The sequence below is a fragment of the Streptomyces sp. TRM68416 genome (assembly GCF_014596915.1).
Classification (GTDB): Bacteria; Actinomycetota; Actinomycetes; order Streptomycetales; family Streptomycetaceae; genus Streptomyces.
In genome coordinates this window covers 1-55,198 of the sequence record NZ_JACVWU010000028.1, presented here as the reverse complement: position 1 = coordinate 55,198, position 55,198 = coordinate 1, and the positions used below count along the sequence as shown (strand labels likewise).

Annotated in this window: 57 protein-coding genes (1 of these 57 cut by a window edge); 30 read left to right on the top strand and 27 right to left on the bottom strand. The window is 71.8% G+C overall.

What is annotated here, in order from left to right:
* From ICC28_RS33775 to ICC28_RS33745, 7 genes are all read left to right on the top strand, one after another.
* Positions 1–593 carry the 3' portion of a TetR/AcrR family transcriptional regulator gene (locus ICC28_RS33775; RefSeq protein WP_188292614.1) on the top strand. The gene continues 82 nt to the left of window position 1, outside the view, so 593 of the gene's 675 nt are visible here — the last part of the coding sequence; its start codon lies beyond the left edge, outside the window; the stop codon is at positions 591–593.
* An 85-nt stretch (positions 594–678) separates the two neighbouring features.
* Entirely contained in the window at positions 679–981 is a 303-nt protein-coding gene (locus ICC28_RS33770; RefSeq protein ID WP_010355509.1) for an urease subunit gamma, read from the top strand.
* 9 nt (positions 982–990) lie between these two features.
* Complete coding sequence (locus ICC28_RS33765; protein WP_188292613.1) at positions 991–1,302, top strand: urease subunit beta; 312 nt, start codon at positions 991–993, stop codon at positions 1,300–1,302.
* On the top strand, positions 1,295–3,016 hold the full coding sequence (locus ICC28_RS33760; protein ID WP_188292612.1) for an urease subunit alpha: 1,722 nt from the start codon (positions 1,295–1,297) through the stop codon (positions 3,014–3,016). The genes ICC28_RS33765 and ICC28_RS33760 overlap by 8 nt, the downstream gene beginning before the upstream one ends.
* Positions 3,016–3,690: an urease accessory protein UreF gene (locus ICC28_RS33755; RefSeq protein ID WP_188292611.1), complete on the top strand. Its 675-nt coding sequence runs from the start codon at positions 3,016–3,018 to the stop codon at positions 3,688–3,690. Before ICC28_RS33760 ends, ICC28_RS33755 begins: the two co-directional genes overlap by 1 nt.
* Before the next feature lie 169 nt (positions 3,691–3,859).
* Positions 3,860–4,537: an urease accessory protein UreG gene (gene ureG, locus ICC28_RS33750; RefSeq protein ID WP_188292610.1), complete on the top strand. Its 678-nt coding sequence runs from the start codon at positions 3,860–3,862 to the stop codon at positions 4,535–4,537.
* Positions 4,501–5,286, top strand: a complete 786-nt coding sequence (locus ICC28_RS33745; protein ID WP_188292609.1) for an urease accessory protein UreD — start codon at positions 4,501–4,503, stop codon at positions 5,284–5,286. Before ureG ends, ICC28_RS33745 begins: the two co-directional genes overlap by 37 nt.
* A gap of 403 nt (positions 5,287–5,689) precedes the next feature.
* Here the strand turns inward: ICC28_RS33745 and ICC28_RS33740 are convergent, their stop codons facing one another.
* The 6 genes from ICC28_RS33740 to ICC28_RS33715 form a co-directional block, all read right to left on the bottom strand.
* The gene (locus ICC28_RS33740) at positions 5,690–6,415 is read right to left on the bottom strand and encodes a lysophospholipid acyltransferase family protein (RefSeq protein WP_188292608.1); all 726 of its coding nucleotides are present in this window, start codon (positions 6,413–6,415) and stop codon (positions 5,690–5,692) included.
* A gap of 152 nt (positions 6,416–6,567) precedes the next feature.
* Positions 6,568–7,797 (bottom strand): PP2C family protein-serine/threonine phosphatase, encoded by a 1,230-nt coding sequence (locus ICC28_RS33735; protein WP_188292607.1) that lies wholly within the window; start codon positions 7,795–7,797, stop codon positions 6,568–6,570.
* A gap of 69 nt (positions 7,798–7,866) precedes the next feature.
* Positions 7,867–10,329 carry a SpoIIE family protein phosphatase gene (locus ICC28_RS33730; protein ID WP_188292606.1) on the bottom strand — a complete coding sequence of 821 codons (2,463 nt, stop codon included), beginning with the start codon at positions 10,327–10,329 and terminating at the stop codon, positions 7,867–7,869.
* An 88-nt stretch (positions 10,330–10,417) separates the two neighbouring features.
* Positions 10,418–11,644 carry an ornithine--oxo-acid transaminase gene (gene rocD / locus ICC28_RS33725; RefSeq protein ID WP_188292605.1) on the bottom strand — a complete coding sequence of 409 codons (1,227 nt, stop codon included), beginning with the start codon at positions 11,642–11,644 and terminating at the stop codon, positions 10,418–10,420.
* A complete protein-coding gene (gene ddaH / locus ICC28_RS33720) occupies positions 11,644–12,453 on the bottom strand; it encodes a dimethylargininase (RefSeq protein ID WP_188292604.1) in 810 nt (269 codons plus the stop codon). The genes rocD and ddaH overlap by 1 nt, the downstream gene beginning before the upstream one ends.
* Positions 12,454–12,574: 121 nt before the next feature.
* Positions 12,575–13,078 (bottom strand): Lrp/AsnC family transcriptional regulator, encoded by a 504-nt coding sequence (locus ICC28_RS33715; protein WP_188292603.1) that lies wholly within the window; start codon positions 13,076–13,078, stop codon positions 12,575–12,577.
* Between the two features lie 77 nt (positions 13,079–13,155).
* On the opposite strand from ICC28_RS33715, the gene ICC28_RS33710 reads away from it, so the two are divergent.
* From ICC28_RS33710 to ICC28_RS33695, 4 genes are all read left to right on the top strand, one after another.
* Complete coding sequence (locus ICC28_RS33710) at positions 13,156–13,905, top strand: LytR/AlgR family response regulator transcription factor (protein ID WP_188292602.1); 750 nt, start codon at positions 13,156–13,158, stop codon at positions 13,903–13,905.
* A 1-nt stretch (position 13,906) separates the two neighbouring features.
* Positions 13,907–14,281 (top strand): hypothetical protein, encoded by a 375-nt coding sequence (locus ICC28_RS33705; protein WP_188292601.1) that lies wholly within the window; start codon positions 13,907–13,909, stop codon positions 14,279–14,281.
* 21 nt (positions 14,282–14,302) lie between these two features.
* Entirely contained in the window at positions 14,303–16,012 is a 1,710-nt protein-coding gene (locus tag ICC28_RS33700) for a cation acetate symporter (protein WP_188292600.1), read from the top strand.
* 252 nt (positions 16,013–16,264) lie between these two features.
* Complete coding sequence (locus ICC28_RS33695) at positions 16,265–17,479, top strand: sensor histidine kinase (RefSeq protein ID WP_188292599.1); 1,215 nt, start codon at positions 16,265–16,267, stop codon at positions 17,477–17,479.
* Positions 17,480–17,482: 3 nt separating this feature from the next.
* Here ICC28_RS33695 and ICC28_RS33690 read toward each other — a convergent pair whose 3' ends face one another.
* The 5 genes from ICC28_RS33690 to ICC28_RS33670 all read right to left on the bottom strand — a co-directional run bounded on the left by ICC28_RS33690 (position 17,483) and on the right by ICC28_RS33670 (position 22,202).
* Entirely contained in the window at positions 17,483–17,653 is a 171-nt protein-coding gene (locus ICC28_RS33690) for a hypothetical protein (protein ID WP_188292598.1), read from the bottom strand.
* A 184-nt stretch (positions 17,654–17,837) separates the two neighbouring features.
* Positions 17,838–18,788, bottom strand: coding sequence for a cytochrome c oxidase assembly protein (locus ICC28_RS33685; RefSeq protein WP_188292597.1), 951 nt, complete (start codon positions 18,786–18,788; stop codon positions 17,838–17,840).
* 113 nt (positions 18,789–18,901) lie between these two features.
* Positions 18,902–19,927, bottom strand: a complete 1,026-nt coding sequence (locus tag ICC28_RS33680) for a 6-phosphofructokinase (RefSeq protein ID WP_188292596.1) — start codon at positions 19,925–19,927, stop codon at positions 18,902–18,904.
* A 290-nt stretch (positions 19,928–20,217) separates the two neighbouring features.
* Entirely contained in the window at positions 20,218–20,946 is a 729-nt protein-coding gene (locus ICC28_RS33675; RefSeq protein WP_188292595.1) for a type 1 glutamine amidotransferase, read from the bottom strand.
* A 17-nt stretch (positions 20,947–20,963) separates the two neighbouring features.
* Positions 20,964–22,202 carry a MurT ligase domain-containing protein gene (locus ICC28_RS33670; protein WP_188292594.1) on the bottom strand — a complete coding sequence of 413 codons (1,239 nt, stop codon included), beginning with the start codon at positions 22,200–22,202 and terminating at the stop codon, positions 20,964–20,966.
* Between the two features lie 113 nt (positions 22,203–22,315).
* Between ICC28_RS33670 and def the strand changes: the two genes are divergently transcribed.
* Positions 22,316–22,855 carry a peptide deformylase gene (def, locus tag ICC28_RS33665; RefSeq protein ID WP_188292593.1) on the top strand — a complete coding sequence of 180 codons (540 nt, stop codon included), beginning with the start codon at positions 22,316–22,318 and terminating at the stop codon, positions 22,853–22,855.
* A gap of 94 nt (positions 22,856–22,949) precedes the next feature.
* Here def and ICC28_RS33660 read toward each other — a convergent pair whose 3' ends face one another.
* Complete coding sequence (locus ICC28_RS33660) at positions 22,950–23,594, bottom strand: TetR family transcriptional regulator (protein WP_188292592.1); 645 nt, start codon at positions 23,592–23,594, stop codon at positions 22,950–22,952.
* 174 nt (positions 23,595–23,768) lie between these two features.
* On the opposite strand from ICC28_RS33660, the gene ICC28_RS33655 reads away from it, so the two are divergent.
* Positions 23,769–24,998, top strand: coding sequence for an acyl-CoA dehydrogenase family protein (locus tag ICC28_RS33655; RefSeq protein ID WP_188292591.1), 1,230 nt, complete (start codon positions 23,769–23,771; stop codon positions 24,996–24,998).
* Between the two features lie 98 nt (positions 24,999–25,096).
* Here the strand turns inward: ICC28_RS33655 and ICC28_RS33650 are convergent, their stop codons facing one another.
* The 3 genes from ICC28_RS33650 to ICC28_RS33640 are packed head-to-tail and all read right to left on the bottom strand — an operon-like array spanning position 25,097 to position 28,135.
* Positions 25,097–25,618, bottom strand: coding sequence for a cupin domain-containing protein (locus ICC28_RS33650; RefSeq protein ID WP_188292590.1), 522 nt, complete (start codon positions 25,616–25,618; stop codon positions 25,097–25,099).
* Positions 25,619–25,625: 7 nt separating this feature from the next.
* On the bottom strand, positions 25,626–26,840 hold the full coding sequence (locus ICC28_RS33645; RefSeq protein ID WP_188292589.1) for a cytochrome P450: 1,215 nt from the start codon (positions 26,838–26,840) through the stop codon (positions 25,626–25,628).
* Positions 26,837–28,135 (bottom strand): type III polyketide synthase, encoded by a 1,299-nt coding sequence (locus tag ICC28_RS33640; protein WP_262928519.1) that lies wholly within the window; start codon positions 28,133–28,135, stop codon positions 26,837–26,839. The genes ICC28_RS33645 and ICC28_RS33640 overlap by 4 nt, the downstream gene beginning before the upstream one ends.
* On the opposite strand from ICC28_RS33640, the gene ICC28_RS33635 reads away from it, so the two are divergent.
* Complete coding sequence (locus tag ICC28_RS33635) at positions 28,047–28,631, top strand: transcriptional regulator (RefSeq protein ID WP_188292587.1); 585 nt, start codon at positions 28,047–28,049, stop codon at positions 28,629–28,631. The genes ICC28_RS33640 and ICC28_RS33635 overlap by 89 nt on opposite strands.
* On the opposite strand, the gene ICC28_RS33630 is transcribed toward ICC28_RS33635, so the two are convergent.
* From ICC28_RS33630 to ICC28_RS33610, 5 genes are all read right to left on the bottom strand, one after another.
* Positions 28,628–28,864, bottom strand: a complete 237-nt coding sequence (locus tag ICC28_RS33630) for a DUF6213 family protein (protein ID WP_188292586.1) — start codon at positions 28,862–28,864, stop codon at positions 28,628–28,630. The genes ICC28_RS33635 and ICC28_RS33630 overlap by 4 nt on opposite strands.
* A 26-nt stretch (positions 28,865–28,890) precedes the next feature.
* On the bottom strand, positions 28,891–30,285 hold the full coding sequence (locus ICC28_RS33625) for an NADP-dependent succinic semialdehyde dehydrogenase (RefSeq protein WP_188292585.1): 1,395 nt from the start codon (positions 30,283–30,285) through the stop codon (positions 28,891–28,893).
* A 40-nt stretch (positions 30,286–30,325) separates the two neighbouring features.
* Complete coding sequence (locus ICC28_RS33620) at positions 30,326–30,787, bottom strand: NUDIX domain-containing protein (RefSeq protein ID WP_188292584.1); 462 nt, start codon at positions 30,785–30,787, stop codon at positions 30,326–30,328.
* On the bottom strand, positions 30,784–32,322 hold the full coding sequence (locus ICC28_RS33615; RefSeq protein WP_188292583.1) for an ATP-dependent DNA ligase: 1,539 nt from the start codon (positions 32,320–32,322) through the stop codon (positions 30,784–30,786). Before ICC28_RS33615 ends, ICC28_RS33620 begins: the two co-directional genes overlap by 4 nt.
* A gap of 131 nt (positions 32,323–32,453) precedes the next feature.
* Positions 32,454–33,383 (bottom strand): NAD(P)/FAD-dependent oxidoreductase, encoded by a 930-nt coding sequence (locus tag ICC28_RS33610; protein WP_188292582.1) that lies wholly within the window; start codon positions 33,381–33,383, stop codon positions 32,454–32,456.
* Between the two features lie 64 nt (positions 33,384–33,447).
* Between ICC28_RS33610 and ICC28_RS33605 the strand changes: the two genes are divergently transcribed.
* The 6 genes from ICC28_RS33605 to ICC28_RS33580 all read left to right on the top strand — a co-directional run bounded on the left by ICC28_RS33605 (position 33,448) and on the right by ICC28_RS33580 (position 38,740).
* Entirely contained in the window at positions 33,448–34,029 is a 582-nt protein-coding gene (locus tag ICC28_RS33605) for a helix-turn-helix domain-containing protein (protein WP_188292581.1), read from the top strand.
* Between the two features lie 110 nt (positions 34,030–34,139).
* Positions 34,140–35,105, top strand: a complete 966-nt coding sequence (locus ICC28_RS33600; protein WP_188292580.1) for an NADPH:quinone oxidoreductase family protein — start codon at positions 34,140–34,142, stop codon at positions 35,103–35,105.
* Positions 35,102–36,319, top strand: a complete 1,218-nt coding sequence (locus ICC28_RS33595; protein ID WP_188292579.1) for an acyl-CoA dehydrogenase family protein — start codon at positions 35,102–35,104, stop codon at positions 36,317–36,319. The genes ICC28_RS33600 and ICC28_RS33595 overlap by 4 nt, the downstream gene beginning before the upstream one ends.
* Complete coding sequence (locus ICC28_RS33590; RefSeq protein ID WP_188292578.1) at positions 36,298–37,398, top strand: acyl-CoA dehydrogenase family protein; 1,101 nt, start codon at positions 36,298–36,300, stop codon at positions 37,396–37,398. The genes ICC28_RS33595 and ICC28_RS33590 overlap by 22 nt, the downstream gene beginning before the upstream one ends.
* A gap of 172 nt (positions 37,399–37,570) precedes the next feature.
* The gene (locus ICC28_RS33585) at positions 37,571–38,434 is read left to right on the top strand and encodes a phosphatidylinositol-specific phospholipase C/glycerophosphodiester phosphodiesterase family protein (RefSeq protein ID WP_188292577.1); all 864 of its coding nucleotides are present in this window, start codon (positions 37,571–37,573) and stop codon (positions 38,432–38,434) included.
* Positions 38,435–38,545: 111 nt separating this feature from the next.
* Complete coding sequence (locus ICC28_RS33580; protein WP_188292576.1) at positions 38,546–38,740, top strand: hypothetical protein; 195 nt, start codon at positions 38,546–38,548, stop codon at positions 38,738–38,740.
* A gap of 40 nt (positions 38,741–38,780) precedes the next feature.
* On the opposite strand, the gene ICC28_RS33575 is transcribed toward ICC28_RS33580, so the two are convergent.
* Positions 38,781–40,019, bottom strand: a complete 1,239-nt coding sequence (locus ICC28_RS33575; RefSeq protein ID WP_188292575.1) for a phosphodiester glycosidase family protein — start codon at positions 40,017–40,019, stop codon at positions 38,781–38,783.
* Between the two features lie 75 nt (positions 40,020–40,094).
* The gene (locus ICC28_RS33570) at positions 40,095–40,454 is read right to left on the bottom strand and encodes a DUF779 domain-containing protein (protein WP_188292574.1); all 360 of its coding nucleotides are present in this window, start codon (positions 40,452–40,454) and stop codon (positions 40,095–40,097) included.
* A gap of 135 nt (positions 40,455–40,589) precedes the next feature.
* On the opposite strand from ICC28_RS33570, the gene ICC28_RS33565 reads away from it, so the two are divergent.
* From ICC28_RS33565 to ICC28_RS33550, 4 genes are all read left to right on the top strand, one after another.
* Positions 40,590–41,501, top strand: coding sequence for an ion transporter (locus tag ICC28_RS33565; protein WP_188292573.1), 912 nt, complete (start codon positions 40,590–40,592; stop codon positions 41,499–41,501).
* Between the two features lie 83 nt (positions 41,502–41,584).
* Positions 41,585–42,040: a VOC family protein gene (locus ICC28_RS33560; protein WP_188292669.1), complete on the top strand. Its 456-nt coding sequence runs from the start codon at positions 41,585–41,587 to the stop codon at positions 42,038–42,040.
* Between the two features lie 330 nt (positions 42,041–42,370).
* On the top strand, positions 42,371–43,627 hold the full coding sequence (locus ICC28_RS33555; RefSeq protein WP_223190227.1) for a phytase: 1,257 nt from the start codon (positions 42,371–42,373) through the stop codon (positions 43,625–43,627).
* Positions 43,628–43,811: 184 nt separating this feature from the next.
* A complete protein-coding gene (locus tag ICC28_RS33550) occupies positions 43,812–44,135 on the top strand; it encodes a hypothetical protein (protein WP_188292571.1) in 324 nt (107 codons plus the stop codon).
* Positions 44,136–44,254: 119 nt separating this feature from the next.
* Here the strand turns inward: ICC28_RS33550 and ICC28_RS33545 are convergent, their stop codons facing one another.
* Positions 44,255–45,715 (bottom strand): SulP family inorganic anion transporter, encoded by a 1,461-nt coding sequence (locus ICC28_RS33545; protein WP_188292570.1) that lies wholly within the window; start codon positions 45,713–45,715, stop codon positions 44,255–44,257.
* 445 nt (positions 45,716–46,160) lie between these two features.
* On the opposite strand from ICC28_RS33545, the gene ICC28_RS33540 reads away from it, so the two are divergent.
* A complete protein-coding gene (locus tag ICC28_RS33540; RefSeq protein WP_188292569.1) occupies positions 46,161–46,598 on the top strand; it encodes an NfeD family protein in 438 nt (145 codons plus the stop codon).
* 29 nt (positions 46,599–46,627) lie between these two features.
* A complete protein-coding gene (locus ICC28_RS33535; protein WP_188292568.1) occupies positions 46,628–47,707 on the top strand; it encodes an SPFH domain-containing protein in 1,080 nt (359 codons plus the stop codon).
* A gap of 120 nt (positions 47,708–47,827) precedes the next feature.
* On the opposite strand, the gene ICC28_RS33530 is transcribed toward ICC28_RS33535, so the two are convergent.
* The 3 genes from ICC28_RS33530 to ICC28_RS33520 are packed head-to-tail and all read right to left on the bottom strand — an operon-like array spanning position 47,828 to position 50,270.
* Positions 47,828–48,880 carry an ArsO family NAD(P)H-dependent flavin-containing monooxygenase gene (locus ICC28_RS33530; RefSeq protein WP_188292567.1) on the bottom strand — a complete coding sequence of 351 codons (1,053 nt, stop codon included), beginning with the start codon at positions 48,878–48,880 and terminating at the stop codon, positions 47,828–47,830.
* Positions 48,877–49,965, bottom strand: a complete 1,089-nt coding sequence (gene arsB / locus ICC28_RS33525) for an ACR3 family arsenite efflux transporter (protein WP_188292566.1) — start codon at positions 49,963–49,965, stop codon at positions 48,877–48,879. Before arsB ends, ICC28_RS33530 begins: the two co-directional genes overlap by 4 nt.
* A complete protein-coding gene (locus tag ICC28_RS33520) occupies positions 49,962–50,270 on the bottom strand; it encodes an ArsR/SmtB family transcription factor (protein WP_188292565.1) in 309 nt (102 codons plus the stop codon). The genes arsB and ICC28_RS33520 overlap by 4 nt, the downstream gene beginning before the upstream one ends.
* A gap of 133 nt (positions 50,271–50,403) precedes the next feature.
* Here ICC28_RS33520 and ICC28_RS33515 point away from each other — a divergent pair, with 133 nt between their 5' ends.
* Positions 50,404–50,817 (top strand): arsenate reductase ArsC, encoded by a 414-nt coding sequence (locus ICC28_RS33515; protein WP_188292564.1) that lies wholly within the window; start codon positions 50,404–50,406, stop codon positions 50,815–50,817.
* Positions 50,814–51,794: a thioredoxin-disulfide reductase gene (gene trxB / locus ICC28_RS33510; RefSeq protein WP_188292563.1), complete on the top strand. Its 981-nt coding sequence runs from the start codon at positions 50,814–50,816 to the stop codon at positions 51,792–51,794. The genes ICC28_RS33515 and trxB overlap by 4 nt, the downstream gene beginning before the upstream one ends.
* A gap of 132 nt (positions 51,795–51,926) precedes the next feature.
* Here trxB and ICC28_RS33505 read toward each other — a convergent pair whose 3' ends face one another.
* Complete coding sequence (locus tag ICC28_RS33505) at positions 51,927–52,697, bottom strand: aminoglycoside adenylyltransferase family protein (RefSeq protein WP_188292562.1); 771 nt, start codon at positions 52,695–52,697, stop codon at positions 51,927–51,929.
* Positions 52,698–52,767: 70 nt separating this feature from the next.
* Between ICC28_RS33505 and ICC28_RS33500 the strand changes: the two genes are divergently transcribed.
* The gene (locus ICC28_RS33500; RefSeq protein ID WP_223190220.1) at positions 52,768–53,271 is read left to right on the top strand and encodes a hypothetical protein; all 504 of its coding nucleotides are present in this window, start codon (positions 52,768–52,770) and stop codon (positions 53,269–53,271) included.
* Between the two features lie 338 nt (positions 53,272–53,609).
* Positions 53,610–54,857, top strand: coding sequence for a hypothetical protein (locus ICC28_RS33495; RefSeq protein ID WP_188292561.1), 1,248 nt, complete (start codon positions 53,610–53,612; stop codon positions 54,855–54,857).
* The last annotated feature ends 341 nt before the right edge of the window (positions 54,858–55,198 follow it).

Genomic DNA, 55,198 nt, shown 5'->3' with positions numbered 1-55,198 from the left:
GCTTCCACGCCACCTCCATGCAGGACGTGCTGAAGGAGGTCGACCTCTCCGCCGGCGCGGTCTACCGCTACTTCAAGGGCAAGGACGAGCTGATCGCCGCGATCGCCAACGAGGTGCTGAGCGAGGTCCGCGAGGCCTTCGAGGAGGCCACCCGGCACAGCCCGCCCCCGCCCCCTGACCTGCTGGTCGGCCGGGTGCTCGGCCGTGTCCTCGGCATCTGGGCGTCCCTGTCCGACGACGACGGGCCCGTCCTCCCGCAGCTGATCATGCAGGTCTGGGCGGAGACCGTGCGCAACCGGGAGCTGGCCGCCGTCCTGAACGAGGGGTACGCCGCGGTCCGCCAGGGCTGGGTGTCGGCCGTACGGGCCTACCAGGAGGCCGGGATGATGCGGTCGGACGTCCCCGCCGACGATGTCGCCCGGACCATGATCGCCGCCGTGCAGGGGTTCATCGCCCAGCAGTCCCTGTTCGGGCCGGTCCCCGTCGAGGCGCTCCAGAACGGTCTGCGCGCGTTGATGAGCATGGGGGAGCCGCAGCCGGGGCCCGCGGCGGATCACAGCTCGGTTAACTTGCTCGAAACCCGGTCCAACTAGCCTCCCTCCACGCCACCAGGGACTTTGCCCGTGGCTGAGGCAACCGGGCCCCGCACGGTCCGGAGCGAGGACTGTGAGGTGGGACGTGCAACTGACCCCGCACGAGCAAGAGAGGCTGCTGATCCACGTGGCGGCCGACGTGGCCGAGAAGCGCCGGGCCCGCGGACTGAAGCTCAACCACCCCGAAGCGGTCGCCCTCATCACGTCGCACATCCTCGAAGGCGCGCGGGACGGCCGGACCGTCGCCGAGCTGATGGCCTCCGGACGCAAGCTGCTCACCCGTGACGACGTCATGGAGGGCATCCCCGAGATGATCCACGACGTCCAGGTCGAGGCGACCTTCCCGGACGGCACCAAGCTCGTCACCGTCCACGACCCGATCGTCTGAGGGGCCGCGATGATTCCCGGAGAGATCCTGTTCGCCGACGGCCCCGTCGCCTACAACGAGGGCCGTGAGGTCACCCGGCTGACCGTCCTCAACTCCGCCGACCGCCCCGTGCAGGTCGGCTCCCACTACCACTTCGCCGAGGCCAACCCCGGCCTGGACTTCGACCGCGCCGCCGCCCGCGGCAAGCGGCTGAACGTCGCCGCCGGCACCGCCGTGCGCTTCGAGCCCGGGATCCCCGTCGACGTCGAACTCGTCCCGCTGGCCGGCGCCCGTGTCGTACCCGGTCTGCGCGGGGAGACCGGAGGTGCCCTCGATGCCTGAGATCTCGCGTGCCGCCTACGCCGACCTGTTCGGCCCGACCACCGGTGACCGCATCCGGCTCGCCGACACCGACCTGCTCGTGGAGATCGAGGAGGACCGTTCCGGCGGCCCCGGACTCGCCGGCGACGAGGCCGTGTTCGGCGGCGGCAAGGTCATCCGCGAGTCCATGGGCCAGTCGCGTGCTACGCGCGCAGACGGCACCCCCGACACGGTGATCACCGGTGCCGTGATCGTCGACCACTGGGGCATCGTCAAGGCCGACGTCGGCATCCGCGACGGCCGGATCACCGGCATCGGCAAGGCCGGCAACCCCGACACCATGGACGGCGTCCACCCGGACCTGGTCATCGGCCCCGAGACCGAGGTCATCGCGGGCAACGGGCGCATCCTGACCGCCGGAGCCGTCGACGCCCACGTCCACTTCATCTGCCCGCAGATCGCCGACGAAGCGCTCGCGGCGGGCATCACGACGCTGATCGGCGGCGGTACCGGACCGGCCGAGGGCTCGAAGGCGACGACCGTGACGCCCGGCCCCTGGCACCTGGCCCGGATGCTGGAGGCGATGGAGGAACACCCCGTCAACTTCGGCCTGTTGGGCAAGGGCAACACCGTCTCGCACGAGGCGATGCTGTCGCAGATCCGCGGCGGTGCGCTGGGACTCAAGCTGCACGAGGACTGGGGCTCGACGCCGGCCGTCATCGACGCCTCGCTGACCGTGGCCGACCGGACGGGCATTCAGATCGCCATCCACACGGACACGTTGAACGAGGCCGGGTTCGTCGGCGACACCCTCGCCGCGATCGCCGGACGCGGCATCCACGCGTACCACACCGAGGGCGCGGGCGGCGGACACGCGCCCGACATCATGACCGTGGTCTCCGAGCCGCACGTGCTGCCGAGCTCCACGAACCCGACGCGGCCGTTCACCGTCAACACCGCCGAGGAACACCTCGACATGCTGATGGTCTGCCACCACCTCAACCCCGCGGTGCCCGAGGACCTCGCCTTCGCCGAGTCCCGGATCCGGCCCTCCACGATCGGGGCCGAGGACATCCTGCACGACCTCGGCGCGATCTCGATCATCTCGTCCGACTCGCAGGCCATGGGCCGGGTCGGCGAGGTCGTCATGCGGACCTGGCAGACGGCCCACGTCATGAAGCGACGCCGGGGCGCGCTGCCGGGGGACGGGCGCGCGGACAACCTGCGGGTGCGGCGGTACGTGGCCAAGTACACGATCAATCCGGCGATCGCGCAGGGGCTGGCCGGGGAGATCGGATCGGTGGAGAGCGGCAAGCTCGCCGACCTGGTGCTGTGGGAGCCGGCGTTCTTCGGCGTCAAGCCGCACCTCGTCGTCAAGGGCGGGCAGATCGCGTACGCGCAGATGGGCGACGCCAACGCCTCCATCCCGACCCCGCAGCCGATCCTGCCGCGGCCGATGTTCGGCGCGATCGGACGGGCGCCGGGCTCCAACTCCGTGAACTTCGTGGCGCCCCTCGCCATCGAGGACGGGCTGCCGGAGCGGCTCGGGCTCACGAAGAGGTTCGTCGCCATCGAGTCCACGCGCGGGGTGACCAAGGCCGACATGCGGGAGAACGACGCCCGGCCGCAGGTGCGGGTGGATCCCGACAGCTTCGCCGTGCACATCGACGGGGAGCTCGTCGAGGCGACTCCGGCCGCCGAACTGCCCATGGCCCAGCGGTACTTCCTCTTCTGATGTCCAGGGCAGCGCTACTCGTCCTGGCCGACGGCCGCTTTCCCGCCGGAGGGCATGCGCACTCCGGCGGGGCGGAGGCGGCCGTCGGGGCCGGGCGGATCACCGGGGCCGCGAGCCTGGAGGACTTCTGCCGGGGGCGGCTGCACACGGCGGGACGGGTGGCCGCCGCGCTGTCCGCGGCCGCCGTACTCGGGGCGGATACCGTGGAGTTGGACACGGCGGCCGACGCGCGGACGCCGTCGCCGGCCTTGCGGGTCGCCGCGCGGAAGCTGGGGCGGCAGTTGATGCGGGCCGCGCGGGCGACGTGGCCTTCGGCCGAACTCGACGCGCTGGCGCGGGAGTTTCCCAAGGGGGCGCATCAGCCCGTGGTACTGGGGCTCGCGGCCCGGGCGGCGGGGCTGGGGGCTTCGGATGCCGCGTACTGTGCGGCCTACGAGAGTGTGAGCGGGCCCGCGTCGGCGACCGTGCGGCTGTTGAGTCTCGACCCGTTCGACGCCACGGGGGTGTTGGCGCGGTTGGCGGGGGAGGTGGACCTCGTCGTGGATGCGGCGGTGGAGGCGGCGCGGCGGGTCGCCGACGACGGAGTGGACGCGCTGCCGGCGGCGTCCGCTCCGCTGCTGGAGATCTCGGCGGAGGTGCATGCGGGGTGGCCTGTGCGGTTGTTCGCCTCGTGAGTCTTCTCGCCCCCGCCGCCCCTACCCGTCCCGTCCTGAAGGGGCGCTGCCCCTTCGACCCCGCCAGGGGGCTCCGCCCCCTGGACCCCCATCGGCCTGAACGGCCTCGTCCTCAAACGCCGGACGGGCTGGATGGTGCAGCCCCCTCTCTGATCCAGGAGCCGTAGTCATGCATCTCGACCACTCTCACGACGGTCCCGCCGCTGTCAGTGCCGACGCGCGTCGTCCGGACGGGTCCCGTCGGGCCCTGCGGATCGGGCTCGGGGGGCCCGTCGGGTCCGGGAAGACCGCTACTGTGGCGGCGTTGTGCCGGGCGCTGCGGGACGAGTTGTCGCTCGCCGTCGTCACCAATGACATCTACACGCGCGAGGACGCCGAGTTCCTGCTGCGGGAGGCCGTGCTGCCGCCCGAGCGGATCACCGCGGTGGAGACGGGGGCCTGCCCGCACACCGCGATCCGGGACGACATCTCCGCCAACCTCGAAGCGGTCGAGGACCTGGAGGACGAGGTCGGCCCGCTGGACCTGATCCTGGTGGAGTCCGGCGGGGACAACCTCACCGCGACCTTCTCCAAGGGGCTCGTGGACGCGCAGATCTTCGTGATCGACGTCGCGGGCGGGGACGACATCCCGCGCAAGGGCGGCCCCGGCGTCACCACCGCCGACCTGCTCGTGGTCAACAAGACCGACCTCGCCCCGCACGTCGGCTCCGACCTCGGACGGATGGCCGCCGACGCCAAGGCGCAGCGCGCCGAACTGCCGGTCGTCTTCCAGTCGTTGCGGGCCGAGGGCGGGGTCCGGGAGGTCGCCGCATGGGTGCGCGCACAGCTCGCCGCGTGGTCGGCGTGACCGGGGTCGCCGCCACCGCGAGGATCGGCGCCCGCGCCGACGGGCGGGGCGGTACCTCGCTGCCGGTGCTGGAGGGCGACGGACCGCTGGCGCTGCGGCGCACGCGGGGCAGCGGTGCCGAGGCGCGGGTCATGCTCGTCGGCGCGATGAGCGGACCGCTCGGCGGCGACCGCTTCGCGGTGGAGGCCGACGTGGCCGACGGGGCCCGGCTGCGCGTCGGCTCGGCCGCCGCGACCATCGCGCTGCCGGGACAGGCCAAGGGCGAGTCCCGCTACGACGTCCGGCTCAGCGTGTCCGACGGGGGCGAACTGCACTGGCTGCCCGAACAGTTGATCTCCGCGCGGGGCAGCGACCTGTACGTCACCACCCGCGCCGACCTCGGTGCCGGGGCCCGGCTGGTGCTGCGGGAGGAGCAGGTGCTCGGACGCGCGGGCGAGGACCCCGGGCGGCTCACCAGCCGGCTGACGGTACGGATCGCCGGACGCCCCGTCCTCGACCAGGAGCTGTCCTGCGGCCCGGGCGCCCCCGGCGGCTGGGACGGCCCCGCCGGTCTGTCCGGTCACCGAGCCGTCGGCCAACTCGTCGTGGTCCGGCCGGAATTCGCCACCCACCCCGTAGCGCCCCGCGTCCTCGCGGAGAACGCCGCCCTCGTCCCTCTCCCCGGCCCCGCCGCCCTGGTGACGGCCGTGGCCCCGGACGCCCTGATCCTGCGCCGCCTACTGGACGAGGCACTCGCTTCCCTCACCTGAACCCCACCACCTGCGGCACGACTTGCCGCCCGCCTCGCCTCGCCACGCTGACCAGCCGAAGCCCGCGTCCGCGGCGATACCGGACTGCGCGCGGCTTGGACCCTATCCGTGCGGCCCGGTTGCGTTGGCCGTGGTGGCGCCCTGCTCTCCGTGCGCGGCGATACCGGACCGCGTGCGCGGCCCGGGCGTCATCCGTGCCGCCCCCGTCGCGTCGACCGCGCGATGTCCTGCCGCCCATGCGCGGCGGCGTCGGACATCGCGCGCGACCTGGGCCTCATCCGTGTCCGCCTCGCGTCGACCATGCCGACGCCCGGCCTCGTACACAACGACACCGAAAACCCCGCATGACCCGCACGACCCGCACGTCGTCGTCCGTGCCACCCCCGCTGCCCGGCCGACCCCCTCAGCCGAGCCGCATCTTCGGGAACCGGCGCTCCTTGAGCTCGCCCGCTGCGGCCTGCTCCGCCTTGGCGACGGCCGCGTACTGGTCGACGTACTCCTGTTCGGAGAGGGACAGGATGGCGTACATGATCTCGTCGGTGACGGCGCGGAGGATGGCCTTCTCGTTCTCCATGCCGGCGTAGCGGGAGAAATCGAGGGGGGCGCCGAAGCGGATGCCGACGGGGCGGATGTGGGGGATGACCTTGCCCGGCGGCTGGGCCTCGAAGGTGCCGATCATCGCGCACGGGATCACCGGGACCTGCGCCTTGAGGGCCATGACCGCGACGCCGACCTTGCCCTTGTACAGGCGGCCGTCGTGCGAGCGGGTGCCCTCCGGGTAGATGCCCAGGAGTTCGTTCTTGCGCAGGACGCCGAGGCCCTCGCGGATCGCGGCCTGACCCGCCTCCTTGCCCGAGCGGTCGACCGGGATCTGGCCGGCGCTGCGGAAGAAGAACGCGGTGAGACGGCCCTTGAGGCCGGGGCCGGTGAAGTACTCGGCCTTCGCGAGGAAGGTGATGCGCCGCTTGAGGATGGCGGGCATCAGGAAGTGGTCCGAGAACGACAGGTGATTCCCGGCGACGATCGCGGCACCGGTGGGCGGTACGTGTTCGAGGCCTTCGATCCGGGGTCTGAAGACCAGTCTCAACAGAGGGCCCAACAACACGTACTTGAGCAGGTAGTAGAACAAGGGATCGCTCCTCTACTCCGGCGGAACGGCTCAACTGCCCTGTTGCGGCAGGTCAACCGGCGTGTTGTGGGGCCTGTCAGTGTAGGCGCACGGACAGGAGCCCGGAACCGGGCCCGGACTGTCTGGCCCGGACGACCTTCTTGACAGTCTGCTCACAGCCGTACAACCACCAGCGCGGTGTCGTCCGTGGCGCCGCCCGGTGGGAGCAGCTCCAGCAGGACCGCGTCCGCGAGGACCTCGGGCGCGTCGTGGCAGTGGCGGACGAGGGAGTCGGCGAGCCGGTCGAGACCCGCGTAGATGTCCTCCCCCCGGCGCTCCACCAGACCGTCCGTGTACAGCACGAGCGTGGCCCCGTCGGCGAACTCCGTCTCCGCCTGCGGCCGGGGGACCGGGTCGGGGCGGGCGTCGAGCGGCGGGTCGGTGGCGCGGTCGAGGAACTCCACGCGGCCGTCGGGATGGAGCAGCACGGGCGGCGGGTGGCCGGCGCTGCTGTAGGTGATGCGATGGTGGTCGAAGTCGACGAACGTGGTGACCGCGGTGGCCGATTCCGCGCCGTCCACGACATGGGCGTACCGGCCGAGCACGTCGAGCGCCTGGGCGGGACCGTCGGCGACGCGGGAGGTCGCGGTGAGCGCGCTGCGCAGCTGGCCCATGACTCCGGCGGCGGCCAGACCGTGTCCGACCACGTCGCCCACGGAGACGCCGATGCGGTTGCCGCCCACCAGGTCGACCAGGTCGTACCAGTCGCCGCACACGTTCAGCGAGCCGACCGCGGGCCGGTAGCGCACCGCGGCCCGGTGGTGGGCCGCGTGCCGGCCGGCGGGCAGCATGGCCTCCTGGAGGGCGAGCGCCACCTCGCGTTCGCGGGCGTGGGCCTGGCGCAGCCGGTCGTTGAGCTCCTGGAGTTCCCGGGCGCGGGTGTACAGCTCGGCCTCCAGCACCCGGGCGCGGCTGCCGCTCGGGCCGCCGCGGGCCCGGATCAGCGCGGTGACCTCCTCGACCCGGTGCACCAGCAGCACGACCTCGCCGTCCGGGCCGAGCACCGGGGCGTTGACCGGGCTCCAGTAGCGCTCCTCCCAGTGTCCGGGCCGGTCGGCCCGCTCCACGTCGTAGCGCTGGAGGGCCATGGCGTCCCGCTCGCCGGTGGCCACCACGCGGCGCAGCGAGGCCGACAGGTTGCGCATGCCGGTCGCGGCGGGGTCGCCCGGGTTGTCGGGGAAGACGTCGAACAGGTAGGCGCCCAGGAGGTCCTGGCGGCTCCGGCCGGAGTGCTGGAGGAAGTCGTCGTTGACATCCGCGAATTCGAACTCGGGCGTCAGCAGGGCCACCATGCCGGGCAGGGCCCGGAAGACCGCCGCGTAGTCGATCGCCTTGTCGTTCATGACCTCCGCCTTACCACCGGAACCTCACCAGTTTTGCATGGTGTGCACCATATGTGCCGGAATCGTGGGTCACTCCGCCGGATCGGTGAGGGACTGCTCGGCCCAGATGATCTTCCCCTCGGGGGTGAAACGGGTGCCCCACTGCTGGGCGAGCTGGGAGACCAGCAACAGCCCGCGGCCGCCCTCGTCGGTGGTCCGCGGATGGCGCAGATGGGGCGCGGTCGCGCCGCCGTCGAAGACCTCGCAGACCAGCGTGCGCTCCCTGATCAGCCGGAGCCGGATGGGATCGGTGGCGTACCGGATGGCGTTGGTGACCAGCTCGCTGACGACCAGCTCGGTGGCGAAGATCAGATGCTCAAGACCCCATTCGGTGAGCCGGCGGGCGGCCTCCTTGCGGGCGTCGGCGACCACGGCGGGGTCCTGCGGCAGCTCCCAGACCGCCACCTGGTCCGCGCCCAGGAGCCGGGTGCGGGCCATGAGCAGCGCCACGTCGTCGTGCGGCCGGTCCGGGACCAGCGCGTCCACCACTGCCCGGCAGCGCAGCGCCGGCGGGCCCGCGCTGTTCTCCAGGGCGGGCCGCAGCCGGTCCCGGCCCGCGTCGACGGCCCAGTGGTCCCCGTCGCGCGCCAGCAGACCGTCCGTGTGCAGGGCGAGGATGCTGCCCTCGGCCAGCACCAGCTCGACCGACTCGAACGGCGGGCCGCCCACGCCGAGCGGCGGCCCCTGCGGCACGTCGACGAAGGTGACGGCGCCGTCGGGCCGGACGACGGACGGCGTGGGATGACCGGCGGCGGCCATCGTGCACCGGCCGTCGACGGGGTCGTACACCACGTACACACAGCCGGAGCCCACCGCCTGCGTGCTGTCGCCTCCCTCGCCGTCCGGCACGACCCCCTCGTCCCGCGCCGACCGCGCCACCAGGTCGTCGAGGTGCGCGAGCACCTCCTCCGGCGGCAGGTCCAGGGCCGCGAGGGTCCGTACGGCGGTACGCAGGCGGCCCATGGCCGCGGCGGCGCCGATGCCGTGGCCGGGCACCTCGCCCACCACCAGCGCGACGCGCGCCCCGGACAGCGGCACGACGTCGTACCAGTCGCCGCCGATGCCGGTCAGCTCGTCGGCGGGCCGGTAGCAGGCGGCGACCTCCACCGCGTCCTGCTCGGGCAGCCGGTGGGGGAGCAGGCTGCGCTGGAGCACCAGGGCGGCCTCGCGCTCGCGGGTGTAGCGCCGGGCGTTGTCCATGCAGACCGCCGCCCGGGACACCAGGTCCTCCGCCAGCCGCAGGTCGTCCTCGTCGAACGGCTCCTGACGGCGCCGCCGGAAGAAGGCCGTGACACCCAGGGTGACGCCCCGCGCGCGGACCGGCACGATGATCACGCTGTGCAGCCCCAGCTCCCGGAACGTGGCCTGCCGGCCGCCGGGGGCGTCCGTCGCCCAGGTCCGGGCGAGCGGGTCCAGCCGCGCTTGCCGCCAGGAGCGGCCTGTGATCAGACACCGGATGGGCGGCGAGCCGGCCAGATAGGTGGCACCCCGGCCGACGCCGACGACGGCCTCCGGCACCCCCGCCTCCACCGACTGGTGGCCCGCCCGCCGCAGCCGTACCGCGTCGGTGTCGCTCAGCGGCCCCGGCGTGGGCTCCCCGCCCGACAGCACCGACTCCAGCAGGTCCACGGCGACGAAGTCCGCGAACTCCGGCACGGCCGCGTCGGCCAGCTCCTGGGCCGTCCGTACGACGTCCAGCGTGCGGCCGATGCAGCGCCCCGCCCGGTCCAGCAGGTCCAGGCGCTGCCGGGCCCGGTGCCGCTCGGTGATGTCGAGGACCGTGTAGTACACGCCCATCGGGCGGCCCCGGTCGTCGTCCAGGCGGGTGAACGACATCATGTGCGCCGTCTCCCGGTGCGGCGCGGAGCGGACGTGGCCCACATGCTCGTAGCCGACCACCGCCTCGCCGGTCTCCAGCACCCGCCGCATCTGCGCCTCCACCGCCGCGGCGTCCAGGCCCGGCTGGATGTCGGCCAGCCGGCGCCCCAGCCGCTGGTGCGCGGGACCGCCGCCGAACCGCGCCAGCGCCGCGTTGGACCACACGAACCTCAGATCCGTGTCCACGATCGCTATGCCGACGGGCGACCGGGCGACCATCTGCTCCAGCACCGCGCGGCTCATGTCCCAGCCGGGCGCCTCGGCCATCTCCGACAGCAGCACCAGCCAGCGCGCCGTACCGCCCGGCTCCGGCGCCGCGACGATCCGCGCCATCACCCGGACCGCCCGGCCGTCCTTGGCCCGGGCGGTGAGCAGCCCCGACCAGCAGCCGTCCGGGCGACACTGCTCGGTCAGCTCCCTCAGCCGCGCCGCGTCCTGGGCGGCCAGCACACCGGCCACCGGCGTGCCCACCATGTCCGCGGCCGTGTACCCCAGCAGCCGCTGGGCGCCGCCGGTCCAGCCGGTCACCACGCCCCGGGCGTCGAGCAGCACGGGAGCGGCATCGGCCACGTCGAACCGATGCCGGGCAACACCCTGCTCCTCATGTGCGGCCACGGCCGACCTCTCTGTCGCTGAGAGTGGTCTACCACCTCTGACCCCAGTGTTCACCCTCGCGGGGCCGCCGGTGGTGCGGCACGGCTCATCAGGCCCCCTGCGCCAGCACCTTCTCCAGGGTGCCGAGGGCCGAGCGCAGCTCCTCACCGGTGATCGTCAGCGGCGGCGCCAGCCGGATCGTGGACCCGTGGGTGTCCTTGACCAGGATCCCCTCCCGCATCAGCCGGTCGCTGACCTCGCGTCCCGTGCCCAGGGCCGGGTCGATGTCGACGCCCGCCCACAGCCCGCGCGCACGGAAACCGACGACGCCCCTGCCGACCAGCCGCGCCAGACCGTCCCGCAGGACCACGCCCAGGTCGGCGGCGCGCTGCTGGAACTCGCCCGTCTCCAGCAGCTCCACCACCGCCGTGCCGACCGCGGCGGCCAGCGGGTTGCCGCCGAACGTCGAGCCGTGCTCCCCGGGGTGCAGCACCCCGAGCACGTCCCGCCGGGCGACCACCGCGGACACCGGCACGATGCCGCCGCCCAGCGCCTTGCCCAGCAGCACCATGTCCGGGGCGACACCCTCGTGCTCCACGGCCAGCGTCCGCCCGGTGCGCCCGAGCCCCGACTGGATCTCGTCGGCGACGAACAGACACCCCTTGCGCCTGGTGAGCTCCCGCACGCCCGCCAGATAGCCCTCGTCCGGGACGATCACGCCCGCCTCGCCCTGGATCGGCTCCAGCAGCACCGCCGCCGTGGTCTCGTCGACCGCCTCCTCCAGCGCCGCCAGGTCGTTGTACGGCACGATCCGGAACCCCGGCGTGAACGGACCGAAGCCCGCGCGGGCGGTCTCGTCCGTGGAGAACGACACGATGGTCGTCGTCCGGCCGTGGAAGTTCTCCGCCGCCACCACGATCGTCGCCCGGTCGGCGGGCACGCCCTTGACGTCGTAGGCCCACTTGCGGGCCACCTTGATGCCGCTCTCGACGGCCTCCGCGCCCGTGTTCATGGGCAGCACCATGTCCAGGCCGGTCAGCTCCGCGAGCCGCTCGGCGAACTCGGCGAGCCGGTCGTTGTGGAAGGCGCGCGAGGTGAGCGTGAGGCGGTCGAGCTGACGGTGGGCCGCCTCGACCAGGGCCGGATGGCGGTGGCCGAAGTTGAGGGCAGAGTAGCCGGCCAGCATGTCGAGGTAGCGGCGGCCCTCCACGTCCTCCACCCAGGTGCCCTCGGCACGGGCGACGACGACGGGCAGCGGGTGGTAGTTGTGCGCGAGGACGGGCCCCTCCGCGCGGATCAGCTCGGCGGAGGAACGGGCGTGCGCGGGTGCGGTCATCAGCGGATCTCCTGGGTGCAGCACTTGATGCCGCCGCCGGCCTTGTGGAACTCGGAGAGGTCGACGGGGACGGGGACGTAGCCGTGGTCGTCGAGGCGCGCGGCGAGCGCCTCGGCCTGCGGGGCGATGAAGACATGGCGGCCGTCGGAGACGGAGTTCAGTCCGAACGCCATCGCGTCGTCGCGGGTGGCGAGCACCGCGTCGGGGTACAGCCGGGCGAGCACCTCGCGGCTGCCCGGCGAGAACGCCTCCGGGTAGTAGGCGATGTTCGCGTCGTCCAGCACGAAGAGCGCGGTGTCCAGATGGTAGAAGTGCGGGTCCACCAGGGTCAGGCTGATCACCGGGTGGCCGAAGAACTCCTGCACCTCGCGGTGCGCCTCCCGGGTCGTCCGGAACCCGGTGCCGGCCAGCACGTACCGGCCCGTCCAGACGAGATCGCCCTCGCCCTCGCAGACCGACTCGGGCCGGTGGACGTCGTAGCCCGCCTGCTTGAACCAGGTGTCGTAGTGGCGGGACTCGGGGCGGCGCTCGGGCGCGTGGAAGAGGGAGCCGAAGACGCGGCCGTCCACGACGACCGCCGAGTTCGCGGCGAAGACCATGTCCGGGAGACCGGCGACCGGCTCCACGGCGTCGACGTTGTGACCGTGGGAGCGGTAGGCGCGGATCAGCGCCTGCCACTGCTCCTGGGCCAGATCGACGTCCACGCGGACGTCGGGCTGCATCCAGGGGTTGATCGCGTACTGCACGGCGAAGTGTCTGGGTTCGCAGACGAGGTAGCGCCGCCGGCGCGGCACACGGGTGTCGGGCACAGAGGGGTTCCTCCGCTTCCTGCGTGTGAACGGGGTTGACACCACGGTAGAAACTGACGCCGACGCCCGACAAGGAACGAGAGCTGCGTGTTCGCGCAGGAATGCTGCGTTGTGATCGGCGTCAGCGCAGGTCTGCTGCGTCTTCGGGGGCGGCATGGCTCGCGCCCGCTTCCGGGCTTTCCGGGATGAGGTGGGACAGCACCATCACGCTGATCGTCTTCCGGATGAACGGCTCCACGCGGATGCGCTCCAGCACCTCCTCGAAGTGCTCCACGTCCCGCGCCCGCACGTGCAGCAGCGCGTCCGCGCCCCCCGTCACCGTCATCGCCGCCGTGATCTCCGGATGGTTGCGCACCACCTCCGCGAGCCGCCGCGGCGGGGCCGCGCCCTCGCAGTACACCTCCACGTACGCCTCCGTGCGCCAGCCCAGCGCCGACGGCTGCACCGTGGCCGTGAACCCGGTGATCACCCCGGTCTCCCGCAGCCGGTCCACCCGCCGCTTCACCGCCGTCGAGGAGAGGCCGACGTCCGCGCCGATCTCGGCGAAGCTGGTCCTGGCATTCGCCATCAGGGCGGTGATGATCTTCCGGTCGAGCTCGTCGAACGGCGCGGGCCTGCTGCTCATGGCGGCACCCTACCCAGCGAGAACGTCCCACCTCGGGACATGTCCAGACGTACGAATTACTCCTACACTCCACGTTCATGCTGCGTGCCCTGGCTGTCGACGACGAGCGCCCCTCGCTGGAGGAGCTGCTGTACCTCCTGAACGCCGATCCCCGCATCGGCAGTGCGGAGGGCGCCGGCGACGCGACCGAGGCGCTGCGCCGGATCAACCGCGCCCTGGAGTCGGGTCCCGCCGGCCCCGAGGCGATCGACGTCGTCTTCCTCGACATCAACATGCCCGGCCTCGACGGACTGGACCTGGCCCGGCTGCTCAGCGGGTTCGCCAAGCCGCCGCTGGTCGTGTTCGTCACCGCCCACGAGGACTTCGCCGTCCAGGCCTTCGATCTCAAGGCCGTCGACTACGTCCTCAAGCCGGTGCGCAAGGAACGTCTCGCCGAGGCCGTCCGCCGGGCTGCCGAGCGCACCGACACCGGCCCCCGCATACCCGTGCACGAACCCGACCCGGACCACATACCCGTCGAGCTGGGCGGCGTGACCCGCTTCGTCGCCGTCGACGACATCACCCACGTCGAGGCCCAGGGCGACTACGCCCGCCTCCACACCGACAAGGGCAGCCACCTCGTCCGCATCCCGCTGTCCACCCTGGAGGAGCGCTGGCGCTCCCGCGGCTTCGTCCGCATCCACCGCCGTCACCTCGTCGCCCTGCGCCACATCGGCGAACTCCGCCTGGACGCCGGCACGGTCAGCGTCCTGGTCGGCGACGAGGAACTCCAGGTCAGCCGCCGGCACGCACGCGAGCTGCGGGACCTGCTGATGAGGAGGCCCTGACGTGCCCGGCCAGGACCCCGCCGAGCGCCGCGTCGTCGTCACCGGCCCGCCCCGCCGCATCCGCCGCGGCTCCGGCTACTACCGGCCCCGCACCGAGATCGACGAGCAGACCACCCTCGGCCACACCTACGTCCGCTCCCTGATGCGCTCCCAACTGCGCGCCGCCCTCGCCGTGGCCGCCGTCCTCGGCCTGCTCGTCCTCCCGCTGCCGGTGCTGTTCGCGGCCATCCCCGACGCCGCCCGCTTCGAATGGGCCGTCCTCGGCTTCTTCCTCTACGTCCCGCTCGTGCTGCTCGCCGCCTGGTACGTGCGGCGCGCCGAACGCAACGAACGCGACTTCGTCCGCCTCGTCGAGGACCAGGACCAGGAACGCTGACCGGGAAAGCACTGACCGACCGTGAACGAGAACTTCGCCGTCCCCGCCGTGGCCCTGGTCGTCGCGGCGACCGTCCTCGTCGGCGCCTTCGGCCTGCGCATCTCCCGCACCACCTCCGACTTCTACGTCGCCTCCCGCACCGTCGGCCCCCGCCTCAACGCCGCCGCCATCAGCGGCGAGTACCTCTCCGCCGCCTCCTTCCTCGGCATCGCCGGCCTGGTCCTGGTCCAGGGACCCGACATGCTCTGGTACCCGGTCGGCTACACGGCCGGCTACCTCGTCCTGCTGATCTTCGTCGCCGGCCCGCTGCGCCGCTCCGGCGCCTACACGCTCCCCGACTTCGCCGAGGCCCGCCTGGCCTCCCCGGCGGTACGGCGCCTTGCCGGGGCCTTCGTCGTCGGCGTCGGCTGGCTGTACCTGCTGCCCCAGCTCCAGGGCGCCGGACTGACGCTGACCGTGCTCACCGGGGCGCCCGACTCGCTCGGCGGCGTCATCGTCGCGGTCGTGGTGGTCGCCATCGTCGCCGCCGGAGGCATGCGCAGCATCACCTTCGTCCAGGCCTTCCAGTACTGGCTCAAGCTCACCGCCCTGCTGGTCCCCGCCCTCTTCCTGGTCCTCGCCTGGCAGCACGACGGCGCCCCCGACCACGCCTTCGACGAACCGGCCACCTTCCGCGAACAGCGCACCGTCCGCGTCGCAGACCGCGTCGACCTGCGCCTTGACCGCCCGCTGACCGTCACCGTGAGCGGCACCGTCGACGGCCGCGCCCACGACGACGACCGCCTCGAACTCCCCGCCGGCACCCATCGCATCGAGGCCGGCACCCGGCTGACGTTCGCCGCGGGCTCCGCCGTCCCCGAGCCCGAGCGGGGCGGCGACACCGACCTGTCCCCGTCCCAGGCCGAGAGCCGCGGCGAACGCCCGCTGTACGCCACGTACGGCCTGATCCTCGCCACCTTCCTCGGCACCATGGGCCTGCCGCACGTCGTCGTGCGCTTCTACACCAGCCCGCACGGCGTCGCCGCCCGCCGCACCACCGTCGCCGTCCTCGCCCTGATCGGCGCCTTCTACCTGCTGCCCCCGGTCTACGGCGCCCTCGGCCGCCTCTACGCACCCGAACTCACCCTCACCGGCCACGCGGACGCCGCCGTCCTGCTGCTGCCCGAGCGCATGATCGGCGGCCTGGGCGGCGACCTGCTCGGCGCGCTGGTCGCCGGCGGCGCCTTCGCCGCGTTCCTGTCCACCGCCTCGGGCCTGACCATGGCCGTCGCCGGCGTGCTCACCCAGGACGTGCTCCCCGCGCGCGGCGTACGGCACTTCCGGCTCGGCACGGTCCTGGCGATGGCGGTGCCGCTCGCCGCCAGCGTCCTGGTCGGCGGGCTGCCGGTCGCCGACGCGGTGGGCCTCGCCTTCGCCGTCTCCGCGTCCTCCTTCTGCCCGTTGCTCGTGCTCGGCATCTGGTGGCGGCGGCTCACCCCGCCGGGCGCCGTCGCCGGGATGCTGGTCGGCGGCGGTTCCGCACTGCTCGCCGTCGCCGCCACGATGGCCGGCTTCCCCGGCACCGGCGCCCTGCACGCCCTCCTCGCCTGGCCCGCCCTCTGGTCGGTCCCCCTGGGCTTCCTCACGATGATCCTGGTCTCCCTGTCCACCCCGAGCCGCGTCCCGCCGGGAACGGCGGCGATCCTGGCCCGGTTCCACCTGCCCGAAGAGCTGGCGGAGGTAAAGACATGAACGGCTCGGCAGCGCCCCGAAGGGGCGCGGGACTGTATCGATGTGCGGCTCCGCCGCGGTGCGCGACCAGCCACGACGGCGCCGCGGCCGACGGACGACCGGTGCCGGCATTTCCGGTGGAGCGCCGCGCGGAGGTAAAACCATGAGCGGTTCGATGGCGCCCGAAAGGGGCGCGGGGAACTGCGCGACCAGCCACAGCGGTGCCGCGGCCGACCGACGACCTGTATCCGCACCCCCCGCGGAGCGCCCCGCATGAGCGGGTTCGTCGCCGGGCTGTGCGTGGCGATCCTGCCGCTGCTGGCCGCCGGGTTCTGGCTCGGCCGGCGTACCGCGCGGCCCGAGAGCCGGGGCGGTCTCGGGACGCCCGTCGAGCACGCCACCTTCGAGACGCTGCACACCGCCTCCCTCGCCGCACCCCCGCTGCGGGCCGGACTGACAGAGGAGACCGCCCGCAAGGCGGCCCGCAGGCTGCGCTCGCTGCTCGGCACGGACGCGCTGTGCCTGACCGACCACAAGGACGTGCTGGCCTGGGACGGCGTCGGCGGCCACCACCGCGCCGAGATCATGGAACGGCTCGCGGGCCCCCTGGAGTCCGGCCGCGGCGAGGCCTTCCCGCTCACCTGCGAAACCCCCGACTGCCCGGTGCGCTGGGCGGTCGTCGCCCCGCTCACCGTCGACGACCGCGTCCACGGCACGCTCGTCGCCTGCGCGCCCCGCGAGTCGGCCGTCCTCGTCCGCGCCGCAGGCGAGGTCGCCCGCTGGGTCTCCGTCCAGTTGGAACTCGCCGACCTCGACCAGTCCCGCACCCGCCTGATCGAGGCCGAGATCAAGGCCCTGCGCGCCCAGATCTCCCCGCACTTCATCTTCAACTCGCTCGCGGTGATCGCCTCGTTCGTGCGCACCGACCCCGAGCGCGCCCGCGAACTGCTCCTGGAGTTCGCCGACTTCACCCGCTACTCGTTCCGCAGACACGGCGACTTCACCACGCTCGCCGACGAACTCCACGCCATCGACCACTACTTGGCACTCGTACGGGCACGCTTCGGCGACCGCCTCGCCGTCACCCTCCAGATCGCCCCGGAGGTCCTGCCGGTCGCCCTGCCCTTCCTCTGCCTCCAGCCGCTCGTGGAGAACGCCGTCAAACACGGCCTGGAGGGCAGGACAGCCTCGTCCGGCACATGCCACATCGGCATCACCGCACAGGACGCCGGCGCCGAGGCCCTCGTGGTCATCGAGGACGACGGCGCCGGAATGGACCCCGCCGTGCTGCGCCGCATCCTCGCCGGCGAGGTCAGCCCGTCCGGCGGCATCGGCCTGTCCAATGTCGACGACCGGCTCCGGCAGGTCTACGGCGACGACTACGGCCTCGTGATCGAGACCGCGGTCGGAGCGGGGATGAAGGTCACCGCCCGGCTGCCCAAGTACCAGCCGGGGGTGCACTCGGCGGGCCGGCTGACCGGCGGATGAGGGTCACGTACTGCCGGTCACCACCATGCCGAGCGTGATCAGCCCGAGCACGACCCAGCCGAACCACAGCCAGCCGTTGCTGCCGAGCGCCACCGTGTAGGCGGTCACCACGACGAGTCCGCCGACGGTGAGCACCCCCATCGTCCGTGTAGAACTGTCCGTAGAACCGGGCATCGCAACACCCTCCTCATGGTTCGTCCCCCTCCATGGTGCCCCCGATCTGCCTCCGGGCGGCGTACACGACGAAATGTGAGCCCTACTGCCAGGGCTCACCGCCGGTCCGGGAGCCGCCCGGGCGAGCGTCACACCCTCGCCCGATCGGGTGAATCCGGGCGCTGGCGGGCCATGAAGAGTCCGGTCAGTTCCCCCGTGCGTGCAGTGAGGCCAGATAGGCGTTGTACGCCTCGAGCTCCTTGTCGCCGTCGCGGTCGGCGGCCCGGTCCTTGCGCTTGGCCTGGCGCTGGTCCGAGGCGTACCACTGGAACAGCAGGGCGATCAGCACCAGCACGGAGGGGATCTCACTGAACGCCCAGGCGATACCGCCGGCCGCGTTCTGGTCGGAGAGGGCGTCGATGCCGAGCGAGGCGGGCGGGTTCCGGTACGTCTCCACCATCGGGGTGGACGCCATCATCAGCGCGATGCCGAAGAACGCGTGGAACGGCATGCCCGCGAACAGCTCCAGCATCCGCATGAGATAGCCCGGCCGGTGCGGGCCGGGGTCCACGCCCATGATCGGCCAGAAGAAGACCAGGCCGACGGCGAGGAAGTGCACCATCATCGCCACGTGCCCGGTCTTGGAGCCCATGAGGAAGTCGAAGAGCGGGGTGAAGTACAGCGCGTACAGGCTCGCGATGAACAGCGGGATCGTGAACACGGGGTGCGTGACGATCCGCATGTAGTGGCTGTGCAGCAGCATCAGCAGCAGCTCGCGCGGCCCCTTGCGGTCCCGGCCGGCCACGGGCAGCGCGCGCAGCGCCAGTGTGATCGGGGCGCCCAGCAGGATCAGGATGGGCGACAGCATGCTGATCACCATGTGCTGCACCATGTGCACGCTGAACATGACCATGCCGTAGTCGTTGAGCTTGGTGCACATCACCAGCGCGATGGACAGCACACCGACGACGAACGCGGCCGTCCGCCCCGCGGACCACGCGTCCCCGCGCCGCCGCAGCCGCACGACCCCCCACGCGTACAGGGCGATCCCCAGCACACAGGCGACGAGGAAGAACGGGTCCGGCGACCACTGGAGCCCCCGCCCCAGCGTGAAGGGCGGCAGATCCATGGTCATGCCGTGCCCGCTGTGATCCATTCCGCCGGCTCCTGTTTCATGGGGGTTGTGCAAGTCTGTCCGCACACAGACTAGAACTGCCCCCGGCCGTCGCTGCGGCCGGGGGCAGTCTGTTCAGCGTCGTACGACGTGTCCTACAGCACGCACTCCGCTTCCTCGTACCGGTTCGCGGGCACGGTCTTCAGCGTCTCGACGGCCTCCGCGAGCGGCACCATCACGATGTCCGTGCCGCGCAGCGCGGTCATGTGCCCGAACTCACCGCGGTGCACGGCCTCCACCGCGTGCCACCCGAACCGGGTGGCGAGGACACGGTCATACGCGGTGGGCGTACCGCCGCGCTGCACGTGTCCGAGGATCACCGGCCGGGCTTCCTTCCCCAGCCGCTCCTCCAGCTCGATCGACAGCTGACGCGCTATCCCGGCGAAGCGCTCGTGGCCGTAGATGTCCTTGCCGCCCTCGTCGAACGCCATGGACCCGGCCTTCGGCTTGGCGCCCTCGGCCGCGACGACGATCGCGAACCGCTTGCCCGCCTCGAACCGGGCGCCGACCTTCTTCGCCAGTTCCTCGATGTCGAAGGGCCGCTCGGGGACGACGATGGCATGGGCGCCGGCCGCCATGCCGGAGTGCAGCGCGATCCAGCCGGTGTGGCGGCCCATGACCTCCACCACCAGCACCCGCTGGTGGGACTCGGCGGTGGTCTTCAGCCGGTCCAGCGCCTCGGTCGCGACCCCGACGGCCGTGTCGAAGCCGAAGGTGACGTCGGTGACCGCGATGTCGTTGTCGATCGTCTTCGGCACGCCCACCACGGGCAGGCCGGCGTCCGACATCAGCCGGGCGGCCTTCAGCGTGCCCTCGCCGCCGATCGGGATGATCGCGTCGAGGCCCAGTTCGGCGACATGGCCCTTGGCCCGCTCCACGCCGTCCCGCAGGTGCGAGGGCTGGACCCGGGAGGAGCCGAGGATGGTGCCGCCGCGGGCGAGGATGCCGCCCACCGCGTCGAGATCGAGCTTGAGGTAGTCGCACTCCAGAAGGCCCTTCCAGCCGTCCCGGAAGCCGATGACCTCGTCGCCGTGGTCGACGACGGCACGGTGCACGACGGACCGGATGACGGCGTTCAGGCCGGGGCAGTCGCCGCCGGACGTGAGGACACCAATGCGCATAGCCCGAATACCTTCTCAACGTGGGCCGGGTACCGGACCACGTTGTCCGGACTGATTCCCGGCCACCCTACCGGCGTGAGGGGGTGGCACCGTACCGGGCGTCCGCCTGCTGGACGCGCCCGCACATGTGAGCGGACGCCCCGTCAGGCGGGCCTGGCGAGCAGGGTGGCAGAGCGCGCTGGAACGCGCCTTCAGAACCCCTGGAGCAAGGCTCACGCAGGCTGCTGCGCAACTGTGCTCACGCAGGCTGCTGCGCAGCTGTACTCACGCAGGCTGCTGCGCAACTGTGCTCACGCAGGCTGCTGCGCAGCCGCGATGCGCTCGTTGCGGAGCGCCTCGTACCAGCGGTCGTCGGTCGGCGGCAGCGCGTTCACGTCGAGCGCCAGCTTCAGCAGCAGGTCGGCGATGAGCGGGTTGCGCGCGAGCACCGGGCCGTGCATGTACGTGCCGAAGACCGTGTCGTTGTACGCGCCCTCCGTGCCGTCGCCCGTGCCGTTGCCCTTCCCGAGCTTGACCTGGGCGAACGGGCGGGCCGTCGGGCCGAGGTGGGTGACGCCCTGGTGGTTCTCGAAGCCGGTCAGCGGCGGCAGCCCGAGCCGCGGGTCGATGTCCGCGAGCACGTCGCCGACGCACCGCTCGCCCTCGCCGCGCACGGACACCACGTCCAGCAGACCGAGGCCGGGCTCGCGCTGGCCGAGGTCGTTGATGAACTCGTGGCCGAGGATCTGGTAGCCGGCGCACACCGAGAAGACGATCGCGCCGTTGCCGACGGCCCGGTGCAGACCGCCGTCCCGGCGCAGCCGCTCGGCCGCGAGCCGCTGCGGACGGTCCTCGCCGCCGCCGATCAGGTAGATGTCCCCGGAGGTGGGGATCGGCTGGTCGCTGCGCACGTCGAGGCGGGCCACGTCCAGGCCGCGCTGGCGCGCGCGGCGCTCCACGACGAGGACGTTGCCCTGGTCGCCGTACGTGCTGAGCAGGTCCGGGTAGATCCAGACGACCCGCAGCTGGTTGTCGCTCACAAAAGTCCCCTGAGATGTCAGTTGCCGACGCGGCGGCGCAGGTCCTGGAAGGCGGTGTAGTTGGCGATGACCTCGATCCGGCCGGGCGGGCACAGTTGCACCGCCTGGTCGAGGTTCTCGCAGACCTGGAACTGCTGGTTCGCGACCTCCAGCCGCACCGCGAGGTCCAGCTTCCGGTCGCCGATGACGCAGATCGGATGACCGGTCAGACGCGTGTAGTCGACGTCCCACAGCCAGGAGGTGTCGGTGCCGTCGGCGCCGCGCGCGTTCACCGAGAGGATGACCGGCGTGGGCGGCGGATCGATCAGGCTGAACGTTTCGAGCCAGCCCGCCGGGTTCTTCGCGAGCAGCAGCCGGAGGTCACGGCCCTGGAACTGCACGACGTCGTAGCGTCCCGCGACGGCCTGCACCTGGTACATGCGCTCCAGGGCGACCTGCGGCGGCACCCCGAACACGGCGGCCACGGCGGCCGAGGAGGCGGCGTTGGCCTTGTTGGCGCGGCCGGGCAGCTGGAGGTGGATGGGCCACGCGGATCCGTGCGGGTCCAGGACGTGGTCGCCGGAGAGCGCCCAGCTCGGCGTGGGACGGCGGAAGCCGCACTCGCCGCAGAACCAGTCGTCGCCGGGGCGCTGCATCACACCGCCGCAGGACGGGCAGGACCAGGCGTCGTCCTTCCACATCTGCCCGGCGGCGACCCAGATCACGTTGGGGGAGGAGGAGGCGGCCCAGACGACGAGCGGGTCGTCGGCGTTGGCGACGATGACCGCCTTGGACCCGGCCAGCCCCTCGCGCCAGTTCTCCGCGAGCATGCGGGTCTCGGCCGCGCGGTCCAACTGGTCGCGGGAGAGGTTCAGCAGTGCGATGCACTTGGGGGCGGTGTCCCGGGCGACACCGGCGAGGTACTTCTCGTCGACCTCGATGACGCCGTACCGGGACTCCGAACCGCCCGCGAGGGCGGAGGTGATGCCGGCCGGCATGTTGGCGCCGAGCGCGTTCGACACGACCGGGCCCGCGGCCCTGAGCGCCTCCGCGATCAGCCGGGTGGTCGTGGTCTTGCCGTTGGTCGCCGACACCAGGACGACGTCCAGGTTCTGGGCGAGCCGGGCGAGGAGGTCGGGGTCGAGCTTGAGCGCGACCCGGCCGCCGATCACCGAACCGCTGCCGCGCCCCGCGGCGCGGGATGCCGCCGCGACCGCCTTGCCCGCGGTTACGGCGATCTTGGCCCGCGGCGAGAGCGGGTCCGAGTTGCCTGCCATCAGTCCTCGATCCTCCTTGCGTACGCGCCGCGCCTCTGCCTGACGGCAACGTGGTAGGTGGTCAGCCTATCGAGATCCATTCGCACTCCCGAATCGGCCGTAACCTTGCCGCCATGCGACACGGTTCCATTCCGGGCGCCCGCGGGCGTGTCCGGCCCCTCACCCTGCTCGGTGACCCGCTTCTGCACGCACCCTGCAAGGACGTCAGCGACTTCGGTCCCGAACTCGTCACCCTCGTCGAGGACCTGTTCGCGACCATGTACGCGGCGCAGGGCGTGGGCCTGGCGGCGAACCAAGTCGGCGAGGCGTTGCGGGTGTTCGTCTACGACTGCCCCGACGACGAGGACGTGCGGCACCTGGGGCACGTGGTGAACCCGCGGTTGGTGGAGACCGACGGGGTGGTGCTCCGGGGGCCGGAGGGCTGTCTGTCCCTGCCCGGACTCGAAGCGGGGACGGAACGGTACGACCACGCCGTCGTCGAGGGATTCACGATGACGGGGGAGCCGGTGCGGGTGCATGGGACGGGCTTCTTCGCCCGCTGCCTCCAGCATGAGTGCGACCACTTGGAAGGGAAGGTGTACGCGGACCGTGTGACGGGTTGGCGGCACAGGAGGCTGATGCGACAGGTGACGCGAGCTTCGTGGCGCCGGTGAGTGCACGTACCCAGGGGCACGGGGCTGTATTGATGTGCGGCTCCGCCGCGTGGGCGCGACCAGCCCCCACCGACCCGCGGACGGCGAACAACCGTCAGAACCCCGGACCGCCGATCCTGTCCCCCGCCGCCGCAAGCCGCCCCCACAGCAGATCCGCAAGACTCCGCACCAACTCGGCCCGGGAACACGGCCGTTCCCCCAGCCACCAGTCACCCGCCGCGTGCATCATCCCGACGATGCCGTGCCCCCACACCCGGGCCAGCTGCTGGCTTCCGGGTCCGAGGTCCACCCGCTCCTCGATGACCTGCGCCAGCTCCTCGCCCATCCTGCGGAGCAGCGGCGCGCTGTGCTTGCCGACGTCGAAGCCCTGGTCCGCGGGCTGGCCGCCGTCCGCCGGGTGCATCAGGAACCGGTAGACCTGGGGGCGCGCCTCGATGGCCGCGAGGTAGGTGTCCAGGGTGGACTCCACCCGTTCCCGTCGCTCCGCCGGAGCGTCCAGCGCGGCGCGCAGGGAGTCCAGGAGCGCGTCCGTGTGACGCTTGGCCAGGGCGGCGTAGAGTCCGCCCTTGTCGCCGAAGTGCCGATAGAGGATCGGCTTGGTGATTCCGGCCTCCGCCGCGATGGCGTTCATCGAGGCCTGCGGGCCGTCCCGCAGCACCACCCGGTCGGCCGCCTCCAGCAGCTCGCGCCGGCGGCGGTCGGCGGATCTCTGCTGATCGGTCCGCTGTGTGGTGTCCATGTGCCTCTCCCCACCCGTGCAGTTTCGGTGACGCCTGCGCAAACTAACACTCAACACGTCCTCCGCATCGAACGGGCTGCCGAGCGGTCATCGGGAGTTGACTTTTCCTACCCACCGGTAACAGACTGCATGTTACCGCTAGTAACATGCACGTGCGCCGCCGCTGGAGGGGACATGGCCGAGTTCACCATGGAGCTCAACGACGAACAGAAGGAGGTGCGGGACTGGCTGCACGGCTTCGCCGCCGACGTCATCCGCCCCGCGGCCGCCGAATGGGACGAGCGTGAGGAGACTCCCTGGCCGGTCATCCAGGAGGCCGCCAAGGTCGGCATCTACTCGCTCGACTTCTACGCCCAGCAGTACTTCGACCCCACCGGCCTCGGCATTCCGATGGCCATGGAGGAGCTGTTCTGGGGCGACGCGGGCATCGCCCTGTCGATCGTCGGCACCGGCCTGGCCGCCGTCGGCGTCCTCGCCAACGGCACCGAGGAACAGATCGGCACCTGGATCCCCCAGATGTACGGCGATGCCAACGACGTCAAGGTCGCCGCCTTCTGCTCCTCCGAGCCGGACGCCGGTTCCGACGTGGCCTCCATGCGCACGCGTGCCGTCTACGACGAGGCCAAGGACGAGTGGGTCCTCAACGGGACGAAGACCTGGGCGACCAACGGCGGCATCGCCAACGTCCATGTCGTCGTCGCCGTCGTCGACCCGGAGCTCGGCTCCAAGGGCCACGCGTCCTTCATCGTCCCGCCGAACACGCCGGGCCTGTCCCAGGGGCAGAAGTTCAAGAAGCACGGCATCCGCGCCTCGCACACCGCCGAGGTCGTCCTGGAGGACGTCCGCGTCCCCGGCTCCTGCCTGCTCGGCGGCAAGGAGAAGCTGGACGAGCGCCTGGCCCGGGCCCGCGAGCGGGCCAAGGCCTCCGGCGGTGAGCGCGTGAAGAACGCGGCGATGGCCACGTTCGAGGCGAGCCGCCCCGCCGTCGGTGCCATGGCCGTCGGCACGGCCCGCGCCGCGTACGAGGTCGCCCTCGAATACGCCACGACCCGCGAGCAGTTCGGCCGCCCGATCATCGACAACCAGGGCGTCGCCTTCCAGCTCGCCGACATGCGCACGTCGATCGACGCCGCGCGCCTGCTCGTCTGGCGCGCCTCCTGGATGGCGGTCAACGGCAAGCCGTTCACCGCCGCCGAGGGCTCGATGTCCAAGCTGTTCGCCAGCGAGACGGCCAAGAAGGTCACCGGCCAGGCGATCCAGATCCTGGGCGGCAACGGATACACGCGGGAGTACCCGGTGGAGCGGATGCACCGGGACGCCGCGATCTACACGATCTTCGAGGGCACCAGCGAGATCCAGCGGCTGGTGATCGCCCGCACGCTCTCCGGGACGCCGATCCGGTAAGCGCTCCGCTCGCCTGCGGGCTCGTCGTGGCCGGTCGCGCAGTTCCCCGCGCCCCTTTGGGGGCGCTGCCGAACCGCAGTCGAATGCGCCGGGTCCGCTCACCGATGGCGCAGCGGCGTCAGCTGCTCGATGTCGTACCGGGCGCGCAGCTCCTCGATCGCCGCGTGGTCCGGCGGGCCGCCGCTGCCCAGGATCTCCAGCAGTTCCTCGAAGTAGTGCTCGTGGTCCGGCGGCGGGCTCGCCTGGAAGAACATCCGGGCGGGCTCGCCGGTCGGGTTCGCGAACGCGTGCGGACAGCCGGGCGGTACGACGATCACCGTGCCCGGCGTCGCCCGTACCACCCTGTTGCCCGAACCCGACTCCCAGCGCTGCCAGTTGTCGGGGGTGCGGACTCGCGGCTCGAAGGCGAGCACGTCCAGCTCGCCCTCCAGCACGTAGAACAACTCCTCGCTGCGGGTGTGCACATGGGCGCCCACGTCGAAGCCGGGCGGCACGAGCACCTCGAAGGTGGACGCCGTGCGCGAGTGCGAGCCGGTCACCTTGAAGGTCACGTGCTGGGCCGGCGTCCGGACCACCCGGCCGTGACCGGGCGGCACCAGCAGCCCTTCCGTCGCCGTCATCGCGGGCTCACCACGTCACCGGCAGGGCTTCGGGCCCGCGGATCAACGCGCCCTTCCTGAAGGGCACCTTCTCCGGCGGCACGGCCAGCCTCAGTCCCGGGACCCGGTCCAGCAGCGCGTCGAGCAGGAGCTGCGACTCCAGACGCGCCAGCATGCCGCCCGGGCAGTAGTGCGGGCCGAAGCCGAACGCCACATGCGGGTTCGGGCTGCGCGAGAAGTCGATGGTCTCCGGGTAGGGGAAGACCTCCGGGTCGCGGTTGGCGGCCAGGTAGGAGACGTAGATCGCGTCCCCCGCCCGGATCCGTACGCCCCTGATGCCCACGTCCTCGGTGGCGATCCGCGACAGGCCCACCGCGTTGCGGTGCGGGATGTAGCGCAGCAGCTCCTCGACGGCCCGGGGCCGGATCTCCGGCTCGGCGCGCAGGCGTTCGGCCAGGGCCGGGCGGGTCAGCAGGAGGTAGAACATCTGCCCGCTGTTGTTGGTGACCGCCTCGCCGCCGATCTGGAGGAGCACCGCGAGACCCACGGCCTCCTCCAGGGTGACCTCGCCCCGGCCCACGGCGGCGCCCAGCAGCGAGGCGACGTCCTCGCCGGAGCCGCCCTCCCGCAGACCGATGAGGTCGGCGAAGTAGGAGCCCATCTCGTTCCTGGCCCGCTCGCTGACGTCGGCGCCGTGCGCGGAGGACAGGATCAGCTGGGTCCAGGTGTGCATGACGTGGTGGTCGGCGGCCGGTACGCCCATCAGCTCGCAGATCACCGCGATGGGGAACGGCGTCAGGACGGCCGCGGTGAGGTCGGCGGGCGGACCGTCCCCCAGGAGCTCGTCGACCAGTTCGTCCAGCAGGCGGCGGGACCTGTCGCGGATCCGCTCCACACCCCTGGCGGTGAACGCGGCGGCCACCGAGCGGCGCAGCCGGGTGTGGTCGGGCGGGTCCAGGAAGCCGACCGCGCCGCGGGCCGGGACGAAGTGCGGGGCGAGCCGGGTGACCGGCCGGTCCATGACCGCCTCGCGGGAGAAGCGGGGGTCGTTGGTCACCGCGCGCACATCCTCGTAGCGGGTGACCAGCCAGGCCCAGCCCTCGCCGTTGGGCAACTGGATGCGGGTGATCGGGCCCTCCCGCATCAGCTCGGTGAGGACCGGGTCGAAGTCGACGCCGCTCAGGTCGAGCGCGGGCCAGGAACGGATCGGGGGGAGGATCTCGGTCAGGGTCTCTTCGCTCATGCCGCCTCTTCGTCCGTACGGTGCCAGCGGCCCAGGGCCATCTCGGCGGTGATGCCGGGCCCGAAGCCGGCGAGCAGCCCGCGCGCCCGTTCCCGGGCACCGCCCTCGTCGAAGAGCCGGCGCAGCGCGTCCAGGACGACGGCGCTGGCGATGTTGCCGTACTCGGTGAGCGTGGCCCGGCTGAAGCGGAAGGCGTGCGGGTCGACCTGGAGGAACGTGCTGAGGTCGTCGAGTATTCGAGGGCCGCCCGCGTGGACTATGTAGAAGTCAAGGTCGGCGGCGTCCCAGCCGTGCAGGCCCGCGAGGTCCTGGAGCGCCGGGGCGAGCGGCTCCATGGTGGCGGGCACCCGCTTGTCCAGCAGGAAGTGGAACCCGGTGGCCCGGACGTCGTACATGATCCACTCCTCGGTCTTGGGGATCAGGTACGAGCCGTTGCGCTCCAGGCGGATGCCCTCGCCGCCCCGGCCGCGCACCACGGCGGCCGCGATGCCGTCGCCGAACAGGCCGTTGGAGAGCAGCGAGCCGACGCCGAGATCGGTGGGCTGGTAGCACAGCGAGCAGAACTCGCAGGCCACGATGAGCACGTTGGCCTCGGGGTAGGCCGTGCAGAAGTCGTGCGCCCGGTTGATGGCCGCGCCGCCGGCCGCGCAGCCCAGCTGGGCTATGGGCAGTTGGCGGGTGGTGGCCTCGAAGCCCATCTCGTTGATCAGCCAGGCCGTCAGCGAGGGCATCATGAACCCCGTGCACGACACGTAGATGATCACGTCGATGTCGCTGGTGAGCAGCTCCGCGTCGTCGAGCGCCCGCTGGACCACGGACGGGACCCTGGCCTTCGCCTCCGCCACGTAGATCTTGTTGCGGTCCTCGAAGCCGGGGTGTCTCAGGGTCTCCTCGATGGGCTGCACGATGTGCCGGGTGCGTACCCCCGTGTTCTCGATCAGCCGGAGCGCCAGCGGAAGTTGGGGATGGTCGGCGTGGCGGGAGGCCGCCAGCTCCAGCGTCTCCTCCATCGTGATCACGTGCTCCGGAACGGACACCGAGGGTCTGCACAAAGTCGCCATGAACCGTGCCTGCTTTCGCCTCAGAGAGTGGTCCAGTCCACAATCACCCGAGAGGGCGACGATCTCGCGCGGGACTACTCCGTATCGGGGACCCGTGCCAGGCTCGGAGCAGTAACCGCGCACCCGGACCGACGGAGGCTCCGCGATGACCAACCCACTGGTGCCGCTGATCGACCGGGGCAAGGCCGACCGGGCCGTACTCGCCGCCCTCGCCCGGGAACAGCGCCTGGTCATCGCCGCGGACCGGCGCTCCTTCCGGCACCTGGCGCAGCGCGCCGTCGAAGAACCGGAGACGGCCGCGTTCTTCGCCCTGCTCGCGGAGGGCGAGACCCTGGCGGCCGGACACCTGGAGGCGTTCGCCGCGGCCTGCGGCCCCGACGCCACCGGCGACCACGAGCCGCTGGCGGGCTGCCAGGCCTACCCCGCGTACGTGGCCTGGCTGGCCCTGAACGGCGCGCCCGCCGACGTGCTGGTGGCGCTGACCGCCAACTTCGCCGAATGGGGCGGTTACTGCGCGACTGTCGCCCGCGCCCTGCGCGACCACTACGGCTTCCCGGACGAGGCCTGCGCCTTCTTCGACTTCTTCGCCGAACCGTCACCGGAACTGGAGCGGCGGGCGAGCGCCGCGCTGCGGTCGGCCCGGCCGGACCAGGAGCGGGCGCGCCGCTACGGCCGTCTCCTCCAGGAGTACGAGGGGATGTTCTGGCGGACGTTGCTGCAGTCGGCCTAAGCCGTCCCTCCGCTGCTGTGCGCGATGCACGCCACGTCGATGCGGTCGGCGAGCTTCGCCAGTTCGATCGTCAGCGCGGCGACCGTGTCCTCGTCGAGCCCGTCCTCCCCGGCCTCCACCAGATGCAGCCACCGGCCGCCCACCGTCCGCAGCAGCTTGCTCACATCGGCCGCGGACACCTGCAAGGTCCCGCGGTCGTCGACGATCAGAGGCAGAGTCACTTCGCGGTTCACAGAACGGGATCGTAGCCGCGGGTGCGTCACGCACCCTGCCAAACCGTGGTGATGTTGCAGAACTCGCGGATTCCGTGCCCGGACAGCTCACGCCCAAACCCGGACCGCTTGACCCCGCCGAACGGGAACGCCGGATGGGAGGCGGTCATCCCGTTGACGTAGACGCTGCCCGCCTCCAGGTCCCGGACGAAACGGTCGACCTCGGCCTCGTCCCGGGTCCAGACGTTCGAACTGAGTCCGAACGGGGTGTCGTTGGCGAGGAGCACCGCCTCGTCCACGTCCCCCACCCGGTACAGCGTGGCGACCGGGCCGAAGGCCTCCTCCCGGTGGATGCGCATCTCGCGGGTGATGTCGGCGAGGACGGTCGGCGGGTAGTACCAGCCGGGCAGCTCCGGCCGCCGCAGCCGGTGGCCGCCGCACAGCACGGTGGCGCCGCCGCGCGTGGCGTCGTCGACCAGTTCCTCCAGGTCCGCCCGCCCCTGCTCGCTGGAGAGCGGCCCGACCTCGGTCTCCTCGTCCATCGGGTCGCCGACCTTCAGCGCCTTCATGCCCTCGACGAACCGCTCGGCGAAGGCGTCGTAGACCTCCTCGTGCACGATGAACCGCTTGGCGGCGATGCACGACTGGCCGGTGTTCTGCACGCGTGCGGTGACCGCGACCTGCGCGGCCCGGTCGAGGTCGGCGGACGGCATGACGACGTAGGGGTCGCTGCCGCCCAGTTCCAGCACCGTCTTCTTCACCATGTCGCCGCAGACCGAGGCGACCGAGCGGCCCGCGGGCTCGCTGCCGGTGAGGGTGGCGGCCTTCACCCGCTCGTCACGCAGGATCTCCTCCACCGCGGCGGAGCCGATCAGCAGGGTCTGGAACGTGCCCTCCGCGAACCCGGCCCGGTGGAAGAGGTCCTCCAGGTACAGGGCGGTCTGCGGCACGTTGGAGGCGTGCTTGAGCAGGCCGACGTTGCCCGCCATCAGCGCGGGCGCGGCGAACCGGACCACCTGCCACAGCGGGAAGTTCCACGGCATCACCGCGAGCACCGGGCCGAGCGGGCGGTAGCGCACCCGGACGCGGGAGGCGCCGGAGTCCTTCACGTCCGCCTCGGCGGGCTCCTCGTCGGCGAGCAGTTCCTCGGCGTGCCCGGCGTACCAGCGCATCGCCTTGGCGCACTTGGCGGCCTCGGCGCGGGACTGCCGGACGGGCTTGCCCATCTCGGTGGTCAGCACCCGCGCGATGTCCGGCTGGTCCTCGTCCAGCAGGTCGGCGGCCCGGTTCAGCAGGCGGGCGCGCTCGGCGAACGTGGTGGTGCGGTACGTGCGGAACGTGGCCTCGGCGAGCCGGAGGCGGCGCTCGATCTCCTCGGCGCCCATGGCCTCGTACGTCTTGAGTGTCTCGCCGGTCGCCGGGTTCACCGTGGCGATGGGCATGGGGGACCTCCCGGGAACGGACTCTGTCTCGACCTTCGCATCAGCCCGAGTGCTCCGCCAGCCGGTCGAGAAACGCGCCCTGCGCCTTCACGATCACCTCCCGGGCCCGGGCCGGGGTGAACCACGCCACCCGGTCCAGCTCCGGGAACTCCTGTGTCCGCCCCGACTTCGGCGGCCACTCCAGGGTGAACGTGCCGGGCGTGACGGAGTCCGGGTCGAGGTCGGCCTCGACCGCCCACACGGTGACGAGCTTGCCGCCCGACTGGCGTACCTCGCCGAGCGGGACGGCCTCGCCCTCGGGCGGCGGCACGCCGAGTTCCTCCCGGAACTCGCGCCGGGCCGCGTCCCACGCCGACTCCGTCCCCGGCTCGTACTCGCCCTTCGGCACGGTCCACGCCCCCGCCTCGCGCCGGGCGAAGAACGGGCCGCCCATGTGGCCGAGCAGCACCTCCACGCCGTCGCCGGTGCGGCGGAACAGGAGCAGTCCGGCGCTGTGCCTCACGGCGTCACCCCGGGGTGGGCGGCCAGCAGTGTCTCCACCGTGTCCGCGTCCTCGGGGCGCTTGTCCTCCCGGTAGCGGACCACGCGGGCGAACCGCAGGGTGACCCCGGCCGGGTAGCGGGTGGACCGCTGGAGGCCGTCGTAGGCGATCTCCACGACGAGTTCGGGGCGTACGGTCACCACGTGGCCGTCGGTGCCGACGGCGAGTTCCTGGAGGCGTTCGGTCTGCCAGGTGAGCAGGGCGTCGGTCATCCCCTTGAACGTCTTGCCGAGCATGGCGAAGGAGCCGTCGGCGGTGCGGGCGCCGAGGTGGAGGTTGGAGAGCTTGCCGGTGCGGCGGCCGTGGCCCCACTCGGCGGCGAGGACCACCAGGTCGAGGGTGTGCACGGGCTTGACCTTCAGCCAGGACGCGCCGCGCCGGCCCGCGCTGTAAGCGGCGTCGAGGGCCTTCACGACCACGCCCTCGTGGCCGCGCTCCAGCGTCTCGGCCAGGAACTCCTCCGCCTGCCGGCGGTCCTCCGGGCCGGAGACCAGGGCGCGCCGGACCCGCATCGGCTCCGGCACGAGCCGGGCCAGCTCGGCGTGGCGGTCGGCGAACGGCAGGTCGAGGAGGTCGTGGCCGTCGACGGACAGCGCGTCGAAGAAGACGGGGGAGACGGGCACCGCCCGCGCGGCCGTCGCCACGTCCGCGCGCGAGCCGACGCGTCCGGCGATCTCCTGGAAGGAACGGGGGCGTCCGTCGGCGTCGAAGGCGATGACCTCGCCGTCCAGGATGAACCGCTCGCCCCTCAACTCCCTGGCTGCTGAGATGAGTTCGGGCAGGCGGTCGGTGATGTCGTCGAGGGTGCGGGTGTAGAGCCGTACGGTGTCGCCGTCCCGGTGGAGCTGGACGCGGATGCCGTCGAGCTTCTCCTCGACCGCGCAGGCGCCGAGCTTGTCGACCGCCTCGGCCACCGAGGAGGCGCTGTGCGCCAGCATCGGCAGGACCGGGCGGCCGACGGTGAGCCGGAAGCGGTCGAGGGCGGCGGGGCCCGCGGAGAGCAGGGCCTCGGCCACCGCCTGGAGCGAACCCGCCAGCATCACCGCCCGCCGTACGTCCGCCGCGGGCGCCGCGACCGCCTGCGCCAGGCCCTCCACCGCCACCGCGTCCAGGGCGCCCTGCCGGACCTCGCCGGTGATCAGCCCGACCAGGAACCGCTGCTCGTCCGCGGTGGCCGCACCCATCAACTCGCCCACCAGCCGCGCCCGTTCGGCCTGCGATCCGGCGCCCGAGACCGCGCCCAGCTCGGTGAGCAGGGCGTCCACCTCGGCCACGGTCAGGCTCGGTTCGGCGGCCGGGGCCACCGGGCGGCTCAGCACCTTCCAGCCGACGCCGAGCCTGCCCTGCGGCAGCCGCCCCGCCAGATAGGGGATGACGATCGGCACGTCCGCGGCCTCGGCGTCCCGGAACAGCTCCGCCAGCAGGGCGACCTTCCGGGACCGCGCCGAGGCGGCGGCGACCTCCTGGGACACACGGGCCAGCCGGGTCAGCAGCATGCAGCCATGGTGCAACGCGCTGCGCGGATGTACACCTGGGCGAAGGGGGCGGGCGTCGGCTGCGGCGCCGTCGTGGCCGGTCGCGCAGTTCCCCGCGCCCCTTCAGGGCGCCTTGACTTCCCCTGTCCCGCTCAGAGCGCCGCGTCGAGGTCCGTCATCAGCAGCTCGCCGTTGATCGTGGCGCCGGCCCGGTAGCCGCCCGCGGCCGCGTTCACGACCTGCTCGGCGAAGCCCATCGCGTTGCCCACCGCCCACACGCCGGGCACGCTGGTCAGACCCGTCGGGTCGACCACGGGGTAGGCGCCGAACGGGGTCTCCGTCAGCTCGGCGCCGAGCTTTTCCAGCAGCCCGGTCTGCGGGACGGCGCGCGGGGCGACGAACAGCGCCTGGCGGTCGTGCACGGAGCCGTCGGCGAGGCGTACGCCGGTGAGCCGGTCGTCCTCGACCACCACCTCGGCGACCGTGCCGGGCACCACCCGCACGCCGGCCGCCGCCAGCCTGCGCAGGTCGTCGTCGGACAGCTCGCTCTCGTCGACCTCGTGCAGGAAGAGGGTCACGTCCTTGGACCACTGGGAGACCATGAGCGCCTGGTGCACGCTCATCGGGCTCGTCGCGAGCACCCCGAAGGCCTGGTCGCGCACCTCCCAGCCGTGGCAGTACGGGCAGTGCAGCACGTCCCGGCCGAAGCGCTCGGCGACGCCGGGCACGGGTGGCAGCTCGTCCTTCAGGCCGGTGGCGATCACCAGCCTGCGGGCGCGTACGGTCCTGCCGCTCGCGAGGGTCACCTCGAAGCCCTCCGCCTCCGCCTCCGCCACGTCCACCGCCCGGTCCCGGACGAGCTCGACGCCGTAGCGGGCGATCTCCTCGCGGCCGATCGCCAGGAACTCGGCCGGGGCCATGCCGTCCCGGGACAGGTAGCCCTGCATGTGGGCGGAGGGTGCGTTGCGCGGCTCGCCGCCGTCGACGACCAGGGTGCTGCGCCGGGCGCGGCCCAGGACGAGGGCGGCGGACAGGCCCGCGGCGCCGCCGCCGATCACGATCACTTCGTAGGTCTCGGTCATGCCGACACGGTCGCTCCGGAGCCGCGGGATTGACAAATGTCTTTGCCGATTCTGCAATACCTCCATGAGTGCAGCGAGTACGGAAGACGTTCTGGCCGATGTCGGCCCCCGGCTGCGGCGGATCCGCAAGGAGCGCGAGGTGACCCTGGCGGCGCTGTCCGAGACCACCGGCATCTCCGTCAGCACCCTGTCGCGCCTGGAGTCGGGTCTGCGCAAGCCCAGCCTGGAGCTGCTGCTGCCGATCGCGCAGGCCCACCAGGTGCCCCTGGACGAACTGGTCGGGTCGCCGCCGGTGGGGGACCCGCGGGTGCGCGCCAGGCCCCTCGTGCGGCACGGCCGCACCTACTGGCCGCTCACCCGCCAGCCCGGCGGGCTGCAGGCCTTCAAGGTGCTGGTGCCGCCGAGCGACGAGGAGCCCGAGCCGCGCACCCATGAGGGCTACGAGTGGCTGTACGTGCTGTCCGGGCGGCTGCGGGTCGTGCTGGGCGAGCACGACGTGGTGCTCACGGCGGGGGAGGCGGCGGAGTTCGACACGCGGGTGCCGCACTGGTTCGGGGCGACGGGGGACGGGCCGGCAGAGTTCCTCAGCTTGTTCGGGCCGCAGGGGGAGCGGATGCACGTACGGGCCAAGCCGCGGCGGTCGTGATTCGCGCGGGACGGCAGCCGTGACCCGCGCGACTGTTCCCTGATCGGCAAGCGACCGCTTAGTATGCGGAGCGACCCCGGTCGGACGAAGCAGTCGCGTGGAGGCCCCGTATGCAGGCATGGCAAGTGCACGAGAACGGCGAGCCGGGCGAGGTGATGCGGCTCCTGGACGTCGAGCCGCCCACGCCCGGGGACGGCCAGGTCCTGCTGAAGGTGCGCGCCGCGAACATCAACTTCCCGGACGCGCTGCTGTGCCGGGGCCAGTACCAGGTCCGGCCGCCGCTGCCGTTCACGCCGGGCGTGGAGATCTGCGGCGAGACGGCGGACGGACGCCGCGTCATCGCCAACCCGGCCCTGCCGTACGGCGGTTTCGCCGAGTACGCCGTCGCGGACGCCGCCGCTCTGCTGTCCGCGCCCGACTCGCTGGACGACGCCGAGGCCGCCGCCCTGCACATCGGCTACCAGACGGGCTGGTTCGGACTGCACCGGCGGGCCCGTCTTGAGGCCGGCGAGACGCTGCTCGTCCACGCTGCCGCAGGAGGGGTCGGCAGCGCGGCCGTGCAGCTCGGCAAAGCCGCCGGGGCGACGGTCATCGGGGTCGTGGGCGGCGCCGAGAAGGCCGCCGTCGCCCGCGAGCTGGGCTGCGACGTGGTCGTCGACCGGCGCACCGAGGACGTCGTCGCGGCCGTGAAGGAGGCCACCGGCGGCCGGGGCGCCGACGTGATCTACGACCCCGTGGGCGGCGAGGCCTACACCCAGTCCACCAAGGTCGTCGCCTTCGAGGGCCGGATCGTGGTCGTCGGCTTCGCCGGCGGTGTCATCCCGAGCCCGGGGCTCAACCACGCCCTGGTGAAGAACTACTCGATCCTCGGCCTGCACTGGGGCCTGTACAACACCAAGAACCCCAAGCTGGTCCAGCACTGCCACGAGCAGCTCACCGAGCTGGCCGCCCGGGGAGCCATCAAGCCGCTGGTCAGCGAGCGCGTACCGCTCGGCGGGGCCGCGGCCGCCGTGCAGAAGGTGGCGGACGGGCTGAGCACCGGCCGGATCGCCGTGGTGACGGAGGGAGCAGCATGACCGACGCCGCCGAACTGCGCCGCCTCACCCAGGAGTTCCTGGCCGCGCATCCCCCGGCCACGACCGACCGCGACGACTTCCTGCGCGCCCGCTTCGACGCCGGTCTCGCCTGGGTGCACTACCCCGAGGGGCTCGGTGGGCTCGGTGCCCCCCGGTCCCTCCAGGCCGTCGTCGACGCCGAGTTGGCGGCCGCGGGCGCCCCCGACAACGACCCGCGCCGCATCGGCATCGGACTCGGCATGGCCGCGCCCACGATCCTCCAGTACGGCACCGAGGAACAGAAGCGGCGCTATCTGAGGCCCCTGTGGACCGGCGAGGAGGTGTGGTGCCAGCTGTTCAGCGAGCCCGGCGCCGGATCCGACCTCGCCGCGCTCGGCACCCGTGCCGTCCGGGAGGATGGGGGCCCCTCCCGCTCGAGCGAAGCCGAGAGTGGGGGAAACTGGGTGGTCAACGGGCAGAAGGTGTGGACCTCCAGCGCCCATCTCGCCCGCTGGGCCATCCTCATCGCCCGTACCGACCCGGACGTGCCCAAGCACGCCGGCATCACCTACTTCGTCTGCGACATGACCGACCCCGGCGTCGAGGTGCGGCCGCTGCGCCAGATCACCGGTGAGGCCGAGTTCAACGAGGTGTTCCTCACCGACGTCCGCATCCCGGACTCCCGCCGCCTCGGCGCGGTCGGCGACGGCTGGCGGGTCGCGCAGACCACGCTGAACAACGAACGCGTTGCCATCGGCGGCATGCGCGTCCCCCGCGAGGGCGGCATGATCGGCCCGGTCGCCCGGACCTGGCGCGAGCGCCCCGAGCTGCGCACCCACGACCTGCACCAGCGGCTGCTGACCCTGTGGGTCGAGGCCGAGGTCGCCCGGCTCACCGGCGAACGCCTGCGCCAGCAGCTCGTCGCCGGACAGCCCGGCCCGGAGGGCGCCGGCATGAAGCTCGGCTTCGCCCGCCTCAACCAGGAGATCAGCGGCCTGGAGGTCGAACTCCTCGGCGAGGAAGGCCTGCTGTACGAGGACTGGACCATGCGCCGCCCGGAGCTGGTCGACTTCACCGGCCGCGACGCCGGGTACCGCTATCTGCGCTCCAAGGGCAACAGCATCGAGGGCGGGACCAGCGAGGTCCTGCTGAACATCGTCGCCGAACGCGTCCTCGGCCTGCCCGCCGAACCGCGCACCGACAAGGACGTCGCATGGAAGGACCTGGCCCGGTGAACACACAGCCCGATCTTCTCTACTCGGAGGAGGAAGAGGCCCTCCGCGCCGCCGTCCGCGACCTGCTCACCGACCACTGCGACGCGCCCGGCGTGATCGCCCGCACCGAGTCCGGCCAGCCGCACGACCTCGCCCTGTGGAAGGCGCTCGCCGACGGCATGGGCCTCGCGGGCCTGCTGGTGCCCGAGGACAAGGGCGGCCAGGGCGCCACCCACCGCGAAGCCGCCGTGGTCCTGGAGGAGTTGGGGCGTGCCGTCGCGCCCGTGCCGTACCTCACCAGCGCGGTGGTCGCCACCGAGGCGCTGCTCGCCGGGGACGCCGACGACCTCCTCGCCGAGCTGGCCTCCGGCCGCCGCATCGGCGTCCTCGCGGTCGCCCTGAATGTCGCCCCGGGCGGCGCCCACAAGGTCGTACGCCAGGAGAACGGCTCCCTGTACGGGGAGTTGACCGGTATCGCGGACGCCGCCGCGGCCGACGTGCTGCTGGTGCCCGCGGACGACGGCGGGCTCTACGCCGTCGAGGCGGACGCCGTCACCGTCACCCCGCAGGTGTCCCTCGACCTGACCCGGCCGCTGGCGACCGTCACCCTGGACGGGGCGCCCGCACGTCGGACCGGCGACGCCGAGCCCGCCGTACGACGGGCCCTGCGGGCCGGGGCCGGGCTGCTCGCCTCCGAGCAACTCGGGCTCGCCGAATGGGCGTTGACGGAGACCGTGCGCTATCTGAAGGAGCGCAAGCAGTTCAACCGGCCCGTCGGCGGTTTCCAGGCGCTCAAGCACCGGCTCGCCCGACTGTGGCTGGAGGTCGTCAACCTGCGCGCCGCCGCCCGGGCCGCGGCGGACGCCCTCGCCACCGGTGAGGACACCGACGTGATGGTGGCGGTCGCGCAGGCCTACGCGGCGCCCGTCGCCGTCCACGCCGCCGAGGAGGCGCTGCAACTGCACGGCGGGATCGGCATGACCTGGGAGCACCCGGTCCATCTGTACCTGAAGCGGGCCAAGGCCGACGCCCTGGTCCACGGCACGGCCGGTGCCCACCGGGAGGCGCTGGCCGAACTGGTCGACCTGCAGGCCCCCTGACGTTCACCCGGTAAAGCCCGCCCCACCTGGGGCGGGCTTGTTCGTGCGCCCGGGCGGAAGGGGTGAACGGGTGGCGGCGGTCCAGCCAACTCCTGGCATGTACAGGGTCCTTGTGGCCCGGACGGCCGCATACTCCCTGTGGTTCGGACCGACCCCGCAGGGAGGCAGAAGCATGGCCCTCATCACCCGTCGCAGAGCCCTCACCACGGCCGGCGCCGCGCTCGCCGGAGCCGTCGCGCTGCCCGCCACACAGGCGGTGGCCGGTGAACGACGGCACCGCCCGCGCCCGTTGCGGCGCGCCCACGCCCACAACGACTACGAGCATCCGCGGCCCCTCCTCGACGCGCTCGACCACCGCTTCACCAGCGTCGAGGCCGACATCTTCCTCGTCGGCGACCAACTCCTCGTCGCCCACGACCCGGTGGACCTCGACCCCGCCCGCACCCTGGAGTCCCTCTACCTCGACCCGCTCGCCGCCCGGGTCAGGGCCAACCACGGCTCGGTCCACCGCGGGTACCGCAAGCCGCTCCAGCTCCTCATCGACATCAAGACCGAGGGCTCCTCGACCTACCTCGAACTCGACCGGCACCTCAAGCGCTACAAGCACCTGTTCACCACCTACGCCCACGGCCGCGTGTTCCCCGGCCCCGTCACCGCCGTCATCTCCGGCGACCGCGCCGCCCGCCTCCCCATGGAGGCGCAGACCGTGCGCCGCGCCTTCTACGACGGCCGGCTCACCGACCTCGGCAGCGCGGCCCCCGCCTCCTTCATCCCGCTGATCAGCGACAACTGGACGAACCACTTCACTTGGCGGGGCGTCGGCCCCTTCCCGGACGCCGAACGGCAGAAGCTGCACACCATCGTCCGGGCGGCGCACGCGCGTCGGCAGCGGGTGCGGTTCTGGGCCACCCCGGACCTCCCGGGCCCCGAGCGCGACGCGCTGTGGGCCGAGCTGGTCGCCGCCGACGTGGACCACCTCAACACCGACGACCTCGCCGGCCTCGAAGCCTTCCTGGACGCCCACCGGTCGGCGTAGACACCACACGTTCGGCGGACAGGTCAGCCGCACGGACGAACCCTCCGCTACGCCACACTTGCGGCCGAACGCCGTGAACCGGACGTGGCGGCGTGGCGGAGGAGATTGACGATGGCCATTTCCATCTCTGTGCTGATGCTGCTCCTGATCCTGGCGGTGATCTTCCTGCGCAACGGCGGGCTGAAGGTCTCCCACGCCCTGGTGTGCGCGCTGCTCGGCTTCTACCTGGCCAGCACGAGCATCGCGCCCACCATCCACAGCGGCCTGACGGCGACGGCGGACATCGTCAGCGGCCTCGGACCGTGAGGCTCACGGTGTCGACGTCAGCGGCCTCACCGCGTGACGCTCAGGGCGTAGAGAAGACCCCGATGCCGTTGGGGACCGGGCGCTCGGCGCCGGCCGACGGATGGTTGCGCACCGTCACCGCGGAGGCGCCCGGTGCGCGGGCGACCAGTGTCGAGGAACCGCCGCCGTCCAGGCTGAAGGCGTCGACGGCCCCCAACGACCGCATGGTCCTGGCCACTTCGGCGATCGTCAGACCGCCGCGGTAGGCGGGGGAGCCGTCCAGTGCCAGCAGCAGCACCCGTCTCCCGCCGCCCGAGACGCCCACGGCGGTGCGCACGGCCGACGTCCTGTCGTCCAGGCCGGGCAGCGGCACCCCGCCGGCCAGCACCGGGTAGCCGCCGACCGCGAACCGGTAGGGCACCCGCGCGTCCGACGCCACCAGCCGGTGCCGTACCGACACCCGCTGTCCCAGGGCGAACTTCCGCAGCTCCTGGGCCCCCGCCTCCCGGCCCACCAGCACGGTGGTGCCCGGCTCGACGGCGCCGCCGCCCGGGGTGTCCGCCCTCGCCACCACACGGCCGCCGCGGATGGTCACCTCATGCGTGTCGGTGCTGCACGGGGCGGCCCGGTCGGTGTCGGTGCCGCAGGTGGCGCGCACCCGGGAGGCCGCGCCCCACGCGGAGGTGAACGCCCCGACGGAGCCCACCGGCAGTGCGTACTGGTTGAGCCCGCGGAGTCTGAGGAACCCGGTGCGGGTACGGACCTGGCCGGCCAGCGTCAGCCCGTCCAGCCGGACCCGGCGGTCGACGCCCATGCCGATGACGTCCTCGGTGTCGGTGCCGGGCGGCAGGGCGGGCCCGAAGCGCTGGCCGTTCGGCACCGCCGCCTTCAGGGCCAGGCCGGCCGCGACCGCCGGCCCGACGCTCGCGCCGGTTGCCTCGACGCCCGGGTGCTGGGCCTCGCTGATGTTGAAGAAGTCGCCGTTGACACCCGCCACCGCGCCCTGGGCGTCGGCAAGCCGGGAGACCGGCGCCCGCGCGGCCACCGCCCCCGGGTGCAGCAGATCCAGGGTGACGCGCGGATCGCCGAGGTCGACGCGGAGCAGATGGCCGCGGGCGGGCCCGGCCGCGCCCGGGATGTCGAACCGCTCGTACACCACACCCGGCGCCACCCGCGTGCCGCCCGGAGCGGCGTCGGCCGGCGCCGCCCCCACCAGGCCCGCGCCGGCCACCGCTCCGAGTGCCGTGAGAAACGTCAGTACCGTTCTGCCCGTCGCCCACCGCTTTTGACGAAGCGTCACCGCACCCCCTGATGTCGCGTCAACTGTCCCAGGACTCAGGGGAAGTACGCCAGACGGCCGGGTGCCGTGGGGCTGCTAGCCGCCGACTACACGAGAACGGGTGAGGAAACGCACCCCCTCGGGTGCCTCCAGGGAGAAGCCGCTGCCCCGGCCCTCGACGACGTCGACGATCAGGCGGGTGTGACTCCAAGCCTCGTACTGGGTGCGGGCCATCCAGAAGGACACCGGTTCCGCCACGTCGGCGACGTACAGCTCCGCGAGCAGCACGTCCGAGTCGCCGGTGCGGAACTCGCCCGCCGGGTAGCACATGGGGGCGCTGCCGTCGCAGCAGCCGCCGGACTGGTGGAACATCAGCGGGCCGTGCGCGGCGTACAGCTGCCGCACCAGATCGGCGGCGGCGGGGGTGAGTTCGACGCGCGGGAGTTCCTCATACATGGGGTGCACGGTGGCACGCGGGAGGTTGCGAGGGGGTTGCACGGCGACGGGGCCCGCCCGGTTCGCACATCTGCTCCCCTCTCTCACCCCGGCCACCTGGCATAGCCCGCCGCAGGCCGGAGCAGATACAGCGGGATGACCTTCATGGAACACGGGCCGGGGCCCGCCCGCCGAGCGTTGGCGGAGTGGGCCCGGGCCGTTACTCAGGCCCGTTGGTTCGCTCTCGGCGTGCTGGCGCTGATCCTTGTGAACGCCGCGCTGCTGGGCGCCGAGACGTACCGGGGGATGGCGCAGGAGTGGCAGACGGGGCTGCGGGCCGCCGAGCACGTCTGCCTGGCCGCTTTCACGGTGGAGATCGTGCTGCGGATGTGCGCTCACGCCGACCGGCCCCGGGACTTCTTCCGCGACCCGTGGAACATCTTCGATCTGGCCGTCGTGGTCTGCGCGTTCCTGCCGCTCGTCCGGGAGAACACCACCGTCCTGCGGCTGCTGCGCCTGGCCCGCGTCCTGCGCACCGCCCGGTTCCTGCCCCAACTGCGCATCGTCATGGTCGCGGTGGCCCGGAGCCTGCCGGGCACCGTCAGCTTTCTGCTCGTCGGCGCGCTGCTGCTCTACGTCTACGCCATGGTGGGCTGGCTCTTCTTCGGCGACGCCGATCCCGAGCAGTACGGTTCGATCGGCCGCGCGGTCCTCACCCTCTTCCTGCTGATGACCCTGGACGGCCTCGGCGACGCGGTCCACGCCGGTCTGGGCATATCGCGCTGGAGCCTGCTCTACTACGTCTCCTACGTCCTGATCGCCTCCTTCGTGCTGGTGAACGTCCTCATCGGTGTCGTCATCAGCTCCCTGGAGGAGGCCCGTGAACTGGAGCGCGAGCGGGTCGAGGACCGGCGCCCGCCCGGGCCGCTCTCGGCGGCGGGCGGGTGTGACCACGGGCGGGAGCTGAGCGCCCGCATCGCCGCCGCGCGCAGAGCGCTCGACGACCTCGAAGCCGGTCTCCGGCACGTGCCGCAAAAACCTTCGACACGCGCGCGCAGGGGTGCTTAGGATCATCGCCGCGGCATCGCGTGTCGGTCACCGTCCGGGTGAGGCATGGAGGTTCCGCGGAGATGCCCGTGGAGGCATTCACCTTGTCCGTTGAGTTCAATCACACCGTCGTCCTCGCCCACGACCGTGAGAAGTCGGCCCGTTTCCTCGCCGAGATCCTGGGACTGGAGGTCGGCGAGCCCGCCGAACCCTTCCTGCCCGTCCGTACCACGAACGGCGTCACGCTCGACTTCGCGACCGTCGACATCGAGATTCCCGTCCAGCACTACGCCTTCCTCGTCTCAGAGGAGGAGTTCGACCCGATCCTGGCCCGGCTGGTCGCGGCCCGCGTGCCCATCCAGGCCGACCCGCACGCCCGTTTCCCGGGCCGCATCAACCGCAACGACGGCGGCCGGGGCGTGTACTTCAAGGATCCGGCCGGACACGGCATGGAGGTCCTCACCCGCCCCTACGGCTCCGATCCCGACTCGGAGCTGAACGGCGTGACCGAGGAAGCCCCCGGCGCGGTCGCCGCAGGCCCTAGTTCCGAACGCACGTAAGAGCCTCCACCCGTTGGTGAGTTCCCGCCCCCTCCCGGCGGACGTGCGGCGAGGCTGGATCAGGGGGCGGCGCATGACCGGTGCCGCTCGCTGTCGCATGGGGGAGAGCGCGCGTGAAGAACATGGACGAGCGCGCGCCACGGCCGGCCGCGGGGCTCGCCTCGCGGCCGGCGTCGTCCGTTATGTAGTGTTCATGCCACGGCCATCCGTGGGTCGACAGCCGACGCCGAGTCTTCACACGAGGTCGACAGGCTGCGAACGCATCCGATCATGACCGAAGGAGCGTTCCGCGTGTTCGAGTCCCGTATCCGCCGACCGCACGTCTTCCTGATGACGGCCACCACGGTGGCCCTCGCCATGACGCTGCCCGCCCAGGCGCACGCCTCGGACGAACTGGCCGCGATCACACCCCGGGCCGAGACGGCGGCACTCCACGACGACAAGGCGGGCGGCAACGCCGACGCGGACGACCCGGCGATCTGGCGCAACGCCGCCGACCCGGGCCGCAGCCTGGTCGTCGCGACGGCCAAGAAGGGCGGCCTGCGCGTCTACGACCTCGCCGCGCGCCAGATCCAGTCGATCCCCGCTCCGGCCGGCCCGACCTCCGCGGACGCCCCCGGCCGTTTCAACAACGTCGACCTCGTGCACGGCCTGAAACTGTCCACCGGCCGCACCGACCTCGCCGTGGTCAGCGACCGCGGCAACGACCGCCTCCGCTTCTACCGCATCGACCGCGACCGCGCCGGCGGCCCGCTCACCGACGTCACCGACCCGTCCGTACCGCCCGTCTTCTCCGCCGACCAGGAGGAGATCAACGACCAGCGCACCGCGTACGGCCTGGCCACCTGGACCCACCGCGGCCGCTCCTACGCGCTGGTCAGCCGCCGCGAGACGACGACCGTCGCGCTCCTCGAACTCCTTCCGAGCGGCTCCGGCAAGGTCACCTACCGCGAGATCCGCACCCTCGACCTGCCCTCGTCCTTCCGCCTCCCCGACGGCCGCGCGTGGACCCCGTGCCTGGAACCCGGCGAACTGCCCCAGGTGGAGGGCATGGTGGTCGACCCCGCCAACGGCATGCTCTACGCCGGCCAGGAGGACGTCGGCATCTGGCGGATGCGCGCCGACCTCACCGGCACGCCCCGGCTGATCGACAAGGTCCGTGAGTACGGCGTGCCCGGCACCTACGACGAGGCCACCGAGGAGTGCACCCCGGGCGCCGACCCCGGCTACGGCGGCACCCGCATCTCCGCCGACGTCGAGGGCCTGACCCTGATCCCCGAGGACGACGGCGACGGCTACCTCCTCGCCTCCAGCCAGGGCGACAATTCCTTCGCCGCCTACGACCGCGAGCTTTCCGACGACAACGAGTACGAGGGCGGCTTCCGCGTCACGGCCGCCTCCGCCACCCTCGACGGCTCCGAGGAGTGCGACGGGGCCGCGGCCCTCAACGCCCCCCTCGGCCGCCGCTACCCCAACGGCCTCCTCGTCGTCCAGGACGGCCAGGAGACCCCCCAGGACCAGGACCGCGACACCACCGGATTCAAGTTCCTCGACCTGGGCGACGTACTGAACGCTCTGGACGACTGACCCTGCGGTGTTCCCGCGGGGCCGCGGCAAGAACGCCTGCCAGGTGCCTTGCGCGCAACGTCACCCGGACCGCCGCCCTTGTCGATGCGTTCCGGGATCCCGGACGGAAGCTCTTGGACGCGTGACACAGGGGGCGTCATGATCACGCGGTGTCCGGCGTGGGCCCGGCGCGCAGGGAGGGGACATGAGGCTCTACCTCGGCATACCGGTCGTCGTGCCGGCGCTGCTCATCGCCGCCTCGGGGGCAGCGGCGGTGACCCGCGGACGGGTGCTTCCCACGAACCGGAAACACATCCGCCGCCCGCGGGTCTACGGCTGGGGGCAGCTGGTGATGGCCATCGCCCTTTGCTGTCAGGCGCTCTTCGGGTTGATGGCCGACGACCTCGACATCCGGCAGTGGGGGACCCTGACCGGCAGTGCGCTCATGGTCACCGGCATCATCGTGATCGCAGTGAGTCAGCGCACGCCGGGCACACCTGGTCATCGGCAACGCCATGGCGGGCTCTGAGCAGGGTCCTCGTGACAGGGCCCGCAGGCAGCGGCCTTCGCAGCGCCGCGTGGCCACCGCGGTCGCGGCAGTGGCCACCGCCCCGAGCCGTGCGGCGGGGCGGTGGCGGCGTGCCGTTGCTAGGCCTTGACGCCGACGGCCTTGAGTTTGTCGCGCTGGCTGTCGTCCGCGAGGGCGACGAGCTGGTTCTCGACGTGGGGTGGGAGATCCCTGAGACCGAGGGTGACCCCGCGCTCGTGCGAGTGGTCTATGAAGGTGAGCAGGGCCTTCGTGCCGGACAGATCGATGTAGGTCACGTCCTTGAGGCTCACCGACAGGTCGGAGTGGTCGCCGCGCAGCGTGGTGAAGACGCGGTCGACCGAGAGGAACGACAGAGGCCCTTCGATGCTGTACGTCGTGGTGTCGTCCTGGGCGACCGAGGCCTTGGCGCGGCGGGACTGCACCGCGTGCAGGGCGAGTGCGAGGCCGACGCCGGCGGCCACGGCCACGGTGAGGTCGACCAGCACGGTGACGATCATCGTCACGAACATCACGGCGACATCACCCTTGGGCGAGACATGCGCCTTGCGCAGACCCTCCCAGTCGAACATGCCGATGGCGGTCAGGATCAGGATGCCCGACAGGACGGCAAGGGGGATGTACTGGACGGCGGCCCCGAGGCCGACCACCAGGACGAGGAGGATCACACTGTGGGTGGCGGCCGAGATCCAGGTGCGGCCGCCGCTCCTGACGTTGACCACGGAGCGCACGGTGGCGCCGGCGCTGGCGAGTCCGCCGAACAGGCCGCTCATCGCGTTGCCGATGCCCTGGCCGATGAGCTCCTTGTTGCTCTGGTGCCGGGAGCCGGTGATGTTGTCCATGACGACCGAGGTCAGCAGCGAGTCGATGGAGCCGAGAAGCGCGATGGCGAGGGCGGGCAGCAGCAGGGTGACGAACATCGACCCGTCGGCGTCCGGGAGGGACAGCGTGGGTATGGACTCCGGGATCTTGCCTATGTAGTCGATCGTCTCGTTGAGCGGCACCGGCCCGAGGCGCACGTCCCGCAGCAGCGATTCGCCGAACCGCAGGATCACGGTCATCAGCACGAGGGCGATCAGACTGGCCGGCACCGACTTGATCACACGGGCGGACCCGAGCATCAGCCCGACCGTCAGCGCCACCACCAGGAAGCTCTGCTCCACCTGGTCCAGCTCGCCCAGGATGATGATGAGCGCGATGCCGCCCATGAAGCCGGACACCACGGGGTGGGGTATGAAGCGGATCAGCGAGCCCAGCCGGCACAGGCCGAACAGGATCTGGAACGCGCCGGCCATGATGAACGCCAGGAACGCGCCCTCAAGGCCGTGCGAGGCGATCACTCCGGTGGCGACGACGGTGATGGGGCCGGTGGGACCCGTGACCTGCCCCGGCGTACCGCCGAACAGAGCCGCGAAGAACCCGGCGAAGATCGCGCCGAACAGTCCGACCAGCGCACCCTCGGAGGTGCCGGTCGCAGTGATGCCGAAGGCTATGGCCAGCGGCAATGCCACGATGGCGACGGTCAGGCCGGACAGAGCTTCCTTGGCGATGCGCTGGAGCATGGCCCCCACTTCGATTGACGACGATTGAACTCCGGCAATGACACCGGAGTTGCCGACCAGACTTCCCGGCGCACCCGACCAGTAAAGATGCCGTATGGAGAACGCCAAAACAAGGTCAAGAAGCAGTCACGGGGGCTGCCGGTCTGGCGTGAACCGATGGGTTTGGCGCGCCGGACGCAACAGCCGCCCCTCTCTGAACCGGCCGTTGTATCACCGACCGGCACTCACAGCCGCTGAAGATTGCCGGTCCACGGCAATGCGCCGGCCGTCAGGGACGCGTCAGGATGGTGGTGCGGAGGCAGACGGGACGTGGTACCCGATTCCGTGGGAGAACCCGGAAAGGGACAGGTCTTCCGGCTGTCGGTAACTACAGCTGTCGTGCCTGTCCTGTCCGGCTCTCCGAGAGGTAGCTTGGGTGGAGGAGGCGCCGAAGGAGGGCGATCGGATGCCGTGGTTCGTATGGCTGCTCGCCGCCGCAGGGTTGGGCGTCGCGGAGTTCTTCACCCTGACATTGGTCTTCGGTCTGCTGGCGGGTGCCGCCCTGGTCGCCGCTGTGGTGGCCGGTGTGGGCATCGGCCTGCTCGGCCAGCTCGTGGCCCTCGGCCTGGCGGCGGCCGCCGGTCTCGTCATCGTCCGGCCCATCGCCCTGCGGCAGATGGCACAGCAGCCCCTCACCCGAGAGGGCAGCGATGCGCTGATCGGCAAGCGGGCCGAGGTGGTGCAGGAGGTCACCGCGACCCACGGTCTGATCAAGCTCTCCGGTGAGGAGTGGTCCGCACGGGCCCTCGACGAGAGCCTGGTCATACCGGTGGGAGCGCTGGTGGAGGTCATGGAGATCGAAGGCGCCACGGCCATTGTCTACCCCCGCGAACTTCTTCCATGAACGGCTGAACGCATACCGACGGAGGCACCGTGGATCCCGTGGTCATCCCCATTCTTGTGGCGGCGATCGTTGTCGTCTTCCTCATGGCCTCCACCGTGCGGATCGTGCCGCAGGCACGCCGCTACAACATCGAGCGGTTCGGGCGCTATCGCCGGACGCTGCAACCCGGGCTGAATTTCGTTCTGCCCGTCGCGGACCGCATCAACACCAAACTCGACGTACGCGAACAGGTGTACTCCTCCGATCCCCGGCCGGTGATCACCGAGGACAACCTCGTGGTGAACATCGACACCGTGCTCTACTACCAGATCACGGACCCGAGGGCGGCGGCCTACGAGGTCGCCGACTACCTGCAGGCGATAGACCAGCTCACCGTGACCACGCTGCGCAATGTCATCGGCAGCATGGACCTGGAGGAGACGCTCACCTCCCGTGAGGAGATCAACTCCCGGCTCCGTGCCGTCCTCGACGACGCCACCGGCAAGTGGGGCATCAGGGTCAACCGCGTCGAGATCAAGGCCATCGACCCGCCGCACACCATCAAGGAAGCGATGGAGAAGCAGATGCGGGCCGAACGTGACAAGCGCGCGGCCATCCTGCACGCCGAAGGAGAGCGGCAGGCCAAGATCCTCACCGCGGAAGGCACGAAGCAGAAGGACATCCTGGAGGCCCAGGGCACGCAGCAGGCCATGATCCTGCGCGCGGACGGCGAGGCGAAGGCGGTGGAGCTGGTCTTCCAGGCCGTCCACCGCAACAACGCCGACGCCAAGATCCTGGCCTACAAGTACCTCGAGACGCTCCCGCACCTCGCGAGCAGCGACAACAACACGTTCTGGGTGATCCCGGGCGAGCTGACCGAGGCGATTCGGACCGTCACCACCGCGTTCGGCGACCACTCGGCGGCCGGTTCGTCCGAGGCCGCACAACCCGAGCAGGAAACCGCCGCCGACACCCCGGCCGAAGGCCGGAGCCCGCAACTGGAGGCGGGTTCGATGATGTCGCTCGACGCCGCCACGGCCGCCGACGAGGCCGAGAAGCAGGCCGCCGCCGCGGTGAGCGACGCCAAGGCCGAGGCCGCCGAGGCCGCGCAGTCGCCGCGGAGGGGGTAGCCCGGCGCTTGCGGAGGGTGACCACTGTGCCGGCTGCCCGGAGCACCTCGTGCTCCGGGCAGCCGCGGCATGGGGCTTGGACCGGGTCGGGGCTGTGCCCGGCGGCCGAGGCGCTGAGGCTCAGCGGCCGAGGAGCCCCGCGATCTCGCGGGCGGCGTCGCGCGCCGTCCGGCCCACACCGATGAGAGTGGCGGAGGCCGGTCCGGTCCAGTCGCCGTAGCCGAGCAGGTGGAGTCGGGGCTCGGCGACGGCGCGGGTGCCCTCGGTGGGGATACGGCCGCGCACTCCGCGCAGGCCCAGGGGCGCGAGGTGGGAGAGCGCCGGGCGGAAGCCGGTGCACCAGATGATCGCATCGGCCCGGGCCCGGGTGCCGTCGGACCACTGGACGCCGTCCGCCGTGAGCCGGTCGAACAGGGGCGACGCCTTCAGCAGGCCACGGTCACGGGCCTCGCGCACCGGCGGCACGACGACGATGTCGCCGAGGGAGGCGACTCCGCCCGAATCCGGGCGTCCCTGCTCAAGTGCCCGGCGTCGTGCGGTCGCTGCGTCGAAGAGCGCGCGGCCGTCGATGTCGTCGGCCAGGAAGCGGGGCGGGCGCCGGGTGACCCAGGTCGGCTCGGTGTCGTACGCGAGGTCGGCGGCGATCTGGGCGCCGGAGTTGCCGCCACCCACCACGATCACCCGTTGACCGGCGAAGTCGGACGGGCCGCGGTAGTGCACCGTGTGCAGTTGCCGGCCGTCGAACCTGCCCGCGACGGAGGGCAGGAACGGCCGCCACCAGGTGCCGGTGGCGCTGATGACCGCACGGGTCCGCCATACGCCGGAGTCGGTCTCGACGCGCAGACGGGCTCCGTCGCGGTGAACTCCCCCGACCCGCACGGGACGCCGCACCGGCAGCCCGTACCGCTTCTCGTAGTCGCCGAGATACGCGACCACATGGGCCGCGTCCGGATACGTCTCGCCTGTCTGCGCGGGCATGAGCCACCCCGGCAGGGAGGAGTACGCGGCCGGGGAGAACAGACGCAGCGAGTCCCAGGTGTGCTGCCAGGCGCCGCCCGGCGTGGACTGTGCGTCGAGGACGACGAAGTCCACGCCGAGCCGGCGCAGGTGGTAACCGGCGGCGAGCCCGGCCTGGCCGCCACCGATCACCACCACGTCCGCGGTCGACGTCACGGGGCCGCCGCGAACTTCTTGCGCCAGGCCAGCGAGACGTACACCAGGGCGACCAGGACCGGCACTTCGATCAGCGGACCGACGACGCCCGAGAGCGCCTGGCCGGACGTGACGCCGAAGGTGGCGATGGCGACCGCGATCGCCAGCTCGAAGTTGTTGCCGGCCGCGGTGAACGCGAGGGTCGTGGTGCGCTCGTAGTTCAGGCCGATCGCCTTGCCGAGCAGGAACGTGCCGAACCACATGACCGCGAAGTACACCAGCAGCGGCAGCGCGATCCGGATGACGTCGACCGGCTGCGAGGTGATCGTCTTCCCCTGCAGGGCGAAGAGGATGACGATCGTGAAGAGCAGGCCGTACAGCGCCCAGGGACCGATCCTCGGCAGGAACTTGGCCTCGTACGCCTCGCGGCCCGACTTCTTCTCGCCGATGCGGCGGGTGAGGAAGCCGGCCAGCAGCGGGACGCCCAGGAAGATGACCACGTTCAGGGCGATCTTGCCCATGGAGATGTCGAGGTGCTCGCCCTCTCCCAGGCCGAGCAGGCCGGGAAGGATGTCGAGGTAGAACCAGCCGAGCAGGCCGAACGCCAGCACTTGGAAGACCGAGTTGAGGGCCACGAGCACGGCGGCGGCCTCCCGGTCGCCGCAGGCGAGGTCGTTCCAGATGATGACCATGGCGATGCAGCGGGCGAGTCCCACGATGATGAGGCCCGTGCGGTACTCGGGCAGGTCGGCCAGGAAGATCCAGGCGAGGGCGAACATCACCGCCGGGCCGAGCACCCAGTTGATGACCAGCGACGAGATCATCAGACGGCGGTCGCCGGTCACGGCGTCGAGCCTGTCGTAGCGGACCTTCGCGAGGACCGGATACATCATGATCAACAGGCCGACCGCGATGGGCAGCGAGATACCGCCGATCTCGACCTTCGCCAGCGCGTCGTTCAGGCCCGGGACCAGGCGGCCGAGACCGAGGCCGAGCGCCATGGCGAGCAGGATCCAGACGGCGAGGAAGCGGTCGAGCGTCGACAGCTTCGCGACGACCGAGGACTCCTCGGCGCTTGTGGTCGCGGATGGTTCGGTGCGGGTCACGGGCAGGCCCTCTTGTTGTCGGCGGCATGACGGGCGGACTCGGCCAGATCGGCGAACTGGCCGGCGAGCGTGGCGACGACGTCGGGCCTGAGCTTGTAGTAGGTGAAGCGGCCGCAGGGCTCGGTCTCCACCACTCCGGCCTCGCGCAGCACTCTCAGGTGATTGGAGAGGTTGGTCTGGCGGGCACCGGTCTCCTCCACGAGGTGGGTGGTGCAGAGGGTCTCGCGGGCCAGCAGGGTCACGATCTGCAGCCTGAGCGGGTCGGCCAGAGCGCGGATCAGATCAGTGTCGACTGACGTCATCATGGACTGATACTCTCACATCAGTGGTGGCTGACACCACCGGGTGCTGATGGGTTGCAGTGCCGGCGCGCGGCCTGATCGCATGCCTCATTCGGCTCGTCACCCGTATTCGTCGCGAGACAAGAGAGACCTTCCGATGCCCGAGAAGCCCTCCGTCCTGTTCGTGTGCGTCCACAACGCCGGCCGCTCGCAGATGGCCGCCGCCTGGCTGTCCCACCTGGCGGGTGACCGCGTCGAGGTCCGTTCGGCCGGCTCCGCGCCCGGCGACGCCGTGAACCCGGCCGCGGTCGAGGCCATGGCCGAGGTGGGCATCGACATCTCCGCCGAGGTGCCGAAGATCCTCACCGTGGACGCCGTACGGGAATCGGACGTCTGCATCACCATGGGCTGCGGCGACACCTGCCCGGTCTTCCCCGGCAAGCGCTACCTCGACTGGAAGCTCGACGACCCGGCCGGGCAGGGCGTCGAGGCCGTCCGTCCGATCCGTGACGAGATCAGGGTCCTGGTCGAGGGCCTGATCGCCGAGATCGCTCCGGAAGCGGCCAAGTGAGCGCGATACGCGAGGTCGTCATCATCGGCTCCGGCCCCGCCGGATACACCGTCGCCCTCTACACCGCCCGCGCCCAGCTCAAGCCGTTGCTGTTCGGCAGCTCGATCTTCGTGGGCGGGTCGCTGACCACGACCACCGAGGTGGAGAACTTCCCGGGCTTCCCCGAAGGCGTCGACGGCCCGGACCTGATGCTCAACATGCGCGCCCAGGCCGAGAGGTTCGGCGCCGAAATGGTCGACGACGACATCGTCGAGGTCGACCTCACCGGCGACATCAAGCTGCTCACCGACTCGGCGGGCACCGTCCACCGCGCGAGGACCGTGATCGTCGCGACCGGTTCCGGCTACCGCAAGCTCGGCCTGCCGCGGGAGGAGGAGCTGTCCGGACGCGGCGTGTCCTGGTGCGCGACCTGCGACGGCTTCTTCTTCCGCGACCGCGACATCGCCGTGGTCGGCGGCGGCGACACCGCCATGGAAGAGGCCACCTTCCTCACCCGATTCGCCCGCTCGGTGACCGTCGTCCACCGCCGCGGCACCCTGCGCGCCTCGAAGGTCATGCAGAACCGCGCCCGGGCCGACGAGAAGATCTCCTTCGCGTACGACAGCGAGATCGCCGAGATCAAGGAGGCGAACGGGATGCTCGCGGGTGTCGTGCTGCGCGACACCGCCACGGGCGAGACCCGCGACCTGGACGTGACCGGGCTGTTCATCGCCATCGGCCACGACCCGCGCACCGAACTCTTCGCCGGCCAGCTGGCATTGGACGACGAGGGCTATCTGAAGGTCGACTCGCCGTCGACCCGTACCAACATCCCGGGCGTCTTCGCCGCGGGAGACGTCGTCGACCACACCTACCGCCAGGCCATCACCGCCGCCGGCAGCGGCTGCCAGGCGGCCATCGACGCGGAGCGGTACCTCGCCGCGCTCAGCGACCAGCAGGCCGCGGGCGGACGGAACACGGCGCCGGTCGCCGTCTGACGGCCGACCCGCACCGACGACTCCACCGCCTCCTGGATCGCCCGCCGCGGCGGCGTCCCAGGAGGAGGGACGGGGCGCTACCGCGCCGCGCTGCTGCGTCATCGCGCAGGCGGCACGGTGCGGGAGCGGCCCTCACCTCCGCGGGGTGCGGGTGAGCAGGTGGTCGATCTCGGCGAGCACGCGGTCCACGTGCGGACGCACCTGCGCCCGCAGTGCGTCGCTCCAACTCTCCTCGGAGTAGGGGCAGTCGAGATAGAGCCGCCTGGCGTGTTCGAGGACGGGGCGGAGTTCGGGCGGGAGCCGGGCGAGGGCCCAGTCGGCGGCGGCGTCCTTCGACGTGATCCGGCCGGTGGCGAGCGTGGTCCAGATGCGGGCGAAGGTCAGCAGGACGTTGCGGGTGTCGCTGTCCAGACCGTCGAGCAGGCCGGGGACACCGGCCACGCTCGCCCGGACCAGGTCGGCCTGCGGAACCGGGTCGAGGATCCGCGCCGGGCGCGGGCCGGTGAGGGGGTGGTCTCCGGTCAGCGCCATGCTGATCAGCAGGGCCAGGTCCGGCATCGGCTCCGGCTGGGGGACCTTCCCGGCCTCGTAATCGGCGCGCAGCCACTCGCCGTAGAGGAAGTCGCCGGTCGGCGGGTACCGCCAGGGCCGGACCTCGGACTGGACGACCACGGTGAGCTCGACCGGGCGGACCTCGTTCCGGGAGCCGGAGATCCGCAGCAGTCCACCGAGCAGTGCCCGTCGCTCCTGCTCGCTCATCCGCCGCCGGGACACGACCAGCACGTCCAGGTCGCTGGCCGGTCTGAGTCCGCCGAGCACGGAGGAGCCGTGGAGGCAGGTGCCGATGACATCGCGGCCCAGCACACCGCCGACCAGCCTCACGACCTCCTGAACCTGATTCACGGCACCAGCGTCTCCCGTCGTCCGGCCACCTGCACCGCAGCTGTCACGGTCGTTCGGGTTCACCCGGTGGATGCGCTTCTGGAAGGTCGAGGTCCCGGCCGGAATGATCGGCCTGGTCTGGAACGGGATGATGAGCTTCGGCGGCGGCTGGTTCTTCCTGGTCGCCTCGGCGGCGATCAGCGTCACCAACCAGCAGTACGCGCTGCCCGGCGTCGGCTCCTACGCCGGTGCCGCGATCACCGACGGCGACCCGGGCAAGGTCGGCTGGGCCATCCTCACCATGGCCGTCATGGTGATCGGCGTGAACTTCCTGTTCTGGCGGCCCCTGACGGCATGGGCGGAGAAGTTCAAGAACGAGCAGTCCGAGGCCGGCGAGGCACAGCGGTCGTACGTCCTGGACTTCCTGCGCCTCTCGCACTGGCCGCAACTGCTCGGCCGGGCACTGCGCCCACTCGGGCGGGGGCTGAACCGGGCGGGCCGTGTGCTCGGCCGGGACGACCGGCCGCTGGTCGTGGACGCCGCTCGGCAGCGCACGGGCGACGTCGTCTTCACCGTCGTGTGGCGGGCGGGCTGATCCTGTGGGGACTCCTCGACCTGGGTCGCTACCTCCAGGACCGCACCGGCCTGGGCGTCGGCGTCCCGCGTTGCGCGCCTTCTGTGATCGCAGCGGCCCCTCCGGCGCAACGCAGTCAGGTCCCCTGGATCGGACGTGGTCATCGTGGCGGCCCGGGCCCGAACTCGGCGACGGCCGCGCCGACTTGGCACCAGGCACCTCAGATCTCCCTCAAGCCCCGGAAGCCTCGTGATGCGCTGGACTAGCCTCCCTGCCCGTAAGCACTGGCCCAGTCATTGCTCGTGCGGCTGGCCGGCGACTCCTGGCCCCGAAGAGGCAAACCGCAGATGAAGCACCGCATGAAGAGCCGTACCAAGAAGACCGTGATCATCGTGGCGGCGGGCACCGGCGTGCTGGCCCTGACCGTGCCGATCACCGCGTTGGCCACCACCACCGAGCCCGGTCCCGAGGCAGCCGGATCACACTGCACCGTCGACATATCCGGCGGTCCCGTCCGATGCTTCCCGACCTACCGGGCGGCCATCGCGGCAGCCACCGACGGCCGGGTCAAGGACGCTCCCCTGGACGTCCGCACAGCCGCCGCCAGCCCGGCCTTCCAGAAGAGGATCGACGTCGCCGGCACCGCCGCGGAGCAGGAGGACGATGAGGAGTCGTCCGTCGTCATCGGCACCGAGTACCTGGACGCGGACCACCAGGGCAAGTCCATGAGCTTCACCGCCGACAGCAAGTGCACCCCCGACGGGCCGGGTTTCCAGGTCGACCAGGTGCCCGCCGAGTTCGACGACGCCATCAGCTCGTACCAGACCTTCAACGACTGCCAGGCCAGGCACTTCGCCGACCCCGGACTGAAGGGCGACTCCACCAGCTGGCAGATCGGCGGTCAGCTCGCGGTCGGGGACGGGCTGGACAACCGCACCAGCTCGATCCAGTGGAACTACGCGGAAGCGCCGACCGCCGCCCAGCTCTTCGAGGACTGCGACAAGAAGATCGCCACCTGCAAGTTCGAGCACAAGGGCGACGTCACCTACAGCTACGGCGGGGCGCACGAGGTGGCCCGCGCGTACAACTGCACCAGCATCGAGCAGGTGAAGAAGATGACCTGGACGGACGCGACCGGCGGCAAGAACTCGCTCAGCGTCGAACTGGGAGCCACCTACAAGATCGGAAGTTCCCTGACCGGCGCGGAGTACAGCCTCAGCTTCAAGACCACCTACGGACACGAGTGGAGCTGGGAGACCAGGGTCACCGACGAGACGGACCTCACCGTCCCGGCCGGGGAGGTCGGCTGGGTCAACCGGAACACCAAGATGCAGACCGCGGGGGGTGAGTACACGGTGACGTACAAGGACCGAAAATGGGGTCACTACATCTGGTACGTCCGTGACTTCACCGCCACCGGTCCCGTCCCGCAGGAGATGGGCGTCGTCGACTGGGTCGCCCGTCCCATGACCGCGGCGGAGAAGGCCGAGCACTGCAAGGGCGGCGCTGCCATGGTCACCGCCACCCCGAAGAAGACGAAGAAGACCGCGTCCGCAACCACAAAGAGCCTCCCCGGCACCGCTCACGTCCTGTCCGGCCCGCGTTGATCCGACCGGCTTGACCCTGCGGGCAGTCGACCGGCCATTTCCTGCGGTCGGCTGCCGTACGCGGAGACCGCTGTGGCCGCGGCGCACGCCGGCCGCGGTGCCGGGGCGGATCAGGCGGAGCCCGGGGAGCCTGGAAGGCCGCTGCCGGCGCAGCGCGCTGCCCCTCGGTCATCCGCCGGTTGTCCTCGACCGACGGCATGCCACCACCACGTTCGGCCGAGCGGAGCCGAGGACCACGAGCGGGACGTCGATGGGGCCGGCGTCATCGAGTCGGTGCAGCACCGCCTCGTGCAGCCGGCCCCACACCCCGGCCCGCGGCCGGATCGGGCGCCCTCTTCTCT

Bases quoted from the DNA above. Each gene is read 5' to 3' on its own strand.
- ICC28_RS33765 (WP_188292613.1), top strand. From the start codon at position 991: ATGATTCCCGGAGAGATCCTGTTCGCCGACGGCCCCGTCGCCTACAAC.
- ICC28_RS33760 (WP_188292612.1), top strand. From the start codon at position 1,295: ATGCCTGAGATCTCGCGTGCCGCCTACGCCGACCTGTTCGGCCCGACC.
- ICC28_RS33755 (WP_188292611.1), top strand. From the start codon at position 3,016: ATGTCCAGGGCAGCGCTACTCGTCCTGGCCGACGGCCGCTTTCCCGCC.
- ureG (WP_188292610.1), top strand. From the start codon at position 3,860: ATGCATCTCGACCACTCTCACGACGGTCCCGCCGCTGTCAGTGCCGAC.
- ICC28_RS33745 (WP_188292609.1), top strand. From the start codon at position 4,501: ATGGGTGCGCGCACAGCTCGCCGCGTGGTCGGCGTGACCGGGGTCGCC.
- ICC28_RS33735 (WP_188292607.1), bottom strand. From the start codon at position 7,797: ATGAACGACAAGGCGATCGACTACGCGGCGGTCTTCCGGGCCCTGCCC.
- rocD (WP_188292605.1), bottom strand. From the start codon at position 11,644: ATGACCGCACCCGCGCACGCCCGTTCCTCCGCCGAGCTGATCCGCGCG.
- ICC28_RS33715 (WP_188292603.1), bottom strand. From the start codon at position 13,078: ATGAGCAGCAGGCCCGCGCCGTTCGACGAGCTCGACCGGAAGATCATC.
- ICC28_RS33710 (WP_188292602.1), top strand. From the start codon at position 13,156: ATGCTGCGTGCCCTGGCTGTCGACGACGAGCGCCCCTCGCTGGAGGAG.
- ICC28_RS33695 (WP_188292599.1), top strand. From the start codon at position 16,265: ATGAGCGGGTTCGTCGCCGGGCTGTGCGTGGCGATCCTGCCGCTGCTG.
- ICC28_RS33690 (WP_188292598.1), bottom strand. From the start codon at position 17,653: ATGCCCGGTTCTACGGACAGTTCTACACGGACGATGGGGGTGCTCACC.
- ICC28_RS33685 (WP_188292597.1), bottom strand. From the start codon at position 18,788: ATGGATCACAGCGGGCACGGCATGACCATGGATCTGCCGCCCTTCACG.
- ICC28_RS33680 (WP_188292596.1), bottom strand. From the start codon at position 19,927: ATGCGCATTGGTGTCCTCACGTCCGGCGGCGACTGCCCCGGCCTGAAC.
- ICC28_RS33670 (WP_188292594.1), bottom strand. From the start codon at position 22,202: ATGGCAGGCAACTCGGACCCGCTCTCGCCGCGGGCCAAGATCGCCGTA.
- def (WP_188292593.1), top strand. From the start codon at position 22,316: ATGCGACACGGTTCCATTCCGGGCGCCCGCGGGCGTGTCCGGCCCCTC.
- ICC28_RS33660 (WP_188292592.1), bottom strand. From the start codon at position 23,594: ATGGACACCACACAGCGGACCGATCAGCAGAGATCCGCCGACCGCCGC.
- ICC28_RS33655 (WP_188292591.1), top strand. From the start codon at position 23,769: ATGGCCGAGTTCACCATGGAGCTCAACGACGAACAGAAGGAGGTGCGG.
- ICC28_RS33650 (WP_188292590.1), bottom strand. From the start codon at position 25,618: ATGACGGCGACGGAAGGGCTGCTGGTGCCGCCCGGTCACGGCCGGGTG.
- ICC28_RS33645 (WP_188292589.1), bottom strand. From the start codon at position 26,840: ATGAGCGAAGAGACCCTGACCGAGATCCTCCCCCCGATCCGTTCCTGG.
- ICC28_RS33635 (WP_188292587.1), top strand. From the start codon at position 28,047: ATGACCAACCCACTGGTGCCGCTGATCGACCGGGGCAAGGCCGACCGG.
- ICC28_RS33640 (WP_262928519.1), bottom strand. From the start codon at position 28,135: ATGACCAGGCGCTGTTCCCGGGCGAGGGCGGCGAGTACGGCCCGGTCG.
- ICC28_RS33625 (WP_188292585.1), bottom strand. From the start codon at position 30,285: ATGCCCATCGCCACGGTGAACCCGGCGACCGGCGAGACACTCAAGACG.
- ICC28_RS33615 (WP_188292583.1), bottom strand. From the start codon at position 32,322: ATGCTGCTGACCCGGCTGGCCCGTGTGTCCCAGGAGGTCGCCGCCGCC.
- ICC28_RS33610 (WP_188292582.1), bottom strand. From the start codon at position 33,383: ATGACCGAGACCTACGAAGTGATCGTGATCGGCGGCGGCGCCGCGGGC.
- ICC28_RS33605 (WP_188292581.1), top strand. From the start codon at position 33,448: ATGAGTGCAGCGAGTACGGAAGACGTTCTGGCCGATGTCGGCCCCCGG.
- ICC28_RS33600 (WP_188292580.1), top strand. From the start codon at position 34,140: ATGCAGGCATGGCAAGTGCACGAGAACGGCGAGCCGGGCGAGGTGATG.
- ICC28_RS33595 (WP_188292579.1), top strand. From the start codon at position 35,102: ATGACCGACGCCGCCGAACTGCGCCGCCTCACCCAGGAGTTCCTGGCC.
- ICC28_RS33590 (WP_188292578.1), top strand. From the start codon at position 36,298: ATGGAAGGACCTGGCCCGGTGAACACACAGCCCGATCTTCTCTACTCG.
- ICC28_RS33585 (WP_188292577.1), top strand. From the start codon at position 37,571: ATGGCCCTCATCACCCGTCGCAGAGCCCTCACCACGGCCGGCGCCGCG.
- ICC28_RS33580 (WP_188292576.1), top strand. From the start codon at position 38,546: ATGGCCATTTCCATCTCTGTGCTGATGCTGCTCCTGATCCTGGCGGTG.
- ICC28_RS33570 (WP_188292574.1), bottom strand. From the start codon at position 40,454: ATGTATGAGGAACTCCCGCGCGTCGAACTCACCCCCGCCGCCGCCGAT.
- ICC28_RS33565 (WP_188292573.1), top strand. From the start codon at position 40,590: ATGACCTTCATGGAACACGGGCCGGGGCCCGCCCGCCGAGCGTTGGCG.
- ICC28_RS33555 (WP_223190227.1), top strand. From the start codon at position 42,371: ATGACGGCCACCACGGTGGCCCTCGCCATGACGCTGCCCGCCCAGGCG.
- ICC28_RS33550 (WP_188292571.1), top strand. From the start codon at position 43,812: ATGAGGCTCTACCTCGGCATACCGGTCGTCGTGCCGGCGCTGCTCATC.
- ICC28_RS33545 (WP_188292570.1), bottom strand. From the start codon at position 45,715: ATGCTCCAGCGCATCGCCAAGGAAGCTCTGTCCGGCCTGACCGTCGCC.
- ICC28_RS33540 (WP_188292569.1), top strand. From the start codon at position 46,161: ATGCCGTGGTTCGTATGGCTGCTCGCCGCCGCAGGGTTGGGCGTCGCG.
- ICC28_RS33520 (WP_188292565.1), bottom strand. From the start codon at position 50,270: ATGATGACGTCAGTCGACACTGATCTGATCCGCGCTCTGGCCGACCCG.
- ICC28_RS33515 (WP_188292564.1), top strand. From the start codon at position 50,404: ATGCCCGAGAAGCCCTCCGTCCTGTTCGTGTGCGTCCACAACGCCGGC.
- ICC28_RS33500 (WP_223190220.1), top strand. From the start codon at position 52,768: ATGCGCTTCTGGAAGGTCGAGGTCCCGGCCGGAATGATCGGCCTGGTC.
- ICC28_RS33495 (WP_188292561.1), top strand. From the start codon at position 53,610: ATGAAGAGCCGTACCAAGAAGACCGTGATCATCGTGGCGGCGGGCACC.